Genomic DNA, 55,311 nt, shown 5'->3' on the forward strand with positions numbered 1-55,311 from the left:
GCCAGCCGGTCCAGGGTGCCGGTGTCGGGGGTGTCGGCGTGCTCCTCGAGGTATTTCACATAGCCCGGCGACATGTCCGCGCGCGCGGCGACCTGCTCACGGGTCAGGCCGAGGCGCTCGCGATGGTGGATGATGCGACGACCGAGATCTCCGGTGCCTGTCATGATGACTTCTCCTCAGATGGATGGGCATGTCAGGACGCTACCCACACCGGCCGGGACGACCCCTGGAGGGACTGATCGCATGAGCGCCGACAGGATGAAGCGCAAGACGTACGAGCAGCGGCTCTTCCCGTTGCAGGCGGAGCTGGTGAAGCTGCAGGAATGGGTCAAGGCCGAGAGGCGCCGGGTGGTCGTGGTCTTCGAGGGCAGGGACGCGGCGGGCAAGGGGAGCACGATCAAACGGGTCACCGAATATCTCAACCCCCGCGTGGCCAGGATCGCCGCCCTGCCCGCGCCCACCGAGCGGGAACGGACCCAGTGGTACTTCCAGCGCTACATCGAGCACCTGCCCGCCGCCGGGCAGATCGTGCTGTTCGACCGGAGCTGGTACAACCGGGCCGGGGTCGAGCGGGTGATGGGGTTCTGCACGCAGGAGGAGCACACGAGGTTCCTGCACCAGTGCCCGATCTTCGAGCGGCTGCTGGTGGAGGACGGGATCCTGCTGCGCAAATACTGGTTCTCGGTCAGCGACGCCGAGCAGGAGCGGCGCTTCCGCGCCCGGCTGGCCGACCCGATGCGCCAGTGGAAGCTGTCGGACATGGACCTGGAGTCGATCACCCGGTGGAAGGAGTACTCCCGCGCCAAGGACGAGATGATGATCCACACCCACATCCCCGAGGCGCCCTGGTACGAGGTCGAGAGCGAGGACAAGCGGCGGGCCCGCATCAACATGATCTCGCACCTGCTGTCCACCATCCCCTACCGTGAGGTCGTCCGCCCGCCGCTGGAGATCCCCGACCGCCCGGCCCCCACCGGCTACCGCCGCCCGCCGCGCGTGGAGACCCTCATACCCGACGTGACCTGACCCGCGCCGGCGCGCCCGTCGTGCCGCCAGCGCAGTTCGTCGCGCACGGCCACCACGCCGTCGGTGTCCTCGGCCATGCGGACCGCCGCCACCGCGTCGGCGTGCTCTTGGACGACGCCCGACAGCGTGACCACGCCGCCGGCGACCGCGATGCCCACCCAGGCGGGTCCCGTGTGCGTCACGGCGGCCGGGATGCCCTCCATGACCCGTGCCCTGATGTCCTCGTCCGTCCCTGTCCGGTGATCCATGGCTCCTCCTTCGCCGCTCTCATCCCATCCCGGCGGCCGGGGCGGGCCGTAGGGGCGGAGGTCCCGAGGGGGACGGTCCTTGGGGCCGGCGCCTGGGGACCGAGGTCCTCGCGCGAAGGGGACCTTCGGCCCTGACCGGCCGCCGCCCGGGCGTGGTGGGCTGAGGGTGTTCCGATCAGGAGGTGGAGCCCATGAGCACCCGTACGGCGCGGGAAGCGATCGACGCGGCGCTGGAGGCGGCCCGGTGGGCGCCGTCCGTGCACAACACCCAGCCCTGGTCCTTCGCCGTGTCGCGGGAGGAGATCAGCCTGCGCGCCGACATGGAGCGCAGGCTGCGCGTCGGCGACGCGGCGGGCAGGGAGCTGCTGATCAGTTGCGGGGCGGCGCTGTTCAATCTGCGTACGGGCCTGCGCCGCGCGGGTTTCGAGCCCGTCGTCCGGGTGCTGCCCGACCCCGACCGGCCGTCGCTGGTGGCCACCGTGACCCTGGGGCCGGCGGTGGAGCCCGACGAGGACACCGTCGTGTTCGCAGGTGAGATCGAGCGGCGGCGTACGCACCGGGCCGGGTTCGCCGCGGCGTCGGTGCCGTGCCGGCTGGTCGAGAGGCTGGCCGGGGCGGCCTCGGGCGAGGGCGCCCGTCTCACCCCGGCAGGTCCGGAGACGGCGGCCGTGATCGCGGCGCTGACCCGGGCCGCGCAGGGCGTGCAGGCCGGGAACCGGCGTTTCAGCCTGGAGGTGATCCGGTGGGCGCGGCCCCCGGGCAGCGCCCGCGGCGACGGAGTCCCGGCCGGAGGGTATCCGCGGGCGGAGCCGCGTACCGAGCCGGCGTTCGCGCAGCGTGACTACGCCTGGCGGCACGACTGGGGCGGCCCGGCCGGCCAGGAGGACGCCACCGCGCCGGGCGTCGTGGCGCTGCTGACGACGCGGGAGGACGGCAGGCCGGAGTGGGTCGCGGCCGGGCAGGCGCTGCAGCGGGTGCTGCTGCTGGCCTCGGCGCACGGGGTCAGCGCCGCCTTCCACACGCAGGCGCTGGAGATGTTCCATCTGCGCGCGTTCGTGCGGCACGAGCTATGCTCGGGCCAGCATCCGCAGATGATCATGCGGCTCGGGATCACGCGGGAGGACAAGGACGCGGTCCGCCGTCCCCTCGCCGACCTCCTGTGAGCGCGACCGGAGGGAGGCGTGGTGAACGACGGGTCTTCCGCCGGAGGCGGGCTGGGTACTTCTCTCCTCGTCAGGCGTAACGCGATCGCCGTGGCCAGGAGGTCCGCATGAAAGCGTTCACCGAGCGAGCTCTGCCGCTGCTGGCCCTGCTGGGGCTGGCCGTGGCGGGCTGCGGGGGCACCGGTGACACCCGGGCGACGGCCACCGTCGCGCCCTCGTCCCCGCCCGGCTCGTCCGCCCCCACCACGAGCCCACCCCCAGACGAGACCCCAGACGAGACCCCCGCCGAGACCGCGGGCACCGCCACTGGCACCGCCACCCCGCCCGCGACCCGCCCGGCCGCCCCTCCGCAGAGGCTCGTCGGCGGCCGTTACCAGCCGCTGTGGCCGTTCTCGGGGCCGGAGGAGGTGGCGGTCTGGCAGCGCGCCTACCGGGCGAACGGCGACGACCGCTGGCATCTCGACGCCGGCCGGACCGCGGTCGCCTTCTCGCGCGACTTCCTGGGCTTCAGCGAGATCGACCGGGCCGTCAAGACCGTCCAGGACGGCGCGCACGCCCGGGTGCACGTCGGCTTCCGCGCCGAGGACGGCCCGAAACCGATGGTCGCCGCCGTGGTGCACCTCATGAGATACGGCACCGGCAAGGACGCCCCCTGGGAGGTCGTCGGCACCGACGACACCACGCTCACGCTGACCACGCCCGACTACGGCGCGAGGGTGGGCTCCCCGCTGACCGTCGGCGGGCGCATCACCGGCGTGGACGAGAGCATCAGGATCCAAGTACGCCGTCCGGGCTCGGCCACCCCGCTCGGAGAGCGCTGCTGCCTGCCCGCCGGAGGCGAGAAGTCCCCCTGGTCGGGCAAGGTCACCTTCACCGGCCGCCCCGCGGGCACGCTCACCGTCGTGGCCTCCACCGGCGGCCACGTCGCGACGGTGGAACGCTTCGCGGTCACCGGCGTGACCGTGACGGACTAGCATCACCGGTCGCGGGCACGATCGTGACGAACCAGCGTCATCGGCTGCGGGCACGACCGTGACGAACCAGTGCTGAGGGGACGGGGATGGGCAGGCCGCGCACGACCAGCGACGAGGCGATCCTCGAGGCCACCGCCCGCGCCATCGGCCGGCACGGGCCGCAGGGCCTCACGCTGGCCGCGGTCGCCCAGGAGGCCGGGCTGGCCCCGGCCACGCTGGTGCAGCGGTTCGGCTCGAAGCGAGGGCTGCTGCTCGCGTTCGCGGCCCACGCCACGCGGACGGCGGCCGAGCCGTTCCGCAGGGCCCGCCAGGAGCACGGCACACCGCTGGCGGCGCTGCGGGCCGCGCTCGTCCACCTGGCCGAGGGCGTGTCCACCCCCGAGGAGCTGGCCGGCAGCCTCGGCTTCCTGCAACTCGATCTGACCGACCCGGAGTTCCGCGCGAACGCCGCCGAGCACGCCCACCGCACCCGTGACGAGATCGCCGGCCTGCTCGCGGACGCGGTGGCGGCGGGCGAGCTGGCCGGCGACACCGAGCCCGGCCCGCTGGCCGGCGCCGTTCAGGTCGCCTACAACGGCACGCTCATCCTGTGGGCCCTGACCGGCGACGGCCCGCTCGCCGGCGCCATGGGCGACTCCCTCGACCAGACGCTGCGGCCGTACCTGGCCGTCTGAAACGGGCTGCCTGAAACGGGCCGTCTGAAACGCTCGACTCCGCGACGCTCCGGTTCGAAACTGGACCGGCACCCCCTGTGACGGGGGATGATCGGGAATCGGACGGCCATCGGTCACCGGACGGGCGCGTGGTGGCCGCGACGCATCGAGGTGCTCATGAGCCAAGTGGAAGATCCGGCGCCGCAGTCGCCGGAGTCTCTGTCGGAGCTGGCCCGCAGGCACGGGCTCCGCCCGGCCGTCGCGCGGCCCAGATTCGCCGACTATCTGCGTCAGCTTTGGGAGCGGCGGCACTTCGTGCTGACGTACGCGACCTCGCGCAACGTCTCGAGATACTCCGGCTCGGCGCTGGGGCAGCTCTGGCAGGTCATCACCCCGCTGCTGAACGCCGCGATCTACTACGTGATGTTCGGCCTCATCCTGGGCGGCAGCAAGAACATCCCCAACTACCCGGCCTTCCTGCTGACCGGGATGTTCGTGTTCACCTACACGCAGCGGACCGTCACGGCCGGGGCCAAGTCGATCTCCGGCAACCTGTCGCTGATCCGCGCCCTGCACTTCCCGCGCGCCTCGCTGCCGCTGGCGTACACGATCCAGGAGCTGCAGCAACTGGTCATCTCCATGGGCGTGCTGCTGGTCATCGTGGTGATCACCGGGGAGCCGCCCTCCTGGTTCTGGCTGATGATCCCGGTGGTGCTGCTGCTGCAGACCATGTTCAACATCGGGGCCGGGCTGATCCTGGCCCGGCTGGGCTCCTCGCTGCGCGATCTCAACCAGTTGCTGCCGTTCATCATGCGCACCTGGCTGTACGCCTCGGGCGTGTTCTTCGCCATCCACGACAAGGTGGTCAACAGCGCGGGCCTGCCCGAGTGGGTGGCCACCGCGATGTACCTGAATCCGGCGGCCTCCTACATCGAATGGATGCGTGACATTCTCATCCACGGGCACACCCCGCCGCAGATGGTGTGGCTGTCGTGCCTGTTCTGGGCGGTGTTCGCGCTCTGCGCCGGATTCTGGTACTTCTGGCGGGCCGAGGACCGCTACGGACGGGGCTGAGGGCCTCGTCCCGGGGGTTCAGCCTTTGGCGCGGGCGTCGAAGCGGGGATAGAAGTTTTCCCGCCTGCCGACCTTGACCAGGGTCTCCACGACCTTGCCCTTGAGGTCGACGACGCCGAAGCCGTCGCGTACGGGCAGGAGCAGGTGCTTCTCGTCGTACCAGCCGAACACGGGGAACCGGTTGGCCACCTTGATCCGGGTGACGGCCTTGCCGGTGGCGGTGTCCCAGACGCAGGCGGACGACTCCAGGGAGTGGCACGCGGTGAGGAAGCGGCGGCCCGACGGCGCGAACGTCCCGAGCCCGTGGCTGGCCGGGCGGCCGCGTACCTTCCAGGTGCGCTTGACGGCGCCCTTGAGGTCGTACTGGCGGATGGAGGATTTTCCGTTCTTGCCCCAGCGCACCACGACGCCCTTGCTGTCGTGCGTCCACTGGAAGCCGCCGACCGTGATCAGGGCCTTCTCGATGCGGACGAAGCGCGGCTTGAGCGAGGGCACGTCGATCAGCACGATGCCCTCGGAACGGGGCTCGGAGCCCGGCTCGAAGACGTTGACCAGCAGCGTCCGGCCGTCCGGCGACCAGGTGGGCCACATCGTGTTCAGGTACTGGCCCTCCCGCGTGGGGTCGGCTTCGACGGGCAGCTCGACCTCTGTCGTCTTGCCGGTCCTGCGGTCGAGGAAGCGGACCAGAGGCGCGCCCTCGCGGCGGTCGCCGACGAGGACGGCCTGCCGGCGCTCGTCGGGGGAGACGGTGGTCTCGCCGTCGACCTTGACGAACGCGCGCTTGGCCGGGTTTCAGGCCCGCCGCACCGAACCGGGCCGGCCGCGGAGGAAGCCCGCGTAGGAGGTGAGCTGGACCGGGCGACCGCCCATCTTGGCCACGACCTCGGCGTTGGTGCCGGGCAGTTCGCCCACGGGCGGTTGCGCGGGTGGTGCGGCGAGCACGGCCGTCAGGGCCAGTGCGGTTCCTAAGTACGGCATCGCGGTTCACTCCCCGTTTCTGATCGGTCAGCGATCCTACAAGATCGTGTACTGGGGATGAGGGAGGACGACGAAACGGTTGCACCCCTGAGAGACCGGGACGTACCCGGCCGCCGACCGAGGAGAACCACGCCATGAGCACGCCCCCAGCAGACCGTCCCGCCGTCCGCCAGCTCAGGCTCGTGGTGGAGGCGGAGGACTACGAGGCCGCCCTGGCCTTCTACCGTGACGTTCTGGGGCTGCCCGAGGAGGCGGCGTTCAGCAGCGGGGGCGGCGCGCGGGTGACGATCCTGGACGCGGGCCGGGCCACGCTGGAGATCGCCAACCCGGCGCAGAAGAAGATGATCGACGAGGTCGAGGTGGGCCGGCAGGTGGCGCCCAAGATCCGCGTCGCGTTCGAGGTGGACGACGCCCGCGACACCACCGAGCGGCTCGTCTCGGCGGGCGCGGACGAGGTCGCGCCGCCCACGGTCACGCCCTGGGAGTCGCTGAACGCCCGCCTCGACGCGCCCGCCGGGCTGCACATCACGGTCTTCCAGGAGCTGCGCACACCGGAGGAGCGCGCCGCGCTCGACGGCTTCGCCACGGACGCCGACCGCTGAGCCTCCGGCGGGGCTGGGCGGCCTGGGTCTGTCGGGCCAGTCGATCGGACGACAGATCGACGCCCGCATCACGACAGAAGCGGCATGCATTCTTGTAGCACTTCGATGGAAAGGAGAAACGTTGAAATTGTTACGCATCGCCGGGACGGTCGCCGTGGCCGCCGGGGCCGCTTTGATCCTGTCGCTATCGTCCGCCGCCCACGCCACCACGGCGTCCCCGACCACCGCATCGGCGGACAGCACCTGGAAATGGGTGCGCAGCTTCTCCACATTTGAAGTCTGCTCCGAAATCGGCGAGCACTACGTACGGTACGCCGAGGCGATCAGCTACCGATGCGACTGGGACGGCCGTCAATACCGGCTGCTGGTCGAGTATCCGTAACCTTCCCGTCCCGGCGTTCGTCGGGGGCCTCGGCGCGTTGTCGCGCCGGGGTTCCCTCGCTCGATCTCTCTGTCACGGGCTCTTCAGCCCACTTCAGGTTCCCTTCAGCATGCGCTCGTGACAGTGATGCCCCATGACCAACTCCCGAGTGCCGCTCGTGATCGCCACGGCCATTTTGGCGACTCTCACGGGCTGCGCCTCGTCTGACGGGAACGAGGCAGGCGCGACACCCTCCGCGGACCCCGCCAACCAGCAGCGCCAGACCCAGACCCAGCTCGCCACCTGCATGAAGGGCAAGGGGTTCGCCTACCACCCGATGGTGTCCATGCCGGAGCTGCCGGATGCCGTCAAGCAGGAGATGTCCGGCGACTATCCCGCAATGAAGAAATATCGCAGCAAGTACGGTTTCGGGTTCGCCGCCTCCATCGTCTACCCGAATGACGGGGTCGGCCGGATGGCCCGCCAGATGGGAGAGGACGACACCGACGACCCCAACGGCAAGGTCATCGCCGGGCTGTCGAAGCCGCAGCGGGAGGCGTACTTCGAGGCGATGGAAGCCTGCAATCTCGAGATGTTCAACAAGGCCACCGGCAAGAAGCACAAGTCGATGCAGGAGGTGGCCGAGGCCCAGGGCGAGATGTTGAAGCAGATCATCGGCCGCGAGATCGACGGCGATCCCAAGCTGGTGGAGCTGGCGAGCGCGTTCGCCGACTGCCTCAAGGGCAAGGGCTACCGGGTCACCTCGCAGCGCCCCTCTGACATCGCGCGCAGCACCGAGAGCTCGTTCATGACGGAGTTCGGCAGGCTCGGCAGGAAGCAGAACCCGACGGCGGACGAGGCGCGTCCCCTGTTGCGGCGCGAGATCAAGGCGGCCCTGGACGACCTGGAGTGCGGCAAGGAGTTCTACGCCGCCTACCGGCCCAAGGCGGACGAGGTCTACAAGCGCGCCGAGCTCCTCCCCGGCCTGGGCATGGCCGTCACGGTCAAGGGGTGACGTGGGCAGGTCAAGAGTGCTCGCCCTCGTCGTGGCGGGCGTGCTGGTGATCGCCGGAGTGGGCTGGGTGGTCGGCTCGCGGCTGCGTTCGCCGGCCGACGAGGCGTCCGCGCGCCGCCCGCCCAAGCCCTCCCTGGTCACGGCGCCGGCCGAGCGGCGCAAGCTCACCAGCACCGTCACGGTCAACGGCACGCTCACGTACGGCTCGCCGCTGCCGGTCACGCTCGCCGGCACGGTGGGCGGTTCGGGCGGCGGGGCAGGCGGTTCCGGCGGCGCGGGCGGCATGCCGCAGCGCGTCACGACGGCGCCCAAACCCGGCCCGATCCGTGAGGGCCAGGTGCTGATGCAGGTCAACGGGCGGCCGGTCTTCGCCATGGAGGGGAAGAAACCGATGTACCGACCGCTCATGCCGGGCACCGAGGGCGACGATGTCAAGCAGCTCCAGCGCGCGTTGCGGGTGAAGGTGACCGGCGTCTTCGACACGGCCACGGTGGCGGCGGTGAAACGCTGGTACGCCAAGCGCGGTTACCAGGCGCAGGAGCCCGACCTGGAGTCGCGCAAGACATTGCAGCAGTTGCGGCAGGCCGTACAGACAGCCAAGGAGACCCTGGCGGCCGACCGCAAGGCCCTGAACGAGGGGCTGGACGTGCGGCCGCTGCGGATCCGCCGCGACAACGCCCGCCGCGACCTGCGGTCCGCCGAGAAGGCGCTGGACGATGCCCGGGAGATCACGCCGGAGCAGGAGACCCAGCTTGCCGCGTTGCGGCGTGCCGTACGAGCCGCCGAAGAGCAGGTCGTCGCGGCCGAGCAGGCGTTGGCGGAGGCGAGGAAACCGGCTCCCACCCCGACCCCGACGTCGACCACGACCACGGCCACGGCCACGACGCCCGCGCCCACGTCCAGTGCGGTGGACACGAGCCTGCTGGAGATGAAGCTGGACAACGCCCGGCAGGATCTCCATGAGGCCCGGCAGGCGGTGGCCGCCTACGAAGAGCAGATCCGCGTCGAGCGGGACAAGCGGCTGGAGGAGCTGCGCAAGGCCGTGCGCACCGCGAAGGAGGCCGAGGCCACCGCCGCCCAGGCGCTCAGCCGGGCCAGGAAGGTCTCGCCGCTGCGGATGAAGGTCTCCCACAGCAAGACCAACCTGGCCGACGCCGGCACCATGCTGGCCGAGTACCGCAAGACGTACGGCTCGAGCGTGCCGGCCGGAGAGATCGTTTTCCTGCCGACCCTGCCCGCGCGCATCGACAAGACGGAGGTCAAGCCCGGCGACACCATCGAGGGCAAGGTCGCCACCGTGACCACCTCCGCCTTCGCGGTCACCGGGTCGGTCGACGCCAAGGAGGCCAAGCTGCTGCGCCCAGGCCAGGAGGCCGGCATGGAGACCACGGACGGCACTCAGCTTCCCGCCACGCTCACCGCGACCGGTGAGGATGCTCGCGTGGCCTCGGCGCAGAGCGAGGAAGACGAGGAGGACGACGGGTCGGACACCGGCTCGGTGCCCGTCCTGCTCACGCCCGATTCGGCCAAGGGGCTCAAGTCGATGGTCGGCTCGCCGATGACGGTGCGGATCTCGGTCGGTTCGACCGAGGGCGAGGTGCTGGCCGTGCCGGTGTCCGCCGTGGTCACCTCCGCCGACGGCCGGCCGCGGGTCCGGGTGGCCCTGGACGGTGACCGCGTCCGCGAGGTCGAGGTCCGTACCGGGCTCACCGCCGATGGGGACGTGGAGGTCACGCCACTGCGTGCGGGCGAGCTCAAGGAGGGCGACCGGGTCGTGGTGAGCGATGCCTGAGCCCGTCATCGAGCTGATCGCCGTCTCCCGCGAGTTCCCGGCGGACCCGCCGGTGCGCGCGCTGGCCGAAGTGGACCTGCGCGTCGACCCCGGCGACTACGTGGCCATCATCGGACCGTCCGGCTCCGGCAAGTCCACCCTCCTCAACATCCTGGGGCTGCTGGACCGGCCGACCTCCGGCTCCTACCGGCTGGACGGCGTCGAGACCACGACGTTGCGCGACGGCGCGCGGACCCGGCTGCGCGGCACCCGCATCGGCTTCGTCTTCCAGTCCTTCCACCTGCTGCCCCACCGGACGGTCGTGGAGAACGTGATGCTCGCCGAGGTGTACGGCCGGCATCCACGCGCCGGCCGGCGGGCACGCGCCGAGGAAGCGCTCGGACAGGTAGGCATGAGCCATCGCATCGGCTTCGTCCCCGACCGGCTGTCGGGCGGCGAGCGCCAGCGGGTGGCCATCGCCCGGGCGCTGATGGCCCGGCCCGCCCTGCTCCTGTGCGACGAGCCGACCGGCAACCTCGACAGCCGCAACACCGAGGCCATCCTCGACCTGTTCGACGGCCTGCGCGCCGACGGCCTCACCGTCTTGGTGATCACGCATGAGGACGAGGTGAGCGCCAGGGCCAAACGCCGGGTGCGCATCGGCGACGGCGTTCTCACCGAGCAGGGGTGAGCATGGATCTCCGTGACCTGTGGGCCGAGTCTCTCGCCGGGATGCTCGCCCGCCCGATCCGCTCTGCCCTGACCACCCTCGGCACCGTTCTGGGCATCACCACGCTGGTGGTCACCCTGGGTGTCGCGGCGACCGCGGGCAACCAGATCGTCGGCCGCTTCGACGAACTGCTGGCCACCAGCATCACCGTCGAGGTGCCGCGCGGTGGCCACGACCCCCTGGTCACCTGGGCGGCGGCCAAGGAACTGCTGCGCCTGCGCGGCGTGACGTCGGCGACGGCGCTGGCGCAGAGCGACGCGAGCTCCAACCTCGTCGTGACCGCCAACAACCTGCTCGACCCGACCCGGCTGGCCGGGCAGACCCTCGCGGTCGTCGCGGCCACACCCGACCTGCCGGCCACCACCCGCGGCCGGATGGTGGCCGGGCGGTTCTACGACACCGGCCACGTGGCCCGCCGCGACCGGGTGGTCGTGCTGGGGGAGCAGGCCGCCGAGATGCTCGGGATCACCAGCCTGGAGCACTCGCCGGCGGTGTTCATCAAGGACCGGGCCTACACGGTCATCGGCATCATCGGTGGCCTGCGGCGCGAGCAGATCCTGGCCGGCGCGGTGCTCGTCCCGCCTGCCCTGGGTCCCGACTTCGGCCTGAAGGACGTCACCCGCGTCCTGGTCGCCACCCAGTTGGGCGCCGCCGAGCTCATCGCCCGGCAGGCGCCGCTCGCGCTCAGCCCCGACCGCGGCGGGGAACTGCAGGTGATCGCCCCACCCAGCGCCAAGCGGGCGCGGGACGGCGCCCAGGACGACGTCAACGGCCTGTTCCTCGTCCTCGGCCTGGTCTCTCTGGTCGTCGGGGCGGTGGGCATCGCGAACGTCACCCTTGTCACGGTCATGGAGCGGATCGCCGAGATCGGCCTGCGCCGTGCGCTGGGCGCGGCCCGCCGGCACATCGCCGCCCAGTTCCTGCTGGAGTCCAGCCTGACCGGGCTGACCGGCGGGGTGATCGGGGCCAGCCTGGGGATGGTGGCCGTGGTCGCGGTGGCGGCCGTGCGTCAGTGGACCCCGGTCCTCGACGTACGGCTGGCGTTGGCCGCGCCGGTGGCGGGTGCGCTGGTGGGGCTCCTGGCGGGCCTGTATCCGGCGCTGCGTGCGGCTCGCATGGAACCGGTCGACGCCCTGCGATGACCGTCCTCGGGGGCCGGGTCTCGACCTGGCGGTGGACCTGCGGGGCGCGCGGGCTTGGCGCGGTGCCGGCCCAAGACAGGCCGAAAGGCAGACTGCGCTGCGGCCGGTTGGACGTGCCCGCCGACCGGGCACGCCCGCGTCGCGAGCGGATCACGCTCGGCCTGGCCATGCTGCCCGCCGTGGACCAGGGGGGCCGCACCCTCCTGGTCGACCTCGGCCGTCCCGCCCCGCAGATCGACGCTTTCCGTGCCGGCCGGGCGGCCTTGGCCGATCTGGCCCAGCAGTTCGACGTGGTCGTCTTCGATCCGCGCGGGTTCGGGTCACGGCGAACGCGTCCTTCATCGTCTCGCGCGCCTGGTTCGGCCTGGGGCCCCGATGGCCCAGCCCATCCCCATCTCTCCCGTCTCCCACCGCGTACGGGAGGTCGAAGGCGATAGAGGCGCGGGTGGGGTGGCGGTACGTAGTTGCCCGGCCGTTCGACTGCCGGGCCGGATCACTTCGACGAATCGTGAAATGGGGTGAAGGGTCGACTTTCCCCCATTACGGTGCGAAAAATGAACGCTGACCAGTTGCATGAATACGCGAACCAATTGCGTGACAATTTCTTGCGACTGCAGGATCAATCCCTGGAACTGCACCAACGCGCCCGAGCCTTGCAGGTCACCCACAGCTCGCCCGACGGCCTCGTCACCGCCACTGTGGGCGCCCGCGGTGACCTGATCCGGCTCGAGCTCGACCCCCGGGTCTCCCGCCTGCGGGACAGCGGCAGGATGGCCGACCTCATCACCGCCACCGTGCAGCAGGCCGCGGCGATGGCCCAGGAGGAGGTCGTGCGGATGTTCGCGCCCCTCGTCCCGCCGGAGCAGATGCGGGCCCACCTGGACGGCGACCTCGACAGCGTGCTGGGGCACCTGGACGACCGGCTGCGCGAGATCGGGTAGAGGATGGCCGAGCACGTACGCATGGAGCGGTCTCAGGTCGAGGCCGGGCTCAAGGGCTGGCAGGGGCACACAGCCGGACTCGGTGACGCCCTGCGCGACGCCACCGCCCGCATCGAACGGCTGAACGCCGCCGCCCCCTGGGGTGGCGACTCGGCCGGGCAGGAGTTCCACCGGGCGTACTCGGCCGAAGGAGGGCCCGACACGCTCATCGCCTGGGCCGGGCAGCTCACGAGGAACCACGAGGCCACCGGCGAGGACGTACGGCAGACCGTGGAGACCACGAGCGAGGCCGCCTCCACGCCGAGGGGCGATCGGGTGTGAGCGTCCACGCGGGGGCGGAGCACAACCGCAGCACACCCGTCACCAGCCCGCCGGGCGGTGGCGACGACACGATCGGCAGCGGCGGCTACGCGACCGACGTCACGCCGGCCTGGGGGAAGGGCGCGCCCGAGTGGGTGGACGTCCTGATCTCGCTGGTGGCGGCCGGGCAGATGTGGCCGGAGGGCAGCGAGAAGGGCCTGGCGGAGCTGGCGGTGGCCTTCAACGACCTGTCACGGGCGGCGCTGGCCGGGCAGGACGTGAGCTCGCGGGCGGCGATGCTGGACGGGTGGTCGGGCGCGTCGGCCGACGCCTTCCGCGAGCACACCGACGAGCTCGCGTCGGGGGAGACGGGGCTGGCGGGGATGGCGCGGGCCGCTCGGGCGTACGCGCTGCAGCAGGACTCCTTCGCGCGCGCCACGCAGTACGGCAAGCTGTCCATCAACGTCGGCTACTGGATCACGGTCAGCGCGGCCGCCGTCGGGGTCATGGCGAGCTTCCTCACCGCGGGCGCGACCACACCGCTGCTCGCCGCGTACGCGCAGCGGCTGCGCACCTTCCTCGACCAGGTGTTCGGCTCCCTGGAACGGGCGGCGGGGGCAGGGCGCGGGCTCACGGCCGTCGCGCCGAAGCTCGCCGCCGTCCAGACGGCCCAGTTCGGTGGGCGGCAACTCGGTCAGGGGCTGCTGGCCAGGGCGGTCACCAGCCACATGCTGCGCGAACTGCCGGAGGAGGTGGGCGAGGGCCTGCTCATGGACGGGCTCGCCCAGCGGCGGCAGATGGAGCTCGGGACACGTACGAGCTGGGACACCCGCATGACGACCGCGAACGTCCTCGGCGACGCGACCGGCGCCCTGCTGGCGTCCCGGATCGCGCCCGCGGTCTCCAAGTACGTCTCCGGCCTCCCCGGCCTGCGCCACCTCGACACCGCGGCGGGGGACGCCGGTGGGCTGGCGAACGTCCTCATGCGGTACCCCACCAAGGCCGCGAGCGCGGCCGCCACCAACGTGCTCGTCTCGGCCCCGGCCGGGATGATCTCCAACGGCCTCGTGTACGGCACCTGGCAACTCCCCACGATGGAGGGGCTGGTGGGCAGCATGGCGGCCGGCGCCGGCCGGGTGGGCACCATCAGCCCGCTCAGCACCGACGTCCTCTCCGCCCTCGCCAACCCGTCAACGGCCCTCGCCCGCGCCGAATCCACCGCCCTGGCCCAAGACCCCATCCCCTCGCCCCCGGCACCCACCGCCGCCGGCTCCGGCCAGGGCGGAATCCCCCAGAACCCCGCCACCCACGGGGCCGGCGCAGTCACCCCGACGGCAACCACCCCACCCACCCCGGCCGGCGACGCACACGGGACCGGTTCGACAGGCACCCCCCAGCGCAACGGCACCATCCCGACACCGCCCGGCACCCCCACCACGCCGACCCAGCCCGCACCACCACCGACCACCACCACCCAGGCAGGCGCCACACCCCAAGGCCCAGCACCGGTCACCGCCCCCAGCGGGCCGGGGCAGACCGGCACGGCGTCGCAGGGCGCGCCATCGGGCACAGCGTCCGGCGGGCCGACGCAGGCGAGCGCAGCGTCGCAGGGTGCGCCATCGAGCTCCGCGCCCGGCGGGCTGGCGCAGGCGGGTGCGGCCCCGCAAGGATTGGCATCGGGGACTACCCCCAGCGGGCCGGCGCAGGTCGGCGCGGCTGCCGGCACTCCGGCCGCCGGGACGGGTGCGCCCGCGACCCTGGCCCCGGCGGCGGCTGGGCCGACCGCCCAAGCCACGGCGGTGGCTGGGTCGCCCGCCCCGGCCACGGCGGTGGCTGGGTCGCCCGCCCCGGCCACTATGGGGGCCGGGCTGACCGCCACGGCCGCCGGCGGCCATGTGCCGACAACTCCTGGCACCTTGGGTGCCGCGCCGAGTAGGCCCACCGGCGCCGGCACTGCCACCGGCACCGCCGCCACCACCGGCAGCGTGGCCACGGTGGTGGCGGGGGCGACCGCCACGGTCGCCGCTTCTGTGTCGGCGGCTTCTGGCGTTTCGAACGTGGCAGGGCCTGATGTGGGTGTTGAGGGTGGGGAGTTGGTGCCGTCCAAAGAGGCGTTGGCTTTGGCGCTCAGTGGGGTGGGCAGACCGTCCGTACCGAGGCTTGAGGGGATCGGGCCGGAGGTGGCGAGCGACATTGAGCAGGCGATGCGTGAGCTGGCCCGTGACTACCCGGACCTGACGCGCGCCCTCGGCACCGTCAGCACCACGGACCCGCACGGGAACTTCGTCACCCAGCCGGACCTGGTGGCCTACGCGGTCGTGGACGGCGGTGAGCGGGGTATTCACCTGAACCCCGTCGCCATGGCCGACCAGGTGCAGGCCGGGCGGGTGGAGGAGGCGACCGGGTGGACGGTGCCGGGTGGTGGGTCGGTGCGCGGTGTGCTGTACCACGAGGTGGGCGAGCACATCGCCGACCGCATCATCAGCGACCCCGGCGCGCGCACCGCCCTGAACGCCACCGTCTCCGCCGCGCTGGGCCGCCCGTACGACGTCACAGGCGTGCACGACCAAGAGACCGTGACCGCCGTCGAGTCCCGCCTGTCCACGTACGGCGCCACCACCCCCCGCGACCTGATCGCGGAGGCGTTCACCGAGTACAGGGCCTCGGCGACCCCGCGTCCCCTGGCCAGGGCGATCGGCGAGCTGATCGATCGGCTGCACACCAAGCACACCAAGCACACCAAGCACACCAAGCACACCACGCAGGCACACCGGCCACAGGACGCCGCGCTGACAACGCGCTCCCGCGAGGAGATCCATGCCCGCAGGCGTGGTCCCTCCGACGACCCGGAAGCGGATCCGGACCTGTGGGCGCTGCGGGCCATGGACGGGCGGATGAGCGAATCCCGCTATCGGGACGAGGACGCCGAACGCCAGGCAGGCAAGATCCTCCAGCGCATGGCGAGCACCTGGGGCCGCGACGGGACCCAGTGGCTGCTGGACACGTTCCGGGCGCGTTCCCCGTACGTGCGCGACGGCATCGTCTGGGCCGCCCGCCAGAACGGCGTGGCCGGCCCGACCGGCGAGCAGCAGTCAATGGCCCAGACGTCCGGGCCCCAGGGCCATGGCGGCCGGACTGGCCAGAGCGGCCGGCAGCAGGAGGCCGCCTACCAGGCCGAGAACCTGTACGACTCCCAGGCCGACCGGCGCCACTGGAAGGACGTCATGCGGGAGGCCGACCATCTCGCCCACCAGTACACGGCCGCCGACCGAGACCAGGACGCGGACGCGTTCCAGGACGCCATCGACGACGCCCAGGCGTTCGTCCGCCGTCACGGCCTGGCCGACGCCGACCGGACGCCCTGGTACAAGTTCAAGGGCGCGGCGGAGATGGACGACTGGATGGCCTTCCGCGAGAGGGAGGACACCAGCACCGGCATCGGCTTCATCAGCGAGATCCTGCTCTATGACTTCGACCTGGAGCCGGACGACCTGAAGGGCACCGGTGCCGCCGGGCAGAGTGGGACGAAGGGGTACGAGCCGCCGATCTCCGACCACGACGACTTCGGCAAGGTCAATGTCGAGCGCCGGACCAAGGTGCCCCTCGCCGGGCTGCGCCCGCAACGGGTGGAGGACTACGACAAGGCCTCCCAGCCGCTCAGCGAGGAGCACAAGGAGGCCATGCGGAAGGCGTACGGGGAGTTGCGGAAGTTCATCGACGACCTCGGCTCCAGGGAGATCAGGTTCGGCGACCTGCTCGCGATCATCAACAAGGTCAACCCGACCGGGCACAACAGGAACTGCCCGGAGACCAGCCTGGCCATCGACGACCTCCTGCGCGGCAAGCCGGCCGTGGCCGGGCCGCTGAACGCCGCGCCGGTCCCGGTCATCCGCACCACGATGGGCAGGCGGGCGATCGAGAAGCACATGCGGCTCAGCAGCCTCAAGAAGGTGGCGAAGATCTTGCAGAACGAGGGGCCGGGATCACGCGGTGTGGTGATCGGCTACAGCGGCTCCGGCATCGGGCACGTGTGCAACGTCCTCAACGTCAACGGCAACATCTACTACGCGGACGGCCAGCACCAGCGGGTCTACATCGACCGGCACCCCATGGAGGGCAAGTATCGCGAGTACGACTTCTTCCAGACCCGCTGAGAAAGGACGGATCACCATCATGATCGGCAAGGAGGAGGCCGAGCGGATCGTGCGCGCGTACATCGCGAAGGAACTGAGCGCAGTGGGGGAGGGGCTGGTCGTGCACGACGCGGCGACGGTGGAGCGGCCGTACGGGTGGTTCTTCACGATCACCACGGCGGAGTTCGTCGAGACGGGCGACCCCGGCACCACGTACGCCGGGCTGGGCCCGGTGCTGGTGCGGCGGGCCGACGGCGGCCTCGTCGAGTACGACTCCATGTACACCGGCGAGGCGGCGGCCGAGCACTACGAGGCGGGGCTGTGACGCGGCGGCGGCCCGCGATCTGCGACGCGTGCGCCAGGCTCCGGCAACGGGTCGACACGCAGGCGGCCGGCCGGTACGTCCCCTCCTGCGAGGCCTTCCCCGAAGGCGTCCCGGCGGAGATCTATGGGGGCGGCTTCGACCACCGGCACGAATACCCCGGCGACGGCGGTGTCCGGTTCGCGCTCCGGCCCGCGGCCGAGGGGGCGGTGCGGGCATTCGAGGGCCTGAACCCGTGAGCCAGGCCAGAACCCGGCGACGTCTTCACAACGCGCGCTAGGCGGGCGGCTCCGGTGGGAGGCAGATGGTCAGGGCGCCGGGGACGGCCTCGGCGTCGATCTTCGTGGTGGCCTCGCGCTCGCCGCCGTCCAGCTCGTACGTCAGCGGCGCCCCGAACCGGGCCGACACCTTCCTGGCCCGGGTGATCCGCACGAACGGCGACTCCTCCGAGCGCCCCGTGGCCATCCTGCCGATCACCCTGGCCCACTGGACCGGTCCCTGGGCGGTGGAGACCCCGACCTCCAGCCAGCCGTCGTCGGGCCGGGCGTCGTCGAACGCCTCGATGCCGCCCGCGATCGTGCCCACGTTGCCCAGCAGCAGGCAGCTCGCCTGGTCGTCGAACCACGTCGTGCCGTCGACCTCGATCGTCATCGGCACCAGCGGCCCGCCGACGTGCCGGACCGCCGCCCTGACGTAGCTCAGCTTGCCGAGCCGCCGCTTGGCCTGTCCGTCGGCGTCGGCGATCATCTCGGCTTCGAAGCCGGCTCCGGCCATCACCGCGAAATGCTCGCCGTTCAGCAATCCGAGGTCCAGCCGCTCCCGCCGCCCGTGGAAGCCGATCCGCACGGTCTCCTCGAGGTCGATGGGCAGGCCGAGGTTGGTGGCGAACAGGTTCCCGGTGCCCGCCGGGAGGATCGCCATCGGCACGCCCGAACCGGCCAGCACGTCGGCGCACCGCTGCACCATGCCGTCACCGCCCCAGACGAACACCAGGTCGGCGCCCTCTTTGAGCGCCTGCCGGACCTTCTTGCGGGCCTTCTTGCTCTTGGGGACCTCGTACCAGAGGAGCTCGCCGACGTCCTGCTCGGTGATGAGCACGCGCAGCCGGTCCAGGCCGGCGCCAAGGGTCTTCTTGCGATGCGCGACAACAGCCACGGTGGGGGACATGCCCTCCGCACTACCCACCTCCGCGGATTCCAGGCAGGAATCAATGCCGCGCCCCGGGGTAGCCGATCGCGAACGAGCGACGAGGGAGGGCCGTACCTGTGAGGCGTCAGTGGGGCAGGGGACACGAAGACCGGGACCGCGTCCTGGGGCTGCGGCTGACGCTGGCCAGCCTCGCGGTCGCGCTCGTCATGATCCCGTTCAGCCTGCTGCTCGTCGTGGCCAAGATGCCGGTCAACGAGCTGGACGCAGAGGTCGCCGCCGAGCTGCACGAGTACGCGCACGCCAACCCCCTGGTGACCCAGGCGCTGGCCGTCTGGTCGGAGGCGTTCGGGCCGTGGCCGTGGCGGATCGCGGTCATCGCGTGCGCAGCCTGGCTGCTCCACCGGGGCGCGCCGCGACTGGCCCTGTGGGCCCTCACCACCGTGACGGTGGGCGGGCTCCTCGCGCTCGCCCTCAAGATCATCGTTGCCCGGGCCAGGCCGCACCTGCCGGACCCCGTCGCGCTCGCGCCCGGCGACTCCTTCCCGTCGGGCCACACGGTCAGCGCGACGCTCGGCGCGGGAGTGATCGTCCTGCTCCTGCTGCCCAGGCTGCCCAGGTGGGGGCGGGGCGTGGCCTGGGCGGTCGCGGCGTTCCTCGCGCTGTCGGTCGGCTACACGCGGATCGCGCTCGGCGTGCACTGGGTGAGCGACGTGGCCGGCGGCCTCGTCCTCGGCGTGGCCGTGGTCGCCGCCACCACCGCGGCATTCGAGACGTGGCGGCGCGAGCAAGGCCGCAGGCCGGCCGCTCCGCTGGCCGAGGGAATGGCTCCCGAGCCCGAAAAGGTGACCCATGACTGAGCACAAGACCGAGCACGTGAAGTACTACGCGCGGACGCTCGTGTTACCGATGCTGCTGATGGCCGCGGTGACGTACGGGGCGGGGCAGGCCATCCTCGCCTGGCCCACCGGCGAGGCGGCCGTGAGCCGGGGCCTGGCGGCCGACCGCACCTCCCAGTGGAACACGCTGACCGACTTCGGCAGCAGCCTGTCGGACACCCCGTACATCGTGGCCCTGACGGCGGTGGCCGCGATCGTCTGCAGGCTGGCGTTCCACCGCTGGCGCGAGTCGATCTTCCTGGTGGCGGCCGTCTGGAGCCAGTCGCTCGTCTTCCTGGCCACCACCGAGCTCGTCGACCGGCACCGCCCTCCGGTGCCGCACCTCGACCCGGCCCCGCCCACCTCCAGCTTCCCCTCGGGGCACATGAGCGCCGCCGTCGCGTTCTACTGCGGGATCGGGCTCATCCTGACCCTGCACATCCGCGCCAGGGCGCTCCAGGTGCTGATCTGGGCGCTCGCGGTCGCCGCGCCGCTGGCCGTCGGCTTCTCGCGGTTGTACCGGGGCATGCACTTCGTCTCCGACGTGCTGTGGGGCCTGCTGCTCGGGCTCGCCTGCGTGGTGATGGCCGCCTGGGCGATCCTGTACCGGCGCGAGCGCACGTCGCCGTCCCGGCAGCCGGGCCGCCGTACGGCCGGGGCCGCGAAGGTCACCTGAGGAGGACGGGCAGCGTCAGGACGTCGTTGCCGATGAACGACGGCACCGGTCGTAACGTGCCCGGGTCCGCCGCCGGCCGGATCCGCGGGAACCGCCCGAACAGCGCGGGCAGGGCGACGTCCGCCTCGAGCCTGGCCAGCGGCGCGCCGAGGCAGAAGTGCAGGCCGTAGCCGAAGGCGAGGTGCTGGCGGTCGTGCCGGTCGATGTCGAACGTGCCGGGCGCCGGATTGACCCGCGGATCACGCCCGTGGGCGCCGAACGCGATCAGGATGAGGTCGCCCTTGGCGATGGTGACGCCGTCGCCGAGGTCGATGTCCGCGGTCGCGTAGCGCAGCGGCAGATGCATGACCGGCGACTGCCGGCGCAGGCTCTCCTCGACGACGTCGCTCCAGCGGCCGGGGTCGGCGAGCACGACGGCGCGCTGGCCGGGGTGGGTGAGCATGGCGATGATCGCGTGGTCGATGAGCGCGACCGTGGTCTCGCTGCCCGCGCCGATCATCAGGAGCAGGGTGCTGATCAGCTCTTCCATGCTGAGCCGGTCGCCGTCGTCCTGCTGGGCGGTCAGCAGCAGGCTCGTCATGTCGTCGCCGGGCTCGGCCCGCTTGGTGTCGATGAGCCGGTGCATGACGGCGTAGAGCCGCTGCTGGACGGCCGTGGCCTCCTCGACGGTGATCGTGTTGTCCAGGACGCGGTCGATGGCGCCCAGCATCGCGGGCCGCTGCTCGTCCGGCACGCCGAACAGGTCGCAGATGACCTGGCTCGGGATGCGGTACGCGTAGCGGGCCCGCAGGTCCACCGGCTCGCCGGCCGGCACGGTCGCGAGCTCGTCGAGCAGCGCCGTGACGATCCTCTCGACGGCGGGCCGCATCGCCTCGATCCGCCGGGCGGTGAAGGCCCGGCCGACCAGGTCTTTGAGCCGCTTGTGGTCGGCGCCGTCGGCGGTGAGCATGCTGACGACGTCGACCCAGGCGGTCAGCCAGGCGATGGCGAAGGGGCGGTAGCCGGGCCAGGACCTGCGGGCGTCCTTCGAGACGCCGGGATGGGTCAGCAGGTGCTTGACCACCTCACCGCGGCTGACCGACCACGCGACCAGGTCGCCGGGGAGCCGGACGAGGACGGCGGGACCGGCCGCGCGCAGCCGGTCGACCTGCTCATGGAGGTGGACACCGGTGGTGTCGAGGATCGTGGGCGAGCCGGTCACGGGAACCTCCTGCGTGCACGAGGTGGATTCACCTTATCGCGCGGTCCTCGGCCGGTCAGCGGGCCAGATAGGCCGGCCAGCCGCCGAAGTGCGAGATCTCCGGGGCGCCCGCCACCGCGTACGGCCAGGAGCGGGGGGCTCACCGCGGAACTCCCCGGTGCAGGGCCATCTGCGTGATGGCGCGGGCGGCGCGGCGTTCGACGATCTCCATGGACTCGCCGACGTGCCGGTGCAGCGCGGTGAGCGCCTCGTCGAGGTCCTTGGCCAGCACCAGCTCCACGATGGCCAGATGCTCGGCGCTGGAGGTGGCGATGCGGTCGGCGGTCAGGAAGTCGTACATGCGCACGTGCCTGATCCGGGCGTTGACCGTCTCCAGGGCCTCGGTCAGCGCGTCGTTGCCCGACGACCGCAGCAGCGTGACGTGGAACTCCTCGTCCAGCAGCACGAACTGCGGGTCGGGATCGGGCAGGTCCTCGGTGAGCTCGCGCCATTGGTCGCGCAGCGGTTCGAGCAGCGCGACGTCGTGCCCGGCCACCTCGGACTCCCGCACCCTGGTCAGGCCGCGCAGTTCGAGCGTGATGCGCAGCTCGTACAGGTCACGCAGACGGGACAGATCGGGTACGGCTACGTAGTAGCAGCCGTCCTCGCGCACCACCAGCCGGTCGCTCTCCAGGCGCACGAGCGCCTCGCGGACCGGGGTGCGCGAGACGCCGAGCTCTTCGGCCAGATGCTTCTCCATCAGCCGGGTCCGCACCCCGAACTCGCCGACCATCACCCGGCGGCGCAGCTCGTTGTAGGCCCATTCGCGACGGGACATCTCCACTCGGGCCTCACCTCCTTCGCGGTGGCTTCATGGGACCAAGCGGGTATTTCCGACCTGTTACCGCTCTGTGAAGACACGTGTGTATACACGCGTGCATGTACGCGGCCCGAGATCACGGGGCGGCGTGCCCGGGCGGCGAAGTGGTAGGTATGAGGAGTGGCGCCTTTCTTCCGGACCAACAGCCCGGAATTCGACTTCCCGCCCTACTCCGGTCTGCCACCGATCCGCTACGTGCTGGCCGCCGCGCCCCGCTCGGGCAGCAACATGCTGGTCCGCACGCTCTGGCACACCGGCCGGGCGGGCTTCGCCGACGGCTACCTGACCGACACCCACGTCCTCGACTACTTCGAGCGCTGGGGCTTCGACACCGCCGACCCGGCGGGACTGGTCAAGGACTACGTCCGCAGGCTGATGACCGTCCGGACCAGCCCGAACGGCGTCTTCGGCATCAAGGTGCACGGCGAGCACCTGCCGGGGCTGGAGGCCGACATCGACGAGCTGCTCATGTCGCCGCGCTACCTCTGGCTGCGCCGCCGGGACCGGCTCAGGCAGGCCATCTCCCACGTCCTCGCCGAGCAGACCGGCGTCTGGATCGTGGACGGCGTCTACCTGTCCACCAGCCGGCCGCACTCCGAGCCGCGCTACGACTACGGCGAGATCCGCCGCCACCTGAGCCGCCTCGACGCCGAGACACGGGTGTGGGAGCAGTATTTCGCCCGCCGCGGGCACACCCCGCACGTCGTCTTCTACGAGGACATGCTGGCCGACCACCCCGGGACCGTGCTCGGCTGCCTGCGCCACCTGGGCGTGGAGCCGCCCGACGCCCTGCCGGACCCGGGCATCAAGCGCCAGTCGGGTCAGGTCACCGAGCGCTGGGTGGAGTGGTTCGAGCGCGACAGCGCCCGGCGCGAGCCCGTCATGGGATCGTCGAGCTGAGCGGCCAGCGCCTGATCCGGTACGGCGTCCACCACACGTACCGCCCGGCTCGGTGCAGCAGGTCGGTCCGCAGGTAGTGCTCGATCACCGCCGGGGGGAGCGCCGCCGCCGGCACGCCGCGCAGCAGCGGCGCGATCGACTTCTCACTGTTCGGGTTGCGCAGCACGAGCCGCTTGAACGAGCCCGTCCGGCGGTCGCGAACCTCGATGAAGCCGGGGCCCAGCCGGTAGCCGCACATGGCGACGTGGAAGGTGGTGCGCCACTCGGCCGCGATGCGCTCCCCGTCCGAGCCCGCCGACACGGCGGCCGGCGGGTAGAGGTGGCTGAGCGGCCGCCACCGCGCGGCCTCGATCCCGGCCGGCAGCCGGATCGTCCAGTCGACGGCGATGCCGTGGCCGGTCAGCTCACGGACGGCGCAGAGGGCGGCCACCGCCGTGGCGCCGTCCGGGTCCTCCAGGTCCACCAGCTCGTCCAGCCGGGCGAGCTGGACGCCTTCGCCCGCCAGCCGCGCCACGGCTTCGAGGGGGTCGCCGGTGAGGTCGGCGCGGCCGGCGTACACGCCGGGGACGCGCTGGGCGGCCGGGTCACGTTCCCGCCACAGCTCCATCGGCACGGCGCTCATCGGGCCACCCCCGCCACCACCATGGAAACCCCGGCCGCGGCCGGCTCCGCCAGCGCCGGTACGAGGGGCGCGCCGCGGCCCAGGTTCTCGCCGTCGAGGCGGAGCAGGTCCTGGTTGGCGACCGCCGGCGCGACGTGGACCGCCTGCCCGCCGTCGCGGAAGATCAGCCCCAGCGCCCGCCAGCGCGCCAGCAGCTCCTCGACGCGGCCCTCGGTCACGCCGTCGTGCCGGGCGGCGGCCTTGCGGGTGAGCCCCGCCGGGCTGTGCGGCGTGTCGAGCAGCCGGAACACCGTCACCTCCAGCGGGTCCACCAGGTCGAGCAGGTGCCAGGAGAAGCCGGGCCGGGTGTCCACGAGCACGATGTGGTCGCCCAGGTCGCAGTGGGTCAGGCGGCTGCGCGGATAGGCGTCCTTCCAGGCCGCGACGGCCGCGCGCAGCCGGTCGAGGCAGCCGCCGCCGATCCCCTGGTGCGGGGAGTCGAAGACGTAGACGAGGTCGGACAGCTCGGCCTCGGGCAGGTCGTAGATGTGCCGGTACTGCGCGGCCGGGCGCAGCTCGCCGAAGCCCAGCTCGGGCCGGTCGAAGTACGGGCTGAAGCGCTCGACCTTGAGCCGGGTGGCGTTCGACGGCGGCATGAGGTGGTGCAGGGCGGGCGCCTGGTCGATCACGGTGTCGTAGTCGGCCTCCAGCTCGCCGGGGAAGCCGTACAGGTAGTTCCAGTTCAGGTTGATGCCGACGGTCTCGGAGTCGCGCAGCAACCGAACGTTCAGGCAGCCGCTCACGCCCTTGTCCATCAGGGTGAGCACGTGGCTGCTGAGGTTCTCCACGCCCGGCTGCACGTAGCTGATCCCGGCCGCGCGCAGGGTCTCCAACTGGTCGCGGCGCAGGTTCGCCTTGATCTCGTAGCCGATCCGCAGGTCGTAGCCGGACTCCTGGAGGCGCGGGGCCATCGAGGACAGGTAGGCCATGTCGAGGATGTTGTCGGTCACCCACACGTCGAGGATCCGGTGCCGCTCGGCCAGGCCGAGGATCTCCTCGACGAAGCGGCCGGGGTCCTTGCTGCGGAACTGCATGAGGGAGCCGTTGAGCCCGCAGAACGTGCAGTGGTGTTTCTCGCCCCACCAGCAGCCGCGCGATCCCTCGACCGTGAGCCGCGGCTCCACCCAGGAGCCCGCGACGGAGCGTGCGTGCAGCTCGAAGTAGTCGCCGAAGTCGGGCGGGACCAGCGCCGAGGCCGGGAGCGGCCGGGCCTCCACCGGGTTCGTGACGGACGCGCCGTCCGGCCCGCGCCAGCACAGCCCGGCGATGCCGCCGACCGGCCCGCCGGTGCGGATCGCCGTGAGCAGGTCGGGGAAGGTCAGCTCGCCCTCGCCGCGCACCACGTAGTCGACGTACGGGAAGTTCCGGTGCATCGCCGCGCCCTGCGGCCCCTCGCAGTTCGGGCCGCCGAACACCGTGACGACGTGCGGCGCGAGCGCCTTGATCTCCCGCGCGGCCGCGAGGGCGGCGGCGTTCTGCGCGAACGTGGCGGTGAACCCCACCAGGTCGGGCCCCGTGGCCACGATCCGGGCGGCGATGTCCTGGATGTAGCGGGGCGCGAGCTCGTGCAGCTCGGTCGCCTTGGCGAGCATCGGCTCCGGCACGCTGCCGCCGAGGAACTCGGCGAACTCGGCCACCTTCCACCGGGGCCGCTCGTTCAGCGCCGCCGAGAAGATCCACTCGCTGTGGCCGGAGAAGTAGGAGCTGACGAACGTGTCGTACTCCTCGAACGAGAAGCCGACGTGGGCGTCCACCCAGTCGATGTAGTCGAGGTTGGCGTGGACGACGTCCACGACGTCGTCAGGGAACACGTCGAGGACACGGCGCTTGAGCACGCCGAGCGAGAGCGACGGCGCGTCGACCGTCGACCACGGCATGTCCACCAACACGATGTGCATGGTCTTGCCCCTCATCTCCAGGTTCACCACAGGCCGCGCCGCGACAGCGCCTCACGCGCGGCCCGGCTGTCGGCCGACGGCGTGGCCGCGAACGCCGCGGCCACCCGCTCGGACACCACGCCGCGGGTGACCCCCGCGGGCGTGGCGAAGTACGCGTACGGCACCGGCCCGCCGCCCGCCGCGCTCTCCCCCCAGGAGGCGAGGGCCTCCGGGGCGTACCGGCGCAGCCCGGCGTGGCCCCGGCCGGTCTCGACGATGCCTCCGCTCTCGATGACGAACGACAGCGGCTGCTCGCAGGCCAGCGCCGTGAACAGGGCCACCATCAGCTCATGGGTCACGGTCTCCCGCAGGAACGCGACGTCGCCGGGCCGCGTCCCGGCCAGGTCCAGCAGGAACCCGGCGAACGCCTCCTCCACCGACACCCCCGCCCCCGCGTACGGGACCAGCCGGAACCTGCCGAACCGCGGCGAGGCCAGGAAGCCGTCGAGCAGCTCCGCGTCGCCCACACCGGCCGCCGCGAACAGGCGCAGGCTGTGCGGGAACGCGGTCGCGAGGCTGCCGCCCGTGCCGAGCCGCCAGATGGTCGAGCGGAACCGGCGCGCGGCGGCGTCGAGCTCCTCCAGGTCGATCGTGTCCAGGCACTCCAGCTCGCCCTCGTCCGCGGCCACCGCGGCGGCGCCCTCGGCGGCCAGGCGCTCGCGCAGCCCGCCGTCGAGCAGCAGCCGCATGATCAGCTCGGTGAGCCGCTCACCGTCGAGGGCCGTCATGGGTTCGTCCCGTCGCGCCACGCGCCGGCCAGCTCCTTGAGGCGGCCGTAGTTGCGCCGCGACTTCTCCACGAGACTGCCGTCGTCGCGGTACATCGGGTCCTCGTAGGTGACGCCGAGCAGGTTCGGGCAGCGCGGCAGCAGGTACGCGGTGAGGTCGAGCTGCTCGTCCAGCAGGACCCCGTGATGCAGGTCGCGGAACTTGCCGCCGACGATCTGGCACCCCGACAGGTGCAGCTCCCGGCAGCGCTCCAGCGGCAGCGCCTCGATGTCGTCGAACATGTGCCGCCCGGTGCGCCCGCGCAGCCACTGATAGCTGAGCAGGTGTCCCACGTCGAGCGTCACCAGCACGTCGGCGTCATCGGCCAGCCGCCGGAAGTACGCGAACGCGTCGAGGCCGCCGAGCACGAACGAGCCGCCCTCGGTGAACCCGGGGAACTCCACGTGCAGCGGCAGCTCCAGGAGCCGGGCCGTCTCGGCCGCGTTCCTGGTGGCGATCTCCAGGCCCGGCTCGGTCAGCGGCGGCGGCAGCGGGTAGGGCAGCGGGCAGCCGCGCAGGTTCCAGATGCCGAGGTCCTCCACGACCCAGCGGAACCCGTAGCGGGCGGCCAGCTCGTTGGTGAACTCGGCAGCGGGGCGGCGGTCGTAGCGCTCCGGGGTGCCCATGTTGAACTCGGTCTGGTGGAAGGCCCGGCCGAGCCCGGCGGGCAGCGCCTCGAAGAAGCGGTCGTAGGCGCGGACGTAGTCGGCGGCGCGCGGGAGCGCGCGGGAGCGCGGCTGGTAGGCGAAGGCCGCGTACGCGAAGTCGGCGCCGTGGCGGGCGGCGAAGGCGCGCACGCGGGGCGTGATGTCACCGCCGTCGTCCGTCTCCACGAACCCGACGCCGCGCCGGCCCAGCGAGCCCCCGCCCCACGGCATGTCCATGAGCAGCCCGAACCCCATCCGGGTGCCGTCCGCGGCGGCCTGCTCGCTCCTCGTGGTGGTCTGGGACGTCATGTCGGCCTCCTGGCAGGTTCGCGGTGCTCGGTGCCCGCCGTCGCCTCGACGAGACGGGCCAGCAGCCGCCGCCCGCGGGCGGTGCGGGCGTGGAGCACGCCGTCGTCACGCTGTTCGACGTCGTGGCGCGGAAGGGCGTAGAAGCGTTCCCAGACCAGGTCGGCGAGCAGGATCCGGTCGTCGTCGTCCGGGGGCGCGGGGCGTACCCAGGGGTGGGGCCGGACGGCGGCGACGGGCACGGCTCGTACGGCGTGGCGGGGCAGGATCGCGGTCGCCTGGCCCGGCCGCACCGTGTGGAAGACGCGTACCAGCCGCTCGAGGGCCTCGGCGCGGGTGGGGCCGCCGGGCACGGTGAGGGGCCGGCCGACCCGCCCGGACAGGTAGCTGAGCTCGGGATTGCCCTCCAGGGCGCCCGAGGCGTCGAGGGAGAGGCCGAAGCCGCCGGGGTCGAGCGCGAGCCTGCTGCCCGGCTCGGGCACCATGAGCTCCAGCGCGTCGATGCCGATGCGCTCCTGGTTCGCCTCCAGGAAGCGCAGGGACTCCTCGAACTCGGCGGGCGTCTCGTCGAAGACGTGGCCCATCACCGAGAACCGCAGCACGATGCCGGCCGCGGCGACGTTCTCGACGATCCGCTGGTAGTCGGCCGCCCGCACGCCTCTGTCCATCCGGTCGAGCAGCCGCTGCGAGGTGCCCTCGTAGCCGACCGACATCAGTTCGCAGCCGGCCTCGGCCAGGCTCCGGCAGAACGCGGGGTCGGCCAGGGTCGCGTCCAGTCTGCTGCGCACGCCGAAGCCCACCGTGACGCCGCGCGCGCGGACTTCGCGCATGGCCTTGAGGACCAGCCGCAGGTTGGTGTTCTCGTCGGAGACGGCCACGAAGGCGGCGCCGGTGTCGCGGACCACCCGCTGCACGGCGTCGGCGATCTGGCGCACCGTGCCCTGCTGGTAGGCGCCGGGGGCCAGGGAGCGGTTGCCGTACGAGCAGAACGCGCACCGCCCCCAGTAGCAGCCGACGCACGAGATGATCGCGACCTCCATGGTCTCGTTCAGGTAGGAGCGGACCGGCAGCCCGGCGTAGTCGGGCGGGCCGAGCTCGTGGAAACGCAGCGTGAGCGGCCGTTCGGAGCGGCGGCCCGACGGCAGCCACACCATGCCGGGCACCTCGTCCTCGGCGGCGGCGCCGTCGAGGACGTCGAGCCAGCGTTCGAGCGGCTGCTCACCGGCGGTGGGGCAGAGCGCGTCCACCGCGGCCAGGACGCCGGGCAGCCGCGCGAGGTCCTCGTGCCTGAGCATCACCTGCTGGCCGCCCAGGCAGATCTTGGCCTCCGGCCGCAGCCGCCTGACCCAGGCGGCGATGAGCAGGGCGGGGGCGAGCTGGCTGAAGAACGCCACCGACAGGCCCACCACCCGCGGGCGGTGCCGGGCCAGCAGCGTCTCGACCATGTGGTGGAGCCGCTCGACCTGCCTGCCCGACGCGGCGGGCGGCGCCAGGGCGGCCCGTCGTGCCGCGTCGTCGAGCTGGGGCAGGTCCCGCCAGGCGCGGGTCAGGAACGAGTCGCGTACGAGCAGCTCGATCGCGTGGTGGGCGAGGCGGACCGCCCGCGCGGGGCCCAGCTCACCCGCCGGCTCCTTGCGCAGGACGTGGGCCCGCAGCTCGCCGAGATGCCGGGCGACGGCCTCGGCCATCGCCCGCCGGTACCAGGCGCCCGCCCCGGCCTCCGGCCCTTCGCGCGCCGCCTCATTCAGCAGTTCCGGATGCCGTAGCAGGTCGTGCAGCAGGGCGATGTTCAGGTCGGCCTGGTGCACGCGCCGCCCAAGCCCGCGCAGGTGACCGGTGAGGTAGGGCAGGCTCAGATAGGGAAAGAACCTGGCCTCGGTCTGGGGCGGGAAGACCAGCAGGACGTCGGCGCCCTGACCGTCGGACTCCTGCCCGGGCGGCACGGTGAGCGTCAGCCTTTGGCGGGCAGGTCGCCGGTGTCCTCCGCCGCCTTGTAGGTGTAGGAGTGGTAGGACCCGCTGAGCTTGAGCTCGCTTGATTCGATCACTTCGAGCTGGTCCAGCTCGGTGAATTCGTCAGTGATTCTCTCGGGTTGCACCGCGGCCACGGTCCCTCCTCAGACGATCTGCCGGTGGTTAAAGGCGGCCCCGGCAGCCGGGATCACGCCTTTTCATGACGCGCACCACGATAGCCACGTCATTCTTACCGTCAAGGGCCACTAAGAATGGCCGATATAAATGCCTTTTCCGGCCCTGTTTCAGACACCCGAAACAAGACCGGAAAAGGAGAGGTCACCAACCGCCCTTGTGCAACTGCCCGCGAACGGCGCCGCCGGGGAACTCGGCGGTGTGCAGGTTCGTGTACCACCCCTTGGGATTGCCCTTGATGCCCTTGGCCACCTTCGCGCTCGCCGTCCCGCTGCCCGCGATGCCGTCGATCCCGGCGGGCAGACCCTTCGCGGCGGCGAAGAAGTCGACCACGACCGGGCCGTTCTTGCCCTTCACGCCTCGGTGGATGTGGCCGTTCATCGGGGCGGCGATCCGCTTCCAGGCGGTGGCGAAGTGCACGCGGGTGCCCTTCACCCACACCAGCCAGGCGGCCCGCCCGTCCCGGTCGCCGACCTTGGTGCCCGGCGCCGGCACCTCCTGGCGTCCGTCGGCCAGCGCGGTCAGCGTGGTGCCCGAGCCGTACGCCAGGACCGACTCGAGCGCGACGGGGCGGATCCGGTGCAACTGGGCCCGTACGGCGCCGCCGGGGAACTCGCCGTTGTGCAGGTTGGCGTACCACCGCTTGGGGGCGTTCCTGATCCGGGCGAGCAGGGCGGCGTCCTTCACCGTGACCGTGCCCTTGACCGCGCTGAGCCCGGCGGGCAGGGCCGCGCCGAAGAACGGGATCTTGACGTCGCCGTTCTTGCCCGCCACGCCCTGGTGGATGTGGAACGCGGTCGGCGCGGCCACCTTGCTCCAGCGGATCGCGTAGTCCACCTGCCGCCCCTGAATCCGGAACACGGCGACGGCGCCGCCGTTCTTGTCTCCGACTTTCATGCCGGGGGCCGGCACTTCGTTCTCGCCCTGGAGCGTGGCCGCGAAATACGCGGGGGCGGTGCTCGCGTTCGCCGCGACCGGGCTGAGGGAGGCGGCGATCATCGCCGTGGCGATCGCGAGGCCGGGAACGGTGAGGATGCGCTTCGACATGATTGAACCTTTCATCTTTTTTGGTGGACGCCCGGTTGTACGGGCCTCCTCCCGCGCCGAGTTCAATCGCCGAATGTGGACTAATGCACAATTGATTTTCGCCATTCGCGTCATCCGCGGGCGAGGGCCGGACGTACCTCGCGCGGCCGCCGCACACCAGGTGGGCACCTCCGTGAAAGCCGTGGCGGGCGAGTAGGCATGATGGACGGGAGCCGCCGTCCCGGCGGAGGCTCGATGGGTCCCCCCGAGCGATAGGCGAATGCATGGCAGGCGAACACACGCGTACGGCCCTCGTGGTGCGGGGCGGCTGGGAAGGCCACGTCCCGGTGGCGGCCACCGACCTCTTCGTGCCCTTCCTCGAGAAGAACGGCTACGAGGTGCGGACGGCCGACAGCCCCGAACCGTACGCCGACCCCGCGTTCATGTCCGAAGTCGATCTCGTCGTGCAGTGCTACACCATGGGCGCCATCGAGCCTGCCCAGCTCACCGGCCTGCGGGCGGCGATCGAGGCGGGCACCGGGATGGCCGGCTGGCACGGCGGCATCGCCGACTCCTTCCGCAACTCCTCCGACTATCTGCACCTCATCGGCGGCCAGTTCGCCTGCCACCCCGGCAAGCACCCGGACGACGAGACGGCGGGCACGCAGGAGCACAACTTCGTCCCGTACACGGTGAACATGCTGCCCGAGGCGGCCGGGCATCCCATCACCGAGGGCATCGGCGACTTCGACCTCGTCACCGAGCAGTATTGGGTGCTGACCGACGACTACATCGACGTGCTGGCGACCACGACGCAGAAGGTGCGCCCGTGGGACCCCTGGCACCGGGAGGTCACCTCACCGGCCATCTGGACCCGGAGCTGGGGCGCCGGGAAGATCTTCGTCGCGACGCCGGGGCACAGCCTCGACGTGCTGCGGAACGACAGCGTGCGCACCATCATCGAAAGGGGACTGTTGTGGGCCAGCCGGTGAACGTCGGCATCGTGGGCTGTGGCGCCATCTCGGCGCAATATCTGCGCACCATCGAGCGGCTGCCCCAGGTGCGGCTGGTGGCGGTGGCGGACCTTGACCTTGAGCGGGCGCGGGAGGCGGTGCTGCCCTACCCGGAGGTCGAGGTGCTGGGCGTGGCGGAGCTGATGGCCGATCCGCGGATCGGCGTCGTGCTCAACCTGACGATCCCGGCCGCGCACGCCGAGATCGCCCTGCTGGCCGTCGCGGCGGGAAAGGACGTCTACTGCGAGAAGCCGCTGGCCGCGACCTCCGAGGAGGCCCGGCGCGTGCTGCGGGCGGCCGAGGAGGCGGGGGTGCGCGTCGGGTGCGCCCCGGACACCGTCCTCGGCACCGGCACGCAGACCGCCCGCGTGGCCATCGACGACGGTCTCATCGGCCGGCCGGTGGCCGCCACGGCCACGATGATGACGCCCGGCCATGAGCGCTGGCATCCGAACCCGGACTTCTACTACGTGCCCGGCGGCGGCCCGCTCCTGGACATGGGCCCCTACTACATCACGAGCCTGGTGACGATGCTCGGCCCGGTGGCCTCGGTCATCGGCGCGGCCGGCCGCACCCGGTCCAAGCGCACGATCGGGTCGGGCCCGCGCCAGGGCGAGGAGATCCCGGTCACCGTCGACACCCACGTCACCGGCGTGCTCGTGCACGCGTCGGGCGCGCTGTCCACGCTGGTGATGAGCTTCGACGCGGCGGCCACCCAGGCGCCCAGGATCGAGGTGCACGGCGAGCAGGGCTCGCTCGTCGTCCCCGACCCGAACCACTTCGACGGGCCCGTGCTGCTGTCGGGCGTGGGCGACGAGGGCTGGCGGACGCTGCCGGAGTCCGCCGGTTACGCCGGGGCCGGGCGCGGCGTCGGCCTGCTGGACTTCGCCGCCACCGGCGAGCCGCGGGCGGGCGGGACGCTGGCCTTCCACGTGCTCGACATCATGGAGTCGCTGCTCGCCTCGGCTCACTCCGGCAGGGCGGTGACCGTCGAGAGCACCTGCGAGCGGCCCAGGCCCGTCGCGCTGGAGACGGCGGGCGGGTAACGGCCGGGGGACCCCGGGCCGGCGCCGGCCCGGGGTCCCGTGCGCCGCGGGCGGCCGGGCGAGATGTTCGCGGTCCGTTCAGCGTGCCGCCGCCGGGGCGTCACCATGATCGTCCCAGTGGGCTCCACCCTCGGTATCGGACCAGGCCATAACGAAGATCGGGCCTGGCCGTAACGTACGAGGAGTCGTGCATGCCGAACAAGTCCCTGTCCGTGCTGACCGCGGGCGCCGCCCTGGCCGTCGTGCTCACCGGCACCGGTACGGCCACTGCCGAGACCTCCACCTGCGCCGACGCCCCCACCGGAAGCGTCGAGACCGGCGCGGTGTTCAGCGAGCCGGTGGGCGGCGACCCGGCCGCCATCGTGCGCACGCTCTGCGGCCTGGTGAGGCGGACGCCCTCGGGGGAGACCATCCAGGTCGCGCACTTCGTCATGTCGGGCACGGCCGGCTCCGAGTTCGCCGCCGAACTGCTCAAGGCGCACCAGCGCGGCGTGAACGTCCGCGTGATCCTCGACGGAGACCAGCGCGGCTCGGCCGTCGCCGCCCAGCTCGCGGCCGGGCTGGGCACCGACGTCGCGGGCGGCTCCTGGACGCACGTCTGCACCGGGCCCATGTCGGGCGGCACGGCGGCCTGCATCGGCGACAAGGGCCAGCACAACAAGTTCTACCTGTTCTCGCGGGCCGGCCGGGCCTCCGACGTCGTCGTGCAGTCCTCGGCCAACCTCACCGACCTGAACTCCACCACCTACTGGAACAACGCCGTCGTCCTCACCGGCGACCGCCGCCTGTACGCCGCCTACGACGCGTACTTCGCCGACCTCGCGGCCGAGCGCAAGAACCTGGACTACTACCGCGTCGTCCAGACCCGCCAGGCGCGGGCGCACTTCTTCCCCAAGGCGAGCGGCGACCCCGTCACCGACCACCTCGCCAAGGTCTCCTGCCGGGGCGGACGCACGACGATCAGGGTCGGCATGTCCGAATGGGACGCCTACCGCGTCGCCATCGCCGAGCGGCTGCGCGACCTGGCGGGCGGCGGCTGCCGGGTCCAGATCGTCTACGGGATCATGGACGACGCCGTGAAGACCGTCCTGGCGGCGCAGCCGCGGGTCGAGCTGCGCACCCTGGGGAGCGGCGGTGCGCTGCCCGGCCGCATCCACTCCAAGTACCTGCTCGTCGAGGGCTCCTACGACGGCGAGCGCGACGCGCGCTGGGTGTTCACCGGCAGCCACAACTACAACGAGACCTCCCTGCGCCGCAACGACGAGACGCTGCTGAAGCTCGGCGACAGGAGCCTCTACCGGCAGTACGTGGCCAACTTCGACCGGATGCGCGCCGCGGCCGTCACCCCGTAGGAGCGCCGGTCAGCGGACGCGGTCGAGGACGATCGCGGTGAGTCTGTCGGCGAGCGCGCAGGAGACGGGCGGCGCCCTGAGGCCGCCGTCCTCGCTCTCCTGTCCGTCCTCGCCGCCTTCGTCGTCGGGGCGCAGCTTCGCGCTGGACAGGCGGACGCTGACGTAGTGGGCGTCGTGGCGGCCCTCGCTGGGGGGCCGCAGCTCCACGGCGTTCCCGCAGGAGCGGGTCAGGCCCTGACCGCTCGTGCTGCGGACGGTGTAGAGGCCGTCGAAGGTGGTCTGGCGGCTCTCGACGCCCCCGCCCGGGGCGGTGGCGTGCCGGCGCGCGTCGAGGGCGTACCCCACGCTCACCGTCAGCCGCCGGCCCTCGGCCTGGTTCTCCAGCTCCAGCTCGCACCGGTACGGGCCCGCGTACCGCACCTCCTTGAGCAGGTACGCGCCTCCGACCGTGTGGACCAGCTCGTCCTCGCCCCCGCACGGGTCCTTGCCGAGCAGCCCCGCGGCGCGTCCCTGGCGCGCCGGCAGCTCCAGAGCCCTGCCGGCCACCTCGGCGAGGTACTCCTTGGCCGCCGCGCACCGCCGCGGCCACTCCTGGGTCTCCTGACCCCGCGGCGGTGTCATCAGCACGTCGAGAGCCAGGGCGCTGCCCTGCACCCCCTTGTAGGGGACCCTGTAGTGGCAGCTCCGGTGGCTGTCACGGTCGGCGGGGTCCTCCTCGCGGTAGATCGTCCGGCCGCCGAGCCGCTCCTTCCCGGCGTCCTCACCCGTGAACGAGGCGTGCAGGTCGAGCTTGAAGGCGTAGACGCTCCCGGCGGAGTCCGGACGGCCGATGAGCACCCGGCATTCGGCCAGGCCGGGCCCGCGTACGGTGAGCCGCTCGGGGCCGTACCTCTTCAGCGGGGCGTGGGGGACCAGGTCGCACGGGTCGGCCGCCCGTACGCGCGCGAAGTGGGTGCTGAGCGGGGTCGTCTGGGGGACGTCCGCGGGCTCCCGCGACCGGGCCGGAGCGGGGGAGGTGCTGCTCACCGGCGGCTCCGAACTCGCCGGACCGGCGTTGCCGAAGGCGCCGCAGCCGCTCAGCACGACCACCGAGACCACGACCACCGAAAGGCCTTTACTTCGATATTTCACAAAACTTCCATGCGTCCCGTCAAACATGATGGGACGTCACCTTACCGGCCGCATGATCAAGCCGGGGGACATCGCGTCCCGGCGTGCGCGCGGGCGGCCGTCACCAGCCCCGGCCGCGCAGGAAGGCGGCGCAGAGCCGGGTCCACCCCCCGGGCACGGGGTCCGACTCGGCCAGCCCGAGCCCGTGCCTGCCGCTCGGAAAGACGTGGACCTCCTGCGGGATCCCGTGCAGGGCCAGCGCCTGCGACACCCGCAGCGTGTTCTCGACGGGCACCGCCAGGTCGTCGGCGGTGTGCCACAGGAACATCGGCGGCGTCGCGGCGCCGACCCGGCCGGCCAGCGACAACCCGGACCGCGCGGACCCGGGCGCGTCCGGCCCGAGCAGGTTGTCGGCCGAGCCCCGGTGCGCGGCCGGCCCGGTGAGCTCCGTCACGGCGTAGCACAGCACGGCGAGCCCGGGACGGGGATCTTCGGCGTCCACCGCGTCGTGCGGGCCCTCCGGCAGCATGGCTCCCGTCTCCGTGGCGAGCAGCCCCGCCAGATGACCGCCCGCCGAGAACCCGAGCACGCCCACGCGGGCCGGATCCACCCCGTGCGCCGCCGCGTGATGGCGGACCCAGCGCACCGCCCTGGCGGCGTCGAGCAGCGGCAGCGGATGGCGGTACGGCGCGATCCGGTAGCGCACGACGAAGGCCGCGACGCCGAGCGAGTTGAGCCACCGCGCCACCGGAGCGCCCTCATGGTCGGCGAGATGCTCGTAGGCCCCGCCGGGGAACACCACGACCGCCGGGCCGGGACGATCGCGCTCCACGGGGAAGGCGGTGACGCTCGCCTCGCAGGTCGCCGGCCACAGGGGATGCTCGCTCATGCCACGCCTTTCCGGGTTCCGGGTCGCTCGACGACGGATGCTAGCGAGCCCGCACCCTGGCGAGATCCCCGGGTGGCCCCCTCGTCCCCCGGATGCCGTGGCGGGCCTCCGCGTGCGATGATCCGGAATGGAGCCCAGCACCAGTGCGGGAGGGACGATGACCGGGCTGTCGTTCGAGCCGCTGACCCCCACGAGCTTCCTCGAACGCGCGGCGACCGTGTTCGCGCACCGCCTCGCCGTCGTGGACGGCGAGCTCACCCTCACCTACGCCGCCTTATGGGAGCGGGCCCGCCGCCTGGCCGGCGCGCTGGCCGGGTCGGGCGTGCGGCCCGGGGACCGGGTGGCGGTGCTGGCCCCCAACGGCCACCTGCTGCTGGAGGCCACCTTCGGGGTCCCGGCGGCCGGCGCGGTCATGGTGCCGATGAACATCCGGCTGTCGCCCGCCGAACTGGCCTACATCATCGACCACGCCGAGGTGTCCGTCCTCCTGCACGACGACGAGCTGACCGAGCTCGCCCGCGACGCCGCCGGGTCGAGCGTGTCGCGGCCCCGGCTGGTGCCCTCCGGCGCCTACGAGGAGCTGCTGGCCTCGGCCGACCCCCTCCTCGTCCGCGTCCGCGACGAACTGACGCCCCTGTCCATCAACTACACCAGCGGCACGACCGGCCGCCCCAAGGGCGTCGTCTACCACCACCGCGGCGCCTACCTGCAGTCCCTGGCCATGGCCCTGCACACCCGCCTGGAGGCGGGCAGCGGTTACCTGTGGACGCTGCCCATGTTCCACTGCCACGGCTGGTGCTTCCCGTGGGCCGTGACGCTGGCCGGCGCCCGGCACGTGTGCCTGCGCCGGGTCGAGCCGGGCGAGGCCTGGCGGCTGATCCGCGCGCACCGGATCACCCACCTCTGCGGCGCCCCGACCGTGCTCACCTCCCTGCTGGCCCACCAGGACGCCCCCGACAAGGCCCTCGACCCGCGACTGCTCGCCTGCGTCGGCGGCGCGCCGCCCAGCCCCGCCCTCCTCGGGCGGGCCCTGCAGGCCGGCATCGACGTCGTCCACCTGTACGGCCTCACCGAGACCTACGGCCCCGCCGTGATCTGCCAGCCGCAGCCCGAGTGGGCGGACCTGGGCGTGGAGGAGTCGGCCGCCCTCACCGCGCGGCAGGGGGTGGGCAACGTGATCGCCCAGCGCGTCCGGGTCGTCGGCGAGGACGGCGGCGACGTGCCGGCCGACGCCACCACGATCGGCGAGATCGCGGTACGCGGCAACGACGTGATGGCCGGCTACCACCGCGATCCGGAGGCCACGGCCAAGGCCGCGCCCGGGGGCTGGTTCCGTACCGGTGACCTGGGGGTGCTGCACCCCGACGGCTACGTGCAGATCACCGACAGGGCCAAGGACGTGATCATCTCCGGCGGCGAGAACATCGCCTCCGTCGAGGTGGAGAACGCGCTGATGAGCCATCCGGCCGTGCAGGAGGCCGCGGTCGTCGCGCGGCCGGACGCGCACTGGGGCGAGGTCCCCGTCGCCTACGTGAGCCTCGCCGCCGGCGCGGGCGCCACCGAGGCCGAGCTCATCGAGCACGTACGCGGCCGCCTCGCCCGCTTCAAGGCCCCCAAGGCCGTCGTCTTCGGAGAGCTGCCGAAGACCTCCACCGGCAAGATCCAGAAGAACGTGCTCAGGGAACGGGCAGCGAGCGCCTGAGCTTAGTGTTCGCCCAGGTGGGAAGGTCGTCAGCCAGGGGGGCGACCGATCGGCACAGGGGGCGTCATGGTCACTTCGCGAAGCGTTTTCCGGCGCAAACCGGTGGAGCAGATAGCCACCGAGCACGAGGGGGAGCTGACCCGGACGCTCGGGCTGTGGCAGCTCACCGCGATCGGCATCGGCGGCATCATCGGGGCGGGCATCTTCGCGCTGGCCGGCGCGGTCGCCAACAAGACCGCCGGGCCCGCGGTGCTCGTGTCGTTCCTCATCGCGGGCATCGCCAGCGCCGCCGCGGCCTTCTCCTACGCCGAGTTCGCCGGCCTGATCCCGAAGGCCGGCTCCGCCTACACCTACGGGTACGCCGTCCTCGGCGAGCTCGTCGGCTGGCTGATCGGCTGGGACCTGCTGCTGGAGTACACCGCCATCGTCGCGGTCGTGGCCATCGGCATCTCGGGCTACTTCGGCTTCCTCGTCGAGCAGCTCGGCGCGGGGCTGCCCGCCTGGATGCTCGGCGCGCCCGGCACCGGGCCGGGGCACGTGGTGGACCTGTTCGCGGTGATCCTGTGCCTGCTCATCGCCTTCCTGCTGAACCTCGGCATCCGCGCCGCGGCCAGGTTCGAGACGTTCGTGGTGGGCATCAAGATCGCCGTCGTGCTGCTGGTGGTCGTGGTCGGCTTCTTCCACATCAGCACCGCCAACTACACGCCGTTCTTCCCGTTCGGGATCGGCGGCGCGATCGCCGGGGCGGCCACCGTGTTCTTCGCCGTGTTCGGCTACGACGCCATGAGCACCGCCGCCGAGGAGTCACGCGACGCGCAGCGGCACATGCCGAAGGCGATCATCTACTCGCTGGCCATCTCCATGGTCCTGTACGTGCTGGCCACGCTCGTGCTCACCGGCATGCAGAACTACCGGGAGATCGACCCGGAGAGCGGCTTCTCCTCGGCGTTCGCCTCCGTGGGCCTGTCCGGGCTGGCCTCCGTGATCGCGGTGGGCGCCATCGTGGGCATCCTCACGGTCATGTTCACGTTCATGCTGGGCGTCACCCGCGTGTGGTTCTCGATGAGCCGCGACGGGCTGCTGCCGGGCTGGTTCGCCAAGCTGCACCCGGTACGCCGGGTGCCCACGCGCGTCACCTGGATCGTGGGCGTCGCCTCGGCGCTGATCGCCGGGTTCCTGCCCATCAGCGAGGCGGCCGAGCTGACCAACATCGGGATCCTGCTGGCGTTCGTGGTCGTGTGCGTGGCGGTGATCGTGCTGCGCTACCGGCAGCCCGACCTGCCGCGGACGTTCCGCACGCCGGGCATGCCGGTGGTGCCGGCCATCGGGGTGCTCTTCTCGATCTGGCTGATCACCTTCCTCGACCCGCTGACGTGGCTGCGCTTCGCCGTCTGGTTCCTGATCGGGCTGGTCGTCTACTTCGCGTACGGCCGCAGGCACTCGCTGCTGAACGGCTAGTCCGCCCCGATCGACACCTTCCCCCGGGCCTCGATCTCGTCCAGCAGGGCCTCCAGGGTGACGTCGTCCGTGGCCGGGGCCATCACGGTGACGCGGAGGTGGCGAACTCCGCCGAGCTCGGTGGAGGTCAGGTAGAACGCGCCGTCGGCCATCAGGCGCTCGCGCAGGGCGGCCTGGTCCGACGTGCCGTACCGGAAGCAGAGGATGTTGCTCTCCGGCTCGTACGGCAGCACGAACCCCTCCCGCCGCCCGGCCAGCTCCCACAGGCGGTGCGCGCTCTCGTACCGGCGGGCCACGTGCTCGCCCACGCCGCGCTCGCCCCGCCACGCCAGGTTGAGCAGGATCTTCAGGCCCAGCTCGCCCTTGGTGCACTCGAGGGTCCGCGACAGCAGGTCGAAGCCCTGGTCGCCGTAGAACAGATAGCTGGCCTCCTGCCGGAAGGCGTCGTCCAGCGCGTGTTCGTCGCGCACCAGGACGGCGGCGGCCAGAGAGGAGGTGCCCAGCATCTTGTGGGCGTCCCAGATCACGGAGTCGGCCAGGTCGACGCCGTCGAGGAGGTGCTTGTACGCGTCCGTGAGCAGGGCGGAGGCCCCGTGGGCGGCGTCCACGTGGAACCACACGCCCCGCTCCCGGCACCAGCCGCCGATCGCCCGCAGGTTGTCGTGCAGCCCGGTGCCGGTGGCACAGGCGGACGCCACCACAGCCATCACCCTTTTCCCCGAAATATCCGGTAAACGCCGGACATCCACCCGCCCCAGCCCGTCCGTCGCCAGCGGCACCACCGCCCGCGCACCGAGCCCCAGAATGGAGACCGCCCGCGCGATCGAGTAGTGGGCCGAGGGCGGCGCGAGCACCACGAGGTCCCCGGGCACCCCCTCCTCCCACGCCTCCGGCGCCGCCCGGGCCCGGGCCGCCAGCAGCGCCGTCAGGTTGGCCATGGAACCTCCGCCGGTCAGCACCCCGCCGCCGCGCGGGAAGCCGACCTTGGCCAGCATCCACCGCAGCACCTCGATCTCGACCGTGGTGGCGGGGGCGCCCATCTCGTACACGGCGGTGAGGTTGTTGGCCGCGCCGTGCACGAAGTCGGCCAGCGCGGCGGGGAAGTCGGGCGCGGCGTCCTGGTGGGCGAGGCAGGCGGGATGGTGCAACCGGGTGCCCTCCGCCAGGTAGGCCCGCAGGAAGTCCCGATAGCCGCGCGCCGTCAGCCCGCCCTCGGCGATCAGCCCGGCGATCCCCAGCCGCCCGGCCAGCTCTCCGGGCGGGCGGCGGCGGAGCACGGGCACCTCACCCCGCTGGCTCTCGGAGACGTACGCCGCCAGCTCCTCCACGGTGACCCCGGCGGCCTCGACGAACTCTTCGATGTTCCACATGACCGGATCATCGCCGATCGGGCCGAGGACGGGGTCAGGCCGAGGCCCGCCCGGAGCCTGCGCGGCGTTCGGTCGGGCTGACCCCGTAGATGCGCTTGAAGGCCACGCTGAGCGCGAACGCGTTGGCGTACCCGACCTGGCGGGCGATCGCCGCCACCGTGGCGTCCGTCTCCCGCAGCAGGTCGGCCGCCAGCGCGATGCGCCAGCCCGCCAGGTAGCGCATCGGCGGCTCGCCCACCCGCTCGGCGAAGCGGCGGGCGAAGGCGGCCCGGGACGTCGCCGTCTTGGCGGCCAGGCTCGTCACCGTCCACGGATGGGCCGGGGAGTCGTGCAGGAGCCGGAGCGCCTCGTCGACCGCCGGATCGCCCGTCGCGCGGTACCAGCCCGGCGCCCGCGCCCCCGGCCGGTCGAACCAGCTCCTGAGGGTGGCCGCCAGCAGCAGGTCGAGCAGCCGGTCGAGCACCACCTGCTGCCCCGGCACCTCCGTGGCCACCTCGCCTCCCAGCAGGTCGAGCAGCGGACGCCGGTCGCCGGCCACCACCAGGACCCGGGGGAGGGCGCGGAGCAGGCGCTCGCTCACGCCGTCGGCGTAGGCGCCGCCGAGCAGCAGGGCCGGCCCGTCGGGGCGCTCCCCGCAGGTGCGCGCCGCCAGCGTCCGGGCTCCGGGGGCGCAGAACCCGGCGGTGGTGACGACATGGCCGGGCGGCGTGGCGGGCCCGTCGGCGACCGTGAACGGAGCGGGCCCGCGGACGACCGCGACGTCACCCGCCCTGAGCCACAACGGCCCACTGTGATCGGGGGTGTCGCCGGGGAGCAGCCAGGCCTCGTCGCGCAGCATCACGACCAGCGTCAACGGGGCGTCCGTGGCGAACCGGAACGACCACGGCGGCTCCAGCACCGCCTGCCCGAACAGGGCGCCCCGGGCCTTCACCCCGTCCATGAGCTGGGCGAACACGTCCACTCCCACACCCTAGACGCTCGGACATCCGCGCGAGCCGCACGAACATGGCCGCCGCCCGGGGCGAGGCCGTTGACTGGACCCATGACTGATCATCCGATTCTGGTGGTAGGCGGCACGGGCAAGACCGGCGGGCGGGTCGCGGCCCGGCTGCGGGACCGAGGGGACACCGTCCGCGTGGGCTCGCGCTCCGGTGAGCGGCGTTTCGACTGGAACGACCGGAGCACGTGGGAGCACGCGCTCGAAGGGACGCGGGCGGTGTACGTGGTGCCGTTCGACGGCGCGGTCCTGACCCGGCCGTTCGTCGAGCGGGCCGAGGCGGCGGGCGTGGAACGGCTCGTGCTGCTGTCGGGGCGCGGCGTGGACGTGCCCGGGTACGCCGACCCGGACGCCCCGGCGGGCGCCACCCACATCGACGGCGAGAGCGCGGTACGGGCGAGCGCCCTGTCCTGGACGATCCTGCGCCCCGGCTGGTTCGCCCAGAACTTCAGCGAGGGCTTCTTCCGCGACGCGGTCCTGTCGGGCGAGCTCAGGCTGCCCGCGGGGGACGGCGCGGCCAGCTTCGTGGACGCCGACGACATCGCGGACGTCGCCGTCGCCGCCCTCACCGGGGACGGCCACGCCGGCCGGACGTACGAGCTGTCGGGCCCCCGCGCCCTGACCATCGCCGAGGCCGCCGCGGAGATCTCCGCCGCGACCGGCCGCCCGCTCAGGTACGTCCCCCTCTCCCCGGACGCCTTCGTGACCGAGCTGACCACCCAGGGGTGGCCCGAATCGGAGGCCAAGGAGTACGCGGACGTGATGGCGCCCATTCGGCTGGGCCTGGACGCCCACCTCTCCGACGGCGTCCGCCAGGCCCTGGGCCGCGCACCCCGCGACTTCACCGCCTTCGCCCGCACCGCCGCCACCTCGGGGGCGTGGGGATAGGGGCCAGGAGGGGCACGGCATCTCTCCCCCCGGTGCGCGGCCCCACGTCACATCGGGCGGCTTCGCAACGTCAATGCTGTGACGGACTGCGACGAACGACGTGGGGACCCGATGAACGAGCACGAATTCCTGGCCGGCCGGTTCGAGGCGCATCGCGGGCATCTGAGGGCGGTGGCGTACCGGATGCTGGGCTCGCTCAGTGAGGCGGAGGACGCCGTCCAGGAGGCCTGGCTGCGGCTGAGCCGGACCGACACCAGCGACGTGGAGAACCTGGGCGGCTGGCTGACCACCGTCGTCGGCCGGGTGTGCCTGGACATGCTGCGCTCCCGCAGCACCCGGCGCGAGGAGCCTCTGGAGGGGCGCCTGCCCGACCCGGTGGTCAGTCCTCCCAGCGGGCTCGACCCCGAGCAGGCCGCGCTGGTGGCCGACTCGGTGGGCCTGGCGCTGCTGGTGGTGCTGGAGTCGCTGACGCCGACCGAGCGGCTGGCGTTCGTGCTGCACGACATGTTCGGGGTGCCCTTCGAGGAGATCGCGCCGCTCGTGGGGCGCTCCCCGGCGACCGCCAGGCAGATCGCCAGCCGGGCGCGGCGGCGGGTACGCGGCGCCGCCCCGGTGCCCGACCCCGACCTGGGCCGGCAGCGGGAGGTCGTGGAGGCGTTCGTGGCCGCCGCGCACGAGGGCGACTTCGGCGCGCTGCTGGCCGTGCTCGACCCGGACGTGGTGCTCCGCGCGGACGTGGGGGCGCGGCTCGAGGGCGGCTGGACGGAGATCCACGGTGCGGTGAGCGTGGCCGGCCAGGCGCTGACGTTCCGCCGCTACTCGCCGTCCACCGCCCACCCGGCGCTGGTGAACGGCCTGGCCGGGATCGTCAACACGATTGGCGGGAACCCGGCGTCGGTCATGAGCTTCACGATCACGAACGGGCGCATCGTCATGATCGACATCCTCGCCGACCCGGATCGTCTGGCCCGGCTCGACCTCACCGCGCTCCGCGACTGACCGCCGCCCGGCCGGCCCCCGGCGGCCGGGCGCGGGCGGGGCCTATTTGGGCGTGGGGCGGGCCCTGACGTGCATGCGCTCGCCCTGCGGCCCGTGCAGGGCGAGGACCTCGGTCGGCTCGGCTCCCGGGTTGACGAAGGCGTGCGGTGTGCGGGTGTCGAACTCGGCCGCCTCGCCCGCCCCCAGGACCACCTCGTGCCGCCCGAGCAGCAGACGCAGCCGCCCCGACAGTACGTACAGCCATTCGTAGCCCTCGTGGACCTGCTGCTCCGGCTCGTAGCCCGGCCAGTGCGGCGGGTAGATCTGCTTGTACGCCTGCATGCCGCCCGGCCGCCGGCTCAGCGGGATGAACGTCATGCCGAAGCGCTTGACCTGCTTCAGATGCACCCGCGGGTCACCGGTCACCGGCGCGTCGATCAGCTCGTCGAGCTGCACCTGATGCGCCCTGGCCAGCAGCAGCAGGAGCTCCAGCGTCGGCCGCCGCCGGCCCGACTCCAGGCGGGACAGCGTGCTGACCGAGATGCCGGTGCTCTTGGACAACTGCGCCAGCGTCGTTCCGCGCTCCTGCCGCAGCTCCCGCAGCCGCGGGCCCACCGCCTGGAGCACCTCATCGAGATCCATGCCTCCCAGATTGCCATTTCAGCAATGAAATTTGTTATTTCGCCGCCCTGGCGCGGACAGTGGCGCATCGCCGGTTTTGGGGCCGGTCTGGAGAGGAGCCGTGACATGGACGCGAGATACGACGTGGTGGTCATCGGAGGCGGGGCCGCCGGGCTGAGCGGAGCGCTCACGCTGGGCCGGGCCAGGCGCAGGGTGCTGGTGATCGACGCGGGGCGGCCGCGCAACGCCCCCGCGGAGGGCGTGCACGCGTACCTGGGCCGCGAGGGCACGCCGCCGCTCGACCTGCTGGCCATCGGCCGCGAGGAGATCGCGGGGTACGGCGGCGAGGTCGTGACCGGCACCGCCGCGACGGCGGAGCGGCTCGGCGACGGCCGCTTCCGCGTCGGGCTCGAGGACGGGTCCGCCGTCGAGGCGGCCCGGCTGCTGGTGACCACCGGCCTGGTGGACGAGCTGCCCGAGGTGCCGGGGCTGGCCGACCGGTGGGGCCGCGAGGTGCTGCACTGCCCGTACTGCCACGGCTGGGAGGTACGCGACCAGCCCATCGGCGTGCTGGCCACCGGGCCGATGTTCGTGCACCAGGCGCTGCTGTGGCGGCAGTGGAGCGACGACGTGACCGTCTTCCTGCACGACGTGAGCGAGCCGGCGGACGAGGTGCTCGAGCAGTTCGCCGCCCGGGGGATCACCGTGGTGGAGGGCAAGGTGACCGGGCTGGAGGTGACCGGCGACCGGCTCACCGGCGTACGGCTGGCGGACGGCACCGTGGTCCCCCGCACGGCCGTCGCCGTCGGGACCCGGATGACCGCCCGCTCGGCCGTCCTGACCGGGCTGGGGCTGGAGACGGCGGAGCAGGAGATGGGCGGACACGTCGTCGGCGCCTACGTCCCCGCCGACCCGATGGGCGCCACGAGCGTGCCAGGGGTCTGGGTGGCGGGCAACGTGTCGAACCTGTTCGACCAGGTCATCGGCGCCGCGGCGGCGGGCACCCGCGCGGGCGCGGCCATCAACGCCGACCTGGTCATGGAGGAGACCCGGGCCGCCGTCGCCGCCCGCCGCGCCGAAGTCGCCCAGGAGTTCTGGGACGGCCGCTACGGCGGGAGCCCGCAGCTCTGGAGCGGGAACCCCAACGCCATGCTCGTCAGCGAGGTCGCGGACCTGCCGCCGGGCCGTGCGCTCGACCTGGGCTGCGGTGAGGGAGCCGACGCGATCTGGCTCGCGTCCAGGGGATGGCGGGTCACCGCCGCCGACGTCTCCGGCGTCGCCCTCGGCCGCGCCGCCGGGCACGCCGAGGACGCGGGCGTCGCGGACCTGGTCGACTGGCAGCGGCACGAGCTCGGGACGTCGTTCCCCGGCGGCCGGTACGACCTCGTCTCCGCCTCCTACCTGCACTCGCCCACGGACCTTCCGAGGACGGAGATCCTGCGCGCCGCCGCAGCGGCCGTCGAGCCCGGCGGCGTGCTGCTCGTCGTCGGTCACGCGGGCTGGCCGTCCTGGGACCGCGAGGACAAGCCGGAGGTGCACTTCCCCACGCCGCAGGAGGTGTTCGACTCCCTGGAGCCGGCGGAGGGGGAGTGGGAGGTGCTCGTGAGCAAGGTGTTCGAGCGCACCCAGGCCACCCCCGACGGGCAGCCCGGCATCCGCACGGACAACGTCCTCAAGATCAGGCGGCTCCGCCAGGCCGGTTCTCGCTGATCGTCCGGCTGCGGTAGGAGTGGCCCAGCTCCGCCCCCAGGCCGAAGTAGTGGCGGAAGTTGTAGATCAGCGGGCTCCACGCCGTCGGGTCCACGTGCTGAGTGCCGGGCACGACGATGCGCGGATCGGCGTGCACCCTGGACACGGCGGCCTCGGCGATGACGAACGACCCCGACACGTCCCGCCGCACGCTCGCGGCCCGCGCCTCGAACTGCAGCGGGCAGCCGGCGACGCGCGGCGGGCGCACCCCCTCCGACGGCTCGGCGCCCAGGCCGGCGGCGGCGAACTTGTCGGGCTCGAAGCGGCACCCGTCCGGCTTGCCCGCCGGTACGGGGTCGCGCCCGGTGAGGGGCGCCAGCCGCTCCACCGCCGCCCATTGGCCGGGGGCGGGCAGGCTGATCACCAGGTCGGACCGGTGGGCGAGGTTGCGCGCGGTCTGCCCCTCGGGTCCCAGCCCGAGGACGATCACCTGGCCCAGCGCCCATGCCGACGACATGGGCGCCAGGTTGAACGAGCCGTCGGCGTTCTCCGTCGACAGCAGCACGACCGGGGTCCCGAAGTACAGGATGCTGGGCTCGATGGTCACATGGTCCGTGGTCATGCCCCGCAGCCTAGGAACGGGACGTTCAACGCCCGGCCGAAGCGTGCCTGATCAGCCCGGCTGGGCGCGATACGCGCGGCCCTTGCCCGTCAAGGTCACCGAAGGCGCCGCCGCCGGGACGAACGCCGACTGCCCCGCCGTCAGGGTCAGATCCCCCAGGTGGACCTCGCCCTCGACGCAGAGGACGATCTGCGGCACCCCGGCGGGCAGCGCGTGCGTCCCGGGCTCGTACCGGCTGAGGGCGAACTCGGGCGCGGGCGGCCGGTAGGCGTAGCCGCCCGCCCCCTCGCTCTCGGGCTCCACCCGGTGCGGCGCGGCCGGGGTGAAGTCCACCACGCGCATGAGCTCCGGCACGTCCACGTGCTTGGAGGTGAGCCCGCAGCGCAGGACGTTGTCCGAGTTGGCCATGACCTCGATTCCGATGCCGCCCAGATAGGCGTGCGGCACCCCGGCGCCCAGGTAGAGCGCCTGGCCCGGCTCCAGCCGGACGTGGTGCAGCAGGAGGGCGGCCGTGACGCCCCGGTCGCCGGGGCAGGCGCGGGCGAGGTCGCCGTGGACGGCCAGGTCGTCGTCGCCCGACGCCGACAGGGCCCGCTCGACCTCGGCCCGCAGGGGCGCGGAGGCGTCGTCGAGCATCTCGGCGAACACGGCGCGCAGCGACCCGGCCCGCAGCGCGTCGATCCAGGGCCGCAGGCCGGGCACGCCGAGCCGGTCGAGCAGGTCCGCCGTGTCGGCGGGCGGGCGGAACCCGCAGAGCCCGTGGAAGGGGGTGAGGGCGCAGACCATCTCGGGCTTGTGCGAGGCGTCCTTGTAGGTGCGGGCGTAGTCGTCCAGCGGCACCCCGCGCGCCGTCTCGGCGGCGTACCCGGCCTCGGCCTGCTCCGTCGTCGGGTGGACCTGGAGGGACAGCGGGCGCTCGATGGCCAGCACCTTGAACAGATAGGGCAGCTCGGGCCCGAACCGGGCGACGGCCGGCCCGCCGAGCGTGCCGACCGGGTCGCGGGCGATGAGCTCGTTCAGGGGGACGCCGCCGGCGATCGACGGGGCGCCGGGGTGGGCGCCCATCCAGAGCTCGGCCTGCGGCTGCCCGGTCGGCTCCGTTCCGAACAGCTCCGGCAGGGCGGTGACCGAGCCCCAGTCGTAGGGGCGGACGGTGGTGGCCAGTCGCATGGGGGCGGTCTGTGGCACGGCTAATCGCTCCAATCGTCGTCATGGAGCGTAGAACGACTCCGGCGCACGTGCGCGACCGGGGGCGGCATGAGGCGGCCCGGTCGCCGGGGCGGCCCAGAGGCGGCCGGGGCCGCCGGGGCGGCATGAGGCGGTCGGGGGCGGCCGGCGAGATCCTGGCCGCCCCCGACCGGCCCGCCCGTCAGCGGGCGCGCGGGCCCAGCAGCACCGGCATCGTCCGGGTGCTGTTGCCCAGCAGCGTGTCCAGCGGCGGCAGCTCCTCCGGCGGCGCGGCCAGGGTCATGCCGGGGAACGCCTCGAACAGCGCCCGCAGCGCGATCTCGCCCTCCAGCCGGGCCAGCGGCGCGCCCAGGCAGAAGTGCGGCCCGTGCCCGAACGCCAGGTGCGTGTTCGGCGGGCGGCTGATGTCGAAGCGGTGGGCGTGCTCGCCGTACTGGTCCGGGTCGCGCCCGGCGGAGGCGAAGCAGGCCAGCACGGGCTCGCCGGCCCGCAGGGGCACGCCGTCGATCTCGACGTCCTGCACGGCGTACCGCATCGGGAAGTACGCGATCGGCGAGTCCCAGCGCAGCGTCTCCTCCACCGCCGCGGTGTAGTCGCACTGCCCAGAGCGCAGCAGTTCGAGCTGGCCCGGCACGGTGAGCAGCGCGCCGATCGCGTTGGTGATCAGGTTGACCGTCGTCACGTGCCCCGCGATGAACAGCAGCTCGATCGTGGCGAACAGCTCGTCCTCCGACAGCCGCCCGCCGTCCTTCTCGTGCAGCTCGAACAGGTCGGTGATGAGGTCCTCGCCGGGCGTGCCGCGGCGCTCCTCGATGATCTGGTCGAGCAGCCCGCGCAGCTCCTCGCGCAGGGCCGGCGAGTCCTCCAGGCCGCCGACCTGGGCGACGGCGTCGGTGAGCCGGTGCAGCTCGTCCTGGTGGGCGGCCGGGATGCCGATCAGCTCGGAGATGACCTCGCGCGGCAGCGGATAGGCGAACTCCAGCCGCAGGTCCACCGGCTCGCCCGGCGGCATCGCGGCCAGGCCGTCGATCAGCCTGGCGGTGAGCTCCTCGATCCGCGGGCGCAGCCTGTTCAGCCGCCGTTGTGAGAACGCGGCGGTGAGCGGCATGCGCAGCCGCCGGTGGCGCTCGCCCTCGGCGTTGAGCAGGGACGTGTCGCTGACGATGCGGTCGATGGCGGTGCCGGGCGGCATGGCGTGCCGATCGGCCCAGTGATGCAGCTCCCTGGACATGTCCGGATGGGTCAGGACGGCCATCAGCGTCTCGTACCGGGTGGCCGCCCAGACCGGGCATCCTTCGGCGGTCACCGGCACGAGCGGCCCGGCCTTGCGCAGGTGGTCGTTGTCGGCGTGCAGGTCAGGCGTGGCCGGGTCGAGCGTGAAGCGGCTGTCTTCGATCATGGCTCATCCCGTTCGTCGTGGGCTGACCGCCAGCGCGGTCACGTCGAAGCCGGGGTCCTGCGCGAGGTAGAGATCGCGGACCAGCTCGCCGGCGGCCGGCGCGTTGCACAGGCCGTGGCCGGAGAAGCCAGTCGCGTACAGGAAGGCCGGGGGTCCCGGCTGGTGGCCGATGAAGGCGGTCTTGTCGGGGCTGGCGTCGCGCAGGCCGGTGACGGCGGTGTGCAACGTGAGCCCGGCCAGGCTCGGGTACGTCTCGGCGACCCGCTCGGCCACCTCCCGCCGCCAGGACTCGCGGTCGGGCCCCGGGTAGCCCATGCCGATCAGCATCCGGTCGTCGCGCAGCCGGATCAGCAGCCCGCTGGCGGCGTGCAGGGTGACCGGGACCTCGGGCGTGCCGGGCGGCAGCGGGTCGGTGGTGAGCAACTCCTGCTCGATGGGCTCGGTGAGCGGCATGTCCACCCCGGCGCAGCGGACGAGCGAGGCCGACCAGGCGCCGGCGGCGCACACGATCGCGTCCGCGCCGATCTCGCCGTCCGCGGTCAGCACGCGCCCGGCCTCCGGGTCGATGGCGGTGACCGGGCAGCCGGTACGCAGCGCCGCCCCCGCCTGCTCGGCCGCCCGCGCGTAGGCGGTGACGATGGCCGCGGTGTCGGAGATGTAGGCGTCGGGCGAGTACGCGGCGGCCTCCAGCGGCAGGTCGCCGATGAGCGGGTTGTGCCGCCTGGCCTCCTCCGCGCTGATCAGGCCCACGTCGACCCCGGCGGCCCGCTGGGCGGGCAGGTCGGCCTCGAAGGCGGCCACCTGCTCCGGCTCGGTGAACAGCACCAGGTAGCCGACCTGCCGCAGCGGCAGCTCGGTGCCCGGCCTGCTGGGAAAGGCGCGGTAGGCGTCGAGGCTGCGTACGGCCAGCGCCGAGCTGATCGGGTTGCCGGCGAAGTAGGAGCGCACGACGTCGGCGGTGGCGCGGGAGGCGCCGGAGCCCAGCGTGCCGCGCTCCAGCAGCGTCACGTCCTGCCCGGCCTCGGCCAGGTGGAAGGCGATCGACAGACCGATGACGCCGCCGCCGATCACCACCACCCGCGATCCGCTCATGCGCCGGCTCCCGTTCTGCGCAGGTACTCGCCCGCCTGCCAGGGGAACAGGTGCAGGTTCCAGCCGCCCAGGCAGTTGCAGTAGAGCGCCATGTGGCCCATGACCGCGATGAAGTCCTCGTGGCTGTCGACCCGCTCCAGCCCGTCGAGCAGCCGCTGCGTGAAGTCCCACAGCTTGTCCAGGCCGCAGTAGCCGAGGAACTCGGCCGGGGTGTGGGCGAGCTGGCGGGTCATCTGGCGCAGCCACGGCATCGGCATGCCGTCCAGCGCGGCGCGGACGAGGCCGCCGTAACAGCTGTAGCCGAGCGGCCGGGTCTCGCCGTTGACGAACAGCAGCGTGGTCAGCACCGTCTCGTAGCTGCCCGCCCCCGAGGGGATACGGCCCTCGTGCAGGTCGAGCAGCTCACGCGGCGGGCTCAGCCAGATGCGCTCGGTCTCGGCGTGCACCTCCTTGACGAGCTGGTTGAGCTGCGGATCGCCGACGGGCAGGCGCGGCAGGTCGTGCCCGCCGGGCCCGCCCGCGCGGCGCACCTCGGCCGTGACCGGCTCCTTGGTGGTGTAGACGGAGTCCCACACCTCACGGCCGGCCTGGGCTAGGGCGTCGAGGTCCTCCTCCACGACCTGGCCGATCGGGGTGGCGGTCATGGGCTCGGTCAGTTCGCCGTACTTGATGCCGAGGTGCTGCAGCCGTGAGCAGAACAGCGTGCCGTCGGGTACGGTCCGCCGGTCCACGCGGTATTCCGCGGCCGTGTGCAGCAGCGAATGGACCGGCGCGAGGTGGTACAGGTGGTATCCCGCGACGAGGGCGTGCCCCTGCAGGCTGCGGTAGGGCAACGCGTCCCACAGGCACTGGGCCAGGGCGGCGTTGCGCTGGTCGAGTTCGGCCCCCACGGTGATGCCGAGGCTGGGCCAGGTGATTTCCACACGCTTAGAATCGTTCACAGTATGTCACTCTAACGTCACGATTTGTGGCGAAAGAGGCGAGGGCTGGCTATTTACCGGGACATGACTTCATCGGGAGGCGCCCAGATGGACTCGGCGTCCACGTACGGCCGGATGAGGACGCTGAGCAGGGGATCGGCCCGCCCGTTGAGCTCGTCGAGGGCGATCTTGCGCGCCACGCCCGCCATCACGTCGGCGATCTGGACCCGGTCGTCCAGCATCGAGTCGACCAGCCGCAGCCCGGCCATCCGGCCGCCCAGGATCTCCCGCATCTGCGCGATCCGCTCGTCGGTCAGCGTGGTCTGCCGGTCGTGCACGACCACCACCGGCCCGCCCGCGCCCCAGAACCGGACGGCCCGCACGATGGCCGGGATGAGCGGGTCGAGCGCGGGGAAGACGTAGGGGTCGGCCAGCAGCCGCTCACGGAACGACTCCACCCGCGGCCTGGCCCGCCACAGCGACTCCATGATCTCGCCCGCCGCCCCGCCCGTGCCGCGTAGCTCGTCGACCAGGCGGAACGCCTCTTCGACGGACGTGGTGACGCCCTGGCCGTTCTTGGCGCGCAGCAGGTAGTTGAACGCCTCGAGGAAGGCCGACCACCGCTCGGGCCCGAACGCCGGGCGGCCCTCCCGGTAGAGGGCGGTGGCCGTGGCCCAGGCGCGCGGGTCGAGGCCGATGCGCGAGGTGTGGTCCTCGTCGAGCAGCTCGGCGACCTTGCCGGCGACATAGAAGATCTTGTCGGTCAGGAACACGCGCACGTTGCCCAGCACCGGGCCGTGCGGCCCGAGCAGCCACAACAGCGCCGGCCGGTACTTGTCGCGCAGCACGTGGCCGGCGCGGTATTCGTTGGCCGGGGTCGGCGCCCGCTCACGCAGCTCCCTGACGCAGTCGGCCGCCGCCGCGGCGTCGATGAGCACGCTGGCGTGCGCGAAGACGTCGCTGTTGCCGCCGACGAGCTTCTCGCCCTCCGCGCCGGATTCGTCGCACGCGATTTCGAGGGGTTCCGACACGTTAGCGAATCTAACCTGGCCAGGGCCCGCCCGCGAGGCAATTTACCCCGTCCGGGCGGGCCGGGCCGATCACAGGGCCGTGCGGGTGAACTGCTGGTTCTGGCCGCTGCCGCAGGGATACTGCTTGAACTGCACGTCGTCGGCCGTGGACGAGCTCGGCAGGTCGGCGCACTTGCCCGAGTGCCTGGCCACCAGCCGCAGGTAGCCGCCGCCCGCGTCCTGCAGCGTCCACTGCTGGTTGGTGCCGGAGCCGCAGCCGTACTGCTGCAGCGCGGCCCCGTCGGCGGTGCTCACGCCGTTGACGTCCAGGCACCTGCCCGAGTGGCGGGCGACGACCTGGACGTAGCCGCCGCTGATCGACTGGATCCGCCACTGCTGGTTCGTGCCGCCGCCGCAGGTGTACTGGATGACGGCCATCAGATTGTCGGTGGAGCCGTTGCGCACGTCGGCGCACTTGCCCGAGTGACGCACGGTCAGCCGGTCGTAGCCGGAGCCGGTCGCGGTGATCGTGCCGGCGGCGGCGTCGACGGTGAGCTGCCGCGCGTACGACAGGCTCATGGTCGTGCCGCTGGGGAACTGGACGGGCAGCCACACGTACCGCGAGTCGTTGACGGGCCCGCCCCACGCGCCGGCCCACCGGTCGCCCAGATACAGGTACGACGTGCCGGACGTGCCCTGCACCGGCAGCACGAACGCGGACTGGGAGCCGAACGTGAGCCCGTCGCCCACGTTCTGCCAGGCGCTCCAGGCGCCGGTGATGCTGGTGGCGGTGGCGTACTTGGCCTGGTTGGGCTGCCAGCCGGTGGCGCCGGAGGTCAGCAGGAAGTACACCCCGTTGCGTTTGAACATCGCCGGGGCCTCCCGGTGGTCGCCGTCCCACATGCGGGCCAGCGTGGCCACGTCGGTGTAGTCGGCGCTCAGCCGGTAGACGTGCAGGTCGTAGTTCTCGTCGGCGGCCGAGATCATGTAGCCGGCGCCGTCGGTGTCCACGAACGCGGTGATGTCGCGCGACATGTGGCCGAGGGGCCGGAAGCTGCGCAGGTAGGTGTAGTTCCCGTCCACGGTGCTCGACACGGCCACGGCCGCCCGCGCCTCGCCGTAGTCACGGCCGTTCTCCTTGTGCATCCACATGACGAACCGGCCGGTGGCGGCGTTGTGGATCACCTTCGGCCGCTCGATGTTGGCCACCTGCAGCTCGGCCGCGCTGGACTGGGTGAGCACGTGGTTGCGGAACTCCCACGTACGCAGGTCGCTCGACCGGTACGCCGAGACGTACCGGAAGGTGCCGTCGGCGTTGCGGTTCTCCCCGAACCAGTAGTAGTACGACCCGACCTTCACCACGCCGCCCCCGTGGGCGTGCAGCAGGTTGCCCGAGGTGTCGGTGAACTGGGCGCCGACCGGCACCGTGACGGGGGCGGCCCGCGCGGGAAGCGCGGGCAGCAGGGCGAGCAGGACGGAGGGGACGAGCGCGGCCAGGAGGGTGAGGGCGCGCGTGCGGGACATGGGGGCTCCTCTCGGGAGTGATCAGCCCTTGATTCCGGTGAGCAGGACGCCCCTGACGATCCACCGCTGCGCGATGAGGAAGAGGGCGACCAGGGGCAGGATGGCCACCAGCGCGCCGGCGAACAGCGCCGGCAGGTTGACGGCCTGCTGGTTGAGGTTGGTGGACAGCGCGACCTGCACCGTCCAGAACTCCGGGTCCTGGCCGATGACCAGCGGCCACAGGAAGGCGTTCCAGTGCTCGATGAAGGACAGGATGCCGAGCGAGGCGAACAGCGCGCCGGAGTTCGGCAGCGCCAGCCGCCCGTACAGGCCCAGGTGGCCCAGGCCGTCCACCCGGCCCGCGTCCTCGATCTCGCGCGGGAAGCGCAGGTAGAACGCGCGGAACAGGAGCACGGCGAACGCGCTGAACAGCCCGGGGACGATCAGCCCCCACATCGTGTTCACCCCGCCCATCGACCCGACCACCACGAACGTCGGAATGAACGTGGCCGCGCCCGGCACCATCATCGTGGCGATGATGAAGAAGAACACCGGGCGGGAGGCCGCCACGGGGATGCGGGCCAGCGCGTACCCGGCCATCGAGGCCAGCAGTGTGGCCAGCGGCGCGGAGATCGCCGAGATCAGCGTGGAGTTCCACAGCGCGTGCGCCAGCGGCACCGCCTCGTTGCCGAACGCGTCGGCGAACCCCTGGAAGCCGATCGTCTCGGGCCACCACTGCCAGTCGAGCGAGCCCAGCTCCCGCCGGGTCATCAGCGCGTTGCGGATCAGCAGGTAGAACGGCAGCAGGAACGGCACCGCGAAGACGACCACCGCCGCGTACGAGCCCAGACGCCGCCGCCTCATCGCCCGTCCTCCTCGGCGGTCCTGCCGAACCCGGCGAAGCGGCCCTGCAGCAGCGTGAACACCACGATCAGCACGGTGACGACGAACGCGCCCGCCGACCCGGCGCCGTAGTTCTGCTCGCCGAGCGCCGTCTGGAACAGGTAGATCAGCGGCGTGCGCCCGTCCGCGCCGCCCAGCCCCGACAGGTTCGAGGCCAGGATGTTGTAGAACTCGTCGAACGCCTGGAACGCGTTGATGATCAGCAGCAGCGTCACCGCCACCGACGTGTTGCGCAGCATCGGCCAGGTGATGTGCCGGAACAGCCGGCCCTCCGACTCGGCCCCGTCCACCCGGGCCGCCTCGTAGAGCTGGGCGGGGACCTGCTGGATCCCGGCCAGGAAAAGGATCATGTAGAAGCCGGTCTGCAGCCACAGCCGCACGGTGACCAGCACGATCCAGTAGAGCGGCGGGTCCACGGTCGCCACCCAGCCGATCGCGTCCTCGTGGCCCAGCAGGTAGGCCAGGCTGTTGGCGACGCCCGACGGGGTGCCGCTGAACAGGCTCATCTTCCACACCAGCGCGCCGACCACGTACGACACGGCCGCCGGGATGAAGAACGTGGTCCTGAAGAACGCCCGGCCGCCGCGCAGCCGGTTCACCAGCACCGCCAGGCCCAGCGCCAGCGCGAACGTCACCGGCACGATGAACAGCGTGAACAGCAGGATCGTCACCAGCGACCGGGTGAAGGCCGGGTCCGACAGCAGGCGCCGGTAGTTGTCCAGGCCGTTCCAGTTCCCCAGGCTGATCGTGCCGCGGGCGTCGTTGAAGCTGAGCAGCAGCCCCCAGCCGATCGCCACGTACTTGAAGACGAACAGCCCGGCCACCATCGGCAACGTGAGCAGCAGGAACGCGCGCCAGGCCGGCCACCGCGCGGACCGCGGCGCGCTACCGATCCCAGACCTTCGTGGCGTTACGTTCAGCGACGTCGCACAGTACAGCGGCATCCTGCCAGATCTCGCAGGGTTCGAGACTAGCCG

At 72.4% G+C, this 55,311-nt stretch carries 55 protein-coding genes (1 of these 55 only partly in view); 27 read left to right on the forward strand and 28 right to left on the reverse strand.

Annotated elements, in window-relative coordinates; translation table 11 throughout:
• Window positions 1–164 carry the start of a pyridoxamine 5'-phosphate oxidase family protein gene (locus AB0I15_RS45860; RefSeq protein ID WP_358111301.1) on the reverse strand. Its footprint begins 493 nt before the window's first position, so the window shows 164 of its 657 coding nt (coding positions 1–164); the start codon lies at window positions 162–164; the stop codon falls past the left edge of the window.
• Between the two features lie 79 nt (window positions 165–243).
• Here AB0I15_RS45860 and ppk2 point away from each other — a divergent pair, with 79 nt between their 5' ends.
• Window positions 244–1,026: a polyphosphate kinase 2 gene (gene ppk2 / locus AB0I15_RS45865; protein ID WP_358111304.1), complete on the forward strand. Its 783-nt coding sequence runs from the start codon at window positions 244–246 to the stop codon at window positions 1,024–1,026.
• Here ppk2 and AB0I15_RS45870 read toward each other — a convergent pair.
• Entirely contained in the window at window positions 978–1,274 is a 297-nt protein-coding gene (locus AB0I15_RS45870; protein WP_358111307.1) for a BON domain-containing protein, read from the reverse strand. The two genes, ppk2 and AB0I15_RS45870, sit on opposite strands and share 49 nt — an antisense overlap.
• 191 nt (window positions 1,275–1,465) lie before the next feature.
• Between AB0I15_RS45870 and AB0I15_RS45875 the strand changes: the two genes are divergently transcribed.
• The 4 genes from AB0I15_RS45875 (at window position 1,466) to AB0I15_RS45890 (ending at window position 5,138) form a co-directional block, all read left to right on the forward strand.
• Complete coding sequence (locus AB0I15_RS45875; protein ID WP_358111311.1) at window positions 1,466–2,437, forward strand: nitroreductase family protein; 972 nt, start codon at window positions 1,466–1,468, stop codon at window positions 2,435–2,437.
• Window positions 2,438–2,544: 107 nt separating this feature from the next.
• Window positions 2,545–3,411, forward strand: a complete 867-nt coding sequence (locus tag AB0I15_RS45880) for a hypothetical protein (protein ID WP_358111315.1) — start codon at window positions 2,545–2,547, stop codon at window positions 3,409–3,411.
• A gap of 86 nt (window positions 3,412–3,497) precedes the next feature.
• Entirely contained in the window at window positions 3,498–4,085 is a 588-nt protein-coding gene (locus AB0I15_RS45885) for a TetR/AcrR family transcriptional regulator (RefSeq protein ID WP_358111318.1), read from the forward strand.
• A gap of 156 nt (window positions 4,086–4,241) precedes the next feature.
• On the forward strand, window positions 4,242–5,138 hold the full coding sequence (locus AB0I15_RS45890; protein WP_358111322.1) for an ABC transporter permease: 897 nt from the start codon (window positions 4,242–4,244) through the stop codon (window positions 5,136–5,138).
• A gap of 18 nt (window positions 5,139–5,156) precedes the next feature.
• Here AB0I15_RS45890 and AB0I15_RS45895 read toward each other — a convergent pair whose 3' ends face one another.
• Both AB0I15_RS45895 and AB0I15_RS45900 read right to left on the reverse strand, forming a co-directional pair.
• Complete coding sequence (locus AB0I15_RS45895; protein WP_358111325.1) at window positions 5,157–5,729, reverse strand: hypothetical protein; 573 nt, start codon at window positions 5,727–5,729, stop codon at window positions 5,157–5,159.
• Between the two features lie 201 nt (window positions 5,730–5,930).
• Entirely contained in the window at window positions 5,931–6,116 is a 186-nt protein-coding gene (locus AB0I15_RS45900; RefSeq protein ID WP_358111328.1) for a hypothetical protein, read from the reverse strand.
• A gap of 134 nt (window positions 6,117–6,250) precedes the next feature.
• Here AB0I15_RS45900 and AB0I15_RS45905 point away from each other — a divergent pair, with 134 nt between their 5' ends.
• From AB0I15_RS45905 to AB0I15_RS45955, 11 genes are all read left to right on the forward strand, one after another.
• A complete protein-coding gene (locus AB0I15_RS45905) occupies window positions 6,251–6,718 on the forward strand; it encodes a VOC family protein (RefSeq protein WP_358111331.1) in 468 nt (155 codons plus the stop codon).
• Between the two features lie 121 nt (window positions 6,719–6,839).
• On the forward strand, window positions 6,840–7,100 hold the full coding sequence (locus AB0I15_RS45910; RefSeq protein WP_358111334.1) for a hypothetical protein: 261 nt from the start codon (window positions 6,840–6,842) through the stop codon (window positions 7,098–7,100).
• Between the two features lie 133 nt (window positions 7,101–7,233).
• Window positions 7,234–8,094, forward strand: coding sequence for a hypothetical protein (locus AB0I15_RS45915; protein WP_358111337.1), 861 nt, complete (start codon window positions 7,234–7,236; stop codon window positions 8,092–8,094).
• A gap of 1 nt (window position 8,095) precedes the next feature.
• Window positions 8,096–9,886, forward strand: a complete 1,791-nt coding sequence (locus AB0I15_RS45920; RefSeq protein WP_358111340.1) for a peptidoglycan-binding protein — start codon at window positions 8,096–8,098, stop codon at window positions 9,884–9,886.
• The gene (locus tag AB0I15_RS45925; protein ID WP_358111343.1) at window positions 9,879–10,556 is read left to right on the forward strand and encodes an ABC transporter ATP-binding protein; all 678 of its coding nucleotides are present in this window, start codon (window positions 9,879–9,881) and stop codon (window positions 10,554–10,556) included. Before AB0I15_RS45920 ends, AB0I15_RS45925 begins: the two co-directional genes overlap by 8 nt.
• A 2-nt stretch (window positions 10,557–10,558) precedes the next feature.
• A complete protein-coding gene (locus AB0I15_RS45930) occupies window positions 10,559–11,737 on the forward strand; it encodes an ABC transporter permease (RefSeq protein WP_358111345.1) in 1,179 nt (392 codons plus the stop codon).
• 590 nt (window positions 11,738–12,327) lie between these two features.
• Window positions 12,328–12,678 carry a YbaB/EbfC family nucleoid-associated protein gene (locus tag AB0I15_RS45935; protein ID WP_358111348.1) on the forward strand — a complete coding sequence of 117 codons (351 nt, stop codon included), beginning with the start codon at window positions 12,328–12,330 and terminating at the stop codon, window positions 12,676–12,678.
• Between the two features lie 21 nt (window positions 12,679–12,699).
• A complete protein-coding gene (locus AB0I15_RS45940; RefSeq protein WP_358111351.1) occupies window positions 12,700–12,999 on the forward strand; it encodes a hypothetical protein in 300 nt (99 codons plus the stop codon).
• Window positions 12,996–17,132, forward strand: coding sequence for a toxin glutamine deamidase domain-containing protein (locus AB0I15_RS45945; RefSeq protein ID WP_358111354.1), 4,137 nt, complete (start codon window positions 12,996–12,998; stop codon window positions 17,130–17,132). Before AB0I15_RS45940 ends, AB0I15_RS45945 begins: the two co-directional genes overlap by 4 nt.
• Window positions 17,133–17,151: 19 nt before the next feature.
• Window positions 17,152–17,436 (forward strand): YrhB domain-containing protein, encoded by a 285-nt coding sequence (locus tag AB0I15_RS45950; protein WP_358111357.1) that lies wholly within the window; start codon window positions 17,152–17,154, stop codon window positions 17,434–17,436.
• Window positions 17,433–17,672, forward strand: a complete 240-nt coding sequence (locus AB0I15_RS45955; protein WP_358111360.1) for a hypothetical protein — start codon at window positions 17,433–17,435, stop codon at window positions 17,670–17,672. Before AB0I15_RS45950 ends, AB0I15_RS45955 begins: the two co-directional genes overlap by 4 nt.
• A gap of 37 nt (window positions 17,673–17,709) precedes the next feature.
• Here the strand turns inward: AB0I15_RS45955 and AB0I15_RS45960 are convergent, their stop codons facing one another.
• Window positions 17,710–18,600: a diacylglycerol kinase family protein gene (locus tag AB0I15_RS45960; protein ID WP_358111363.1), complete on the reverse strand. Its 891-nt coding sequence runs from the start codon at window positions 18,598–18,600 to the stop codon at window positions 17,710–17,712.
• A gap of 98 nt (window positions 18,601–18,698) precedes the next feature.
• On the opposite strand from AB0I15_RS45960, the gene AB0I15_RS45965 reads away from it, so the two are divergent.
• Both AB0I15_RS45965 and AB0I15_RS45970 read left to right on the forward strand, forming a co-directional pair.
• On the forward strand, window positions 18,699–19,439 hold the full coding sequence (locus AB0I15_RS45965) for a phosphatase PAP2 family protein (protein ID WP_358111366.1): 741 nt from the start codon (window positions 18,699–18,701) through the stop codon (window positions 19,437–19,439).
• Window positions 19,432–20,133 (forward strand): phosphatase PAP2 family protein, encoded by a 702-nt coding sequence (locus tag AB0I15_RS45970; RefSeq protein ID WP_358111369.1) that lies wholly within the window; start codon window positions 19,432–19,434, stop codon window positions 20,131–20,133. The genes AB0I15_RS45965 and AB0I15_RS45970 overlap by 8 nt, the downstream gene beginning before the upstream one ends.
• Here the strand turns inward: AB0I15_RS45970 and AB0I15_RS45975 are convergent.
• A complete protein-coding gene (locus AB0I15_RS45975; RefSeq protein ID WP_358111371.1) occupies window positions 20,126–21,334 on the reverse strand; it encodes a cytochrome P450 in 1,209 nt (402 codons plus the stop codon). The genes AB0I15_RS45970 and AB0I15_RS45975 overlap by 8 nt on opposite strands.
• A gap of 139 nt (window positions 21,335–21,473) precedes the next feature.
• Complete coding sequence (locus AB0I15_RS45980; protein WP_358111462.1) at window positions 21,474–22,151, reverse strand: GntR family transcriptional regulator; 678 nt, start codon at window positions 22,149–22,151, stop codon at window positions 21,474–21,476.
• A gap of 162 nt (window positions 22,152–22,313) precedes the next feature.
• Between AB0I15_RS45980 and AB0I15_RS45985 the strand changes: the two genes are divergently transcribed.
• Window positions 22,314–23,093 carry a Stf0 family sulfotransferase gene (locus AB0I15_RS45985; protein WP_358111374.1) on the forward strand — a complete coding sequence of 260 codons (780 nt, stop codon included), beginning with the start codon at window positions 22,314–22,316 and terminating at the stop codon, window positions 23,091–23,093.
• On the opposite strand, the gene AB0I15_RS45990 is transcribed toward AB0I15_RS45985, so the two are convergent.
• The 7 genes from AB0I15_RS45990 to AB0I15_RS46020 form a co-directional block, all read right to left on the reverse strand.
• A complete protein-coding gene (locus tag AB0I15_RS45990) occupies window positions 23,074–23,715 on the reverse strand; it encodes a DUF5825 family protein (RefSeq protein WP_358111377.1) in 642 nt (213 codons plus the stop codon). The genes AB0I15_RS45985 and AB0I15_RS45990 overlap by 20 nt on opposite strands.
• Window positions 23,712–25,652 carry a RiPP maturation radical SAM C-methyltransferase gene (locus tag AB0I15_RS45995; RefSeq protein ID WP_358111380.1) on the reverse strand — a complete coding sequence of 647 codons (1,941 nt, stop codon included), beginning with the start codon at window positions 25,650–25,652 and terminating at the stop codon, window positions 23,712–23,714. The genes AB0I15_RS45990 and AB0I15_RS45995 overlap by 4 nt, the downstream gene beginning before the upstream one ends.
• Before the next feature lie 23 nt (window positions 25,653–25,675).
• The gene (locus tag AB0I15_RS46000) at window positions 25,676–26,440 is read right to left on the reverse strand and encodes a hypothetical protein (protein WP_358111383.1); all 765 of its coding nucleotides are present in this window, start codon (window positions 26,438–26,440) and stop codon (window positions 25,676–25,678) included.
• Window positions 26,416–27,414, reverse strand: coding sequence for a DUF692 family multinuclear iron-containing protein (locus AB0I15_RS46005; RefSeq protein WP_358111386.1), 999 nt, complete (start codon window positions 27,412–27,414; stop codon window positions 26,416–26,418). Before AB0I15_RS46005 ends, AB0I15_RS46000 begins: the two co-directional genes overlap by 25 nt.
• Entirely contained in the window at window positions 27,411–29,354 is a 1,944-nt protein-coding gene (locus tag AB0I15_RS46010; RefSeq protein WP_358111388.1) for a B12-binding domain-containing radical SAM protein, read from the reverse strand. Before AB0I15_RS46010 ends, AB0I15_RS46005 begins: the two co-directional genes overlap by 4 nt.
• 8 nt (window positions 29,355–29,362) lie before the next feature.
• Window positions 29,363–29,509 (reverse strand): hypothetical protein, encoded by a 147-nt coding sequence (locus tag AB0I15_RS46015; RefSeq protein WP_358111391.1) that lies wholly within the window; start codon window positions 29,507–29,509, stop codon window positions 29,363–29,365.
• A 193-nt stretch (window positions 29,510–29,702) separates the two neighbouring features.
• Entirely contained in the window at window positions 29,703–30,605 is a 903-nt protein-coding gene (locus tag AB0I15_RS46020; RefSeq protein ID WP_358111394.1) for a CHRD domain-containing protein, read from the reverse strand.
• A gap of 263 nt (window positions 30,606–30,868) precedes the next feature.
• Here AB0I15_RS46020 and AB0I15_RS46025 point away from each other — a divergent pair, with 263 nt between their 5' ends.
• From AB0I15_RS46025 to AB0I15_RS46035, 3 genes are all read left to right on the forward strand, one after another.
• Complete coding sequence (locus AB0I15_RS46025) at window positions 30,869–31,576, forward strand: ThuA domain-containing protein (protein ID WP_358111397.1); 708 nt, start codon at window positions 30,869–30,871, stop codon at window positions 31,574–31,576.
• Window positions 31,561–32,643, forward strand: coding sequence for a Gfo/Idh/MocA family oxidoreductase (locus AB0I15_RS46030; RefSeq protein WP_358111400.1), 1,083 nt, complete (start codon window positions 31,561–31,563; stop codon window positions 32,641–32,643). Before AB0I15_RS46025 ends, AB0I15_RS46030 begins: the two co-directional genes overlap by 16 nt.
• A gap of 191 nt (window positions 32,644–32,834) precedes the next feature.
• Entirely contained in the window at window positions 32,835–33,995 is a 1,161-nt protein-coding gene (locus AB0I15_RS46035) for a phospholipase D-like domain-containing protein (RefSeq protein WP_358111403.1), read from the forward strand.
• 9 nt (window positions 33,996–34,004) lie between these two features.
• On the opposite strand, the gene AB0I15_RS46040 is transcribed toward AB0I15_RS46035, so the two are convergent.
• Together AB0I15_RS46040 and AB0I15_RS46045 are read right to left on the reverse strand one after the other, a co-directional pair.
• Complete coding sequence (locus AB0I15_RS46040) at window positions 34,005–35,099, reverse strand: hypothetical protein (protein WP_358111406.1); 1,095 nt, start codon at window positions 35,097–35,099, stop codon at window positions 34,005–34,007.
• A 127-nt stretch (window positions 35,100–35,226) separates the two neighbouring features.
• A complete protein-coding gene (locus tag AB0I15_RS46045) occupies window positions 35,227–35,994 on the reverse strand; it encodes an alpha/beta hydrolase (RefSeq protein ID WP_358111409.1) in 768 nt (255 codons plus the stop codon).
• A gap of 157 nt (window positions 35,995–36,151) precedes the next feature.
• Between AB0I15_RS46045 and AB0I15_RS46050 the strand changes: the two genes are divergently transcribed.
• Together AB0I15_RS46050 and AB0I15_RS46055 are read left to right on the forward strand one after the other, a co-directional pair.
• Window positions 36,152–37,696: a long-chain-fatty-acid--CoA ligase gene (locus AB0I15_RS46050; RefSeq protein ID WP_358111412.1), complete on the forward strand. Its 1,545-nt coding sequence runs from the start codon at window positions 36,152–36,154 to the stop codon at window positions 37,694–37,696.
• A gap of 66 nt (window positions 37,697–37,762) precedes the next feature.
• Window positions 37,763–39,154, forward strand: coding sequence for an amino acid permease (locus AB0I15_RS46055; RefSeq protein ID WP_358111416.1), 1,392 nt, complete (start codon window positions 37,763–37,765; stop codon window positions 39,152–39,154).
• On the opposite strand, the gene AB0I15_RS46060 is transcribed toward AB0I15_RS46055, so the two are convergent.
• Together AB0I15_RS46060 and AB0I15_RS46065 are read right to left on the reverse strand one after the other, a co-directional pair.
• A complete protein-coding gene (locus AB0I15_RS46060; protein ID WP_358111419.1) occupies window positions 39,151–40,524 on the reverse strand; it encodes a pyridoxal-dependent decarboxylase in 1,374 nt (457 codons plus the stop codon). The genes AB0I15_RS46055 and AB0I15_RS46060 overlap by 4 nt on opposite strands.
• A 34-nt stretch (window positions 40,525–40,558) precedes the next feature.
• Entirely contained in the window at window positions 40,559–41,485 is a 927-nt protein-coding gene (locus AB0I15_RS46065; protein WP_358111422.1) for an AraC family transcriptional regulator, read from the reverse strand.
• Window positions 41,486–41,566: 81 nt separating this feature from the next.
• Here AB0I15_RS46065 and AB0I15_RS46070 point away from each other — a divergent pair, with 81 nt between their 5' ends.
• Window positions 41,567–42,409 carry an NAD(P)H-binding protein gene (locus tag AB0I15_RS46070; protein WP_358111425.1) on the forward strand — a complete coding sequence of 281 codons (843 nt, stop codon included), beginning with the start codon at window positions 41,567–41,569 and terminating at the stop codon, window positions 42,407–42,409.
• A 111-nt stretch (window positions 42,410–42,520) separates the two neighbouring features.
• Window positions 42,521–43,408: an RNA polymerase sigma factor SigJ gene (sigJ, locus tag AB0I15_RS46075; RefSeq protein ID WP_358111428.1), complete on the forward strand. Its 888-nt coding sequence runs from the start codon at window positions 42,521–42,523 to the stop codon at window positions 43,406–43,408.
• 42 nt (window positions 43,409–43,450) lie between these two features.
• Here sigJ and AB0I15_RS46080 read toward each other — a convergent pair whose 3' ends face one another.
• On the reverse strand, window positions 43,451–44,029 hold the full coding sequence (locus tag AB0I15_RS46080; RefSeq protein ID WP_358111431.1) for an XRE family transcriptional regulator: 579 nt from the start codon (window positions 44,027–44,029) through the stop codon (window positions 43,451–43,453).
• Between the two features lie 105 nt (window positions 44,030–44,134).
• Here AB0I15_RS46080 and AB0I15_RS46085 point away from each other — a divergent pair, with 105 nt between their 5' ends.
• Entirely contained in the window at window positions 44,135–45,718 is a 1,584-nt protein-coding gene (locus tag AB0I15_RS46085; protein WP_358111433.1) for a bifunctional NAD(P)/FAD-dependent oxidoreductase/class I SAM-dependent methyltransferase, read from the forward strand.
• Here AB0I15_RS46085 and AB0I15_RS46090 read toward each other — a convergent pair.
• The 9 genes from AB0I15_RS46090 to AB0I15_RS46130 all read right to left on the reverse strand — a co-directional run bounded on the left by AB0I15_RS46090 (window position 45,687) and on the right by AB0I15_RS46130 (window position 55,161).
• Window positions 45,687–46,319: a flavin reductase family protein gene (locus AB0I15_RS46090; RefSeq protein ID WP_358111436.1), complete on the reverse strand. Its 633-nt coding sequence runs from the start codon at window positions 46,317–46,319 to the stop codon at window positions 45,687–45,689. The genes AB0I15_RS46085 and AB0I15_RS46090 overlap by 32 nt on opposite strands.
• Window positions 46,320–46,370: 51 nt before the next feature.
• The gene (gene manA, locus AB0I15_RS46095) at window positions 46,371–47,489 is read right to left on the reverse strand and encodes a mannose-6-phosphate isomerase, class I (protein ID WP_358111438.1); all 1,119 of its coding nucleotides are present in this window, start codon (window positions 47,487–47,489) and stop codon (window positions 46,371–46,373) included.
• Between the two features lie 199 nt (window positions 47,490–47,688).
• Window positions 47,689–48,906, reverse strand: coding sequence for a cytochrome P450 (locus AB0I15_RS46100; RefSeq protein WP_358111441.1), 1,218 nt, complete (start codon window positions 48,904–48,906; stop codon window positions 47,689–47,691).
• A 3-nt stretch (window positions 48,907–48,909) separates the two neighbouring features.
• Complete coding sequence (locus tag AB0I15_RS46105; protein ID WP_358111444.1) at window positions 48,910–49,998, reverse strand: FAD-dependent oxidoreductase; 1,089 nt, start codon at window positions 49,996–49,998, stop codon at window positions 48,910–48,912.
• Window positions 49,995–50,921, reverse strand: a complete 927-nt coding sequence (locus AB0I15_RS46110) for a hypothetical protein (protein WP_358111447.1) — start codon at window positions 50,919–50,921, stop codon at window positions 49,995–49,997. The genes AB0I15_RS46105 and AB0I15_RS46110 overlap by 4 nt, the downstream gene beginning before the upstream one ends.
• A gap of 71 nt (window positions 50,922–50,992) precedes the next feature.
• The gene (locus AB0I15_RS46115) at window positions 50,993–51,949 is read right to left on the reverse strand and encodes a hypothetical protein (RefSeq protein WP_358111450.1); all 957 of its coding nucleotides are present in this window, start codon (window positions 51,947–51,949) and stop codon (window positions 50,993–50,995) included.
• 69 nt (window positions 51,950–52,018) lie between these two features.
• Window positions 52,019–53,452, reverse strand: a complete 1,434-nt coding sequence (locus tag AB0I15_RS46120) for an RICIN domain-containing protein (protein ID WP_358111453.1) — start codon at window positions 53,450–53,452, stop codon at window positions 52,019–52,021.
• A 21-nt stretch (window positions 53,453–53,473) separates the two neighbouring features.
• The gene (locus AB0I15_RS46125; RefSeq protein ID WP_358111456.1) at window positions 53,474–54,295 is read right to left on the reverse strand and encodes a carbohydrate ABC transporter permease; all 822 of its coding nucleotides are present in this window, start codon (window positions 54,293–54,295) and stop codon (window positions 53,474–53,476) included.
• Window positions 54,292–55,161 carry a sugar ABC transporter permease gene (locus AB0I15_RS46130; RefSeq protein WP_358111465.1) on the reverse strand — a complete coding sequence of 290 codons (870 nt, stop codon included), beginning with the start codon at window positions 55,159–55,161 and terminating at the stop codon, window positions 54,292–54,294. The genes AB0I15_RS46125 and AB0I15_RS46130 overlap by 4 nt, the downstream gene beginning before the upstream one ends.
• Window positions 55,162–55,311 lie beyond the last annotated feature (150 nt).

Origin of the sequence: Nonomuraea sp. NPDC050643 (assembly GCF_040654715.1) — a bacterium.
In the GTDB taxonomy this organism is placed as follows: domain Bacteria; phylum Actinomycetota; class Actinomycetes; order Streptosporangiales; family Streptosporangiaceae; genus Nonomuraea.

Bases quoted from the DNA above. Each gene is read 5' to 3' on its own strand.
- AB0I15_RS46060 (WP_358111419.1), bottom strand. From the start codon at position 40,524: ATGTGGAACATCGAAGAGTTCGTCGAGGCCGCCGGGGTCACCGTGGAG.
- AB0I15_RS46020 (WP_358111394.1), bottom strand. From the start codon at position 30,605: ATGTCGAAGCGCATCCTCACCGTTCCCGGCCTCGCGATCGCCACGGCG.
- ppk2 (WP_358111304.1), top strand. From the start codon at position 244: ATGAGCGCCGACAGGATGAAGCGCAAGACGTACGAGCAGCGGCTCTTC.
- AB0I15_RS46025 (WP_358111397.1), top strand. From the start codon at position 30,869: ATGGCAGGCGAACACACGCGTACGGCCCTCGTGGTGCGGGGCGGCTGG.
- AB0I15_RS45970 (WP_358111369.1), top strand. From the start codon at position 19,432: ATGACTGAGCACAAGACCGAGCACGTGAAGTACTACGCGCGGACGCTC.
- AB0I15_RS45980 (WP_358111462.1), bottom strand. From the start codon at position 22,151: ATGTCCCGTCGCGAATGGGCCTACAACGAGCTGCGCCGCCGGGTGATG.
- AB0I15_RS45990 (WP_358111377.1), bottom strand. From the start codon at position 23,715: ATGAGCGCCGTGCCGATGGAGCTGTGGCGGGAACGTGACCCGGCCGCC.
- AB0I15_RS46035 (WP_358111403.1), top strand. From the start codon at position 32,835: ATGCCGAACAAGTCCCTGTCCGTGCTGACCGCGGGCGCCGCCCTGGCC.
- AB0I15_RS45995 (WP_358111380.1), bottom strand. From the start codon at position 25,652: ATGCACATCGTGTTGGTGGACATGCCGTGGTCGACGGTCGACGCGCCG.
- AB0I15_RS46120 (WP_358111453.1), bottom strand. From the start codon at position 53,452: ATGTCCCGCACGCGCGCCCTCACCCTCCTGGCCGCGCTCGTCCCCTCC.
- AB0I15_RS46090 (WP_358111436.1), bottom strand. From the start codon at position 46,319: ATGACCACGGACCATGTGACCATCGAGCCCAGCATCCTGTACTTCGGG.
- AB0I15_RS45950 (WP_358111357.1), top strand. From the start codon at position 17,152: ATGATCGGCAAGGAGGAGGCCGAGCGGATCGTGCGCGCGTACATCGCG.
- AB0I15_RS46005 (WP_358111386.1), bottom strand. From the start codon at position 27,414: ATGACGTCCCAGACCACCACGAGGAGCGAGCAGGCCGCCGCGGACGGC.
- AB0I15_RS46100 (WP_358111441.1), bottom strand. From the start codon at position 48,906: ATGATCGAAGACAGCCGCTTCACGCTCGACCCGGCCACGCCTGACCTG.
- AB0I15_RS45940 (WP_358111351.1), top strand. From the start codon at position 12,700: ATGGAGCGGTCTCAGGTCGAGGCCGGGCTCAAGGGCTGGCAGGGGCAC.
- AB0I15_RS45895 (WP_358111325.1), bottom strand. From the start codon at position 5,729: ATGTGGCCCACCTGGTCGCCGGACGGCCGGACGCTGCTGGTCAACGTC.
- AB0I15_RS46070 (WP_358111425.1), top strand. From the start codon at position 41,567: ATGACTGATCATCCGATTCTGGTGGTAGGCGGCACGGGCAAGACCGGC.
- AB0I15_RS45925 (WP_358111343.1), top strand. From the start codon at position 9,879: ATGCCTGAGCCCGTCATCGAGCTGATCGCCGTCTCCCGCGAGTTCCCG.
- AB0I15_RS46080 (WP_358111431.1), bottom strand. From the start codon at position 44,029: ATGGATCTCGATGAGGTGCTCCAGGCGGTGGGCCCGCGGCTGCGGGAG.
- sigJ (WP_358111428.1), top strand. From the start codon at position 42,521: ATGAACGAGCACGAATTCCTGGCCGGCCGGTTCGAGGCGCATCGCGGG.
- AB0I15_RS46125 (WP_358111456.1), bottom strand. From the start codon at position 54,295: ATGAGGCGGCGGCGTCTGGGCTCGTACGCGGCGGTGGTCGTCTTCGCG.
- AB0I15_RS45960 (WP_358111363.1), bottom strand. From the start codon at position 18,600: ATGTCCCCCACCGTGGCTGTTGTCGCGCATCGCAAGAAGACCCTTGGC.
- AB0I15_RS45900 (WP_358111328.1), bottom strand. From the start codon at position 6,116: ATGCCGTACTTAGGAACCGCACTGGCCCTGACGGCCGTGCTCGCCGCA.
- AB0I15_RS45885 (WP_358111318.1), top strand. From the start codon at position 3,498: ATGGGCAGGCCGCGCACGACCAGCGACGAGGCGATCCTCGAGGCCACC.
- AB0I15_RS45870 (WP_358111307.1), bottom strand. From the start codon at position 1,274: ATGGATCACCGGACAGGGACGGACGAGGACATCAGGGCACGGGTCATG.
- AB0I15_RS45875 (WP_358111311.1), top strand. From the start codon at position 1,466: ATGAGCACCCGTACGGCGCGGGAAGCGATCGACGCGGCGCTGGAGGCG.
- AB0I15_RS45915 (WP_358111337.1), top strand. From the start codon at position 7,234: ATGACCAACTCCCGAGTGCCGCTCGTGATCGCCACGGCCATTTTGGCG.
- AB0I15_RS45890 (WP_358111322.1), top strand. From the start codon at position 4,242: ATGAGCCAAGTGGAAGATCCGGCGCCGCAGTCGCCGGAGTCTCTGTCG.
- AB0I15_RS46105 (WP_358111444.1), bottom strand. From the start codon at position 49,998: ATGAGCGGATCGCGGGTGGTGGTGATCGGCGGCGGCGTCATCGGTCTG.
- AB0I15_RS45930 (WP_358111345.1), top strand. From the start codon at position 10,559: ATGGATCTCCGTGACCTGTGGGCCGAGTCTCTCGCCGGGATGCTCGCC.
- AB0I15_RS46055 (WP_358111416.1), top strand. From the start codon at position 37,763: ATGGTCACTTCGCGAAGCGTTTTCCGGCGCAAACCGGTGGAGCAGATA.
- AB0I15_RS45905 (WP_358111331.1), top strand. From the start codon at position 6,251: ATGAGCACGCCCCCAGCAGACCGTCCCGCCGTCCGCCAGCTCAGGCTC.
- AB0I15_RS46050 (WP_358111412.1), top strand. From the start codon at position 36,152: ATGACCGGGCTGTCGTTCGAGCCGCTGACCCCCACGAGCTTCCTCGAA.
- AB0I15_RS45880 (WP_358111315.1), top strand. From the start codon at position 2,545: ATGAAAGCGTTCACCGAGCGAGCTCTGCCGCTGCTGGCCCTGCTGGGG.
- manA (WP_358111438.1), bottom strand. From the start codon at position 47,489: ATGCGACTGGCCACCACCGTCCGCCCCTACGACTGGGGCTCGGTCACC.
- AB0I15_RS46045 (WP_358111409.1), bottom strand. From the start codon at position 35,994: ATGAGCGAGCATCCCCTGTGGCCGGCGACCTGCGAGGCGAGCGTCACC.
- AB0I15_RS46085 (WP_358111433.1), top strand. From the start codon at position 44,135: ATGGACGCGAGATACGACGTGGTGGTCATCGGAGGCGGGGCCGCCGGG.
- AB0I15_RS46130 (WP_358111465.1), bottom strand. From the start codon at position 55,161: ATGGTGGCCGGGCTGTTCGTCTTCAAGTACGTGGCGATCGGCTGGGGG.